The sequence below is a fragment of the Paenibacillus sp. Root52 genome (genome assembly GCF_001426865.1).
Classification (GTDB): Bacteria; Bacillota; Bacilli; order Paenibacillales; family Paenibacillaceae; genus Paenibacillus.
This window is the reverse complement of record NZ_LMFO01000001.1, coordinates 1,153,966-1,211,636: the sequence shown is the minus strand read 5'-3', so window position 1 is coordinate 1,211,636 and position 57,671 is coordinate 1,153,966. Positions and strand designations below refer to the sequence as shown.

General features: G+C 44.4%; 43 protein-coding genes and 1 pseudogene (2 of these 44 only partly in view). 27 read left to right on the top strand and 17 right to left on the bottom strand.

The window, feature by feature from the left end; translation table 11 throughout:
- The 3 genes and pseudogenes from ASD24_RS05150 to ASD24_RS05140 form a co-directional block, all read left to right on the top strand.
- A protein-coding gene (locus tag ASD24_RS05150; protein ID WP_056692382.1) for an MMPL family transporter crosses the window boundary here: on the top strand, window positions 1–815 show its end. It extends 1,351 nt beyond the left edge of the window; the window shows 815 of its 2,166 coding nt (coding positions 1,352–2,166); the start codon falls outside the window, past its left edge; it ends in the stop codon at window positions 813–815.
- A gap of 104 nt (window positions 816–919) precedes the next feature.
- Window positions 920–1,951: pseudogene (locus tag ASD24_RS05145) on the top strand (dienelactone hydrolase family protein); the annotation flags it as partial.
- Between the two features lie 69 nt (window positions 1,952–2,020).
- Window positions 2,021–3,196, top strand: coding sequence for a rhamnogalacturonan acetylesterase (locus ASD24_RS05140; RefSeq protein WP_082560274.1), 1,176 nt, complete (start codon window positions 2,021–2,023; stop codon window positions 3,194–3,196).
- An 87-nt stretch (window positions 3,197–3,283) separates the two neighbouring features.
- Here the strand turns inward: ASD24_RS05140 and mnhG are convergent, their stop codons facing one another.
- Genes mnhG through ASD24_RS05110 form a run of 6 tightly spaced genes read right to left on the bottom strand, consistent with a single transcriptional unit; the run spans window position 3,284 to window position 9,192 of the window.
- Entirely contained in the window at window positions 3,284–3,676 is a 393-nt protein-coding gene (gene mnhG, locus ASD24_RS05135) for a monovalent cation/H(+) antiporter subunit G (protein ID WP_056692376.1), read from the bottom strand.
- Window positions 3,660–3,944: a Na(+)/H(+) antiporter subunit F1 gene (locus tag ASD24_RS05130; protein WP_056692373.1), complete on the bottom strand. Its 285-nt coding sequence runs from the start codon at window positions 3,942–3,944 to the stop codon at window positions 3,660–3,662. The genes mnhG and ASD24_RS05130 overlap by 17 nt, the downstream gene beginning before the upstream one ends.
- Window positions 3,944–4,420: a Na+/H+ antiporter subunit E gene (locus ASD24_RS05125; protein WP_056692370.1), complete on the bottom strand. Its 477-nt coding sequence runs from the start codon at window positions 4,418–4,420 to the stop codon at window positions 3,944–3,946. Before ASD24_RS05125 ends, ASD24_RS05130 begins: the two co-directional genes overlap by 1 nt.
- Window positions 4,421–4,426: 6 nt before the next feature.
- On the bottom strand, window positions 4,427–5,905 hold the full coding sequence (locus ASD24_RS05120) for a Na+/H+ antiporter subunit D (RefSeq protein WP_056692368.1): 1,479 nt from the start codon (window positions 5,903–5,905) through the stop codon (window positions 4,427–4,429).
- Window positions 5,898–6,236 carry a Na(+)/H(+) antiporter subunit C gene (locus ASD24_RS05115; RefSeq protein WP_056692365.1) on the bottom strand — a complete coding sequence of 113 codons (339 nt, stop codon included), beginning with the start codon at window positions 6,234–6,236 and terminating at the stop codon, window positions 5,898–5,900. The genes ASD24_RS05120 and ASD24_RS05115 overlap by 8 nt, the downstream gene beginning before the upstream one ends.
- 1 nt (window position 6,237) lies before the next feature.
- Window positions 6,238–9,192 carry a Na+/H+ antiporter subunit A gene (locus ASD24_RS05110; protein ID WP_056692362.1) on the bottom strand — a complete coding sequence of 985 codons (2,955 nt, stop codon included), beginning with the start codon at window positions 9,190–9,192 and terminating at the stop codon, window positions 6,238–6,240.
- A gap of 297 nt (window positions 9,193–9,489) precedes the next feature.
- Here ASD24_RS05110 and ASD24_RS05105 point away from each other — a divergent pair, with 297 nt between their 5' ends.
- Window positions 9,490–11,133, top strand: coding sequence for a sensor domain-containing diguanylate cyclase (locus ASD24_RS05105; RefSeq protein WP_235540355.1), 1,644 nt, complete (start codon window positions 9,490–9,492; stop codon window positions 11,131–11,133).
- Between the two features lie 66 nt (window positions 11,134–11,199).
- Entirely contained in the window at window positions 11,200–11,718 is a 519-nt protein-coding gene (locus tag ASD24_RS05100; RefSeq protein WP_056692357.1) for a hypothetical protein, read from the top strand.
- A 140-nt stretch (window positions 11,719–11,858) separates the two neighbouring features.
- Here ASD24_RS05100 and ASD24_RS05095 read toward each other — a convergent pair whose 3' ends face one another.
- A complete protein-coding gene (locus ASD24_RS05095; protein WP_056692622.1) occupies window positions 11,859–12,917 on the bottom strand; it encodes a GGDEF domain-containing protein in 1,059 nt (352 codons plus the stop codon).
- 299 nt (window positions 12,918–13,216) lie between these two features.
- Here ASD24_RS05095 and ASD24_RS05090 point away from each other — a divergent pair, with 299 nt between their 5' ends.
- The 4 genes from ASD24_RS05090 to ASD24_RS05075 all read left to right on the top strand — a co-directional run bounded on the left by ASD24_RS05090 (window position 13,217) and on the right by ASD24_RS05075 (window position 22,297).
- The gene (locus ASD24_RS05090; RefSeq protein ID WP_442952580.1) at window positions 13,217–19,933 is read left to right on the top strand and encodes a DUF7507 domain-containing protein; all 6,717 of its coding nucleotides are present in this window, start codon (window positions 13,217–13,219) and stop codon (window positions 19,931–19,933) included.
- Complete coding sequence (locus ASD24_RS05085) at window positions 19,930–21,624, top strand: DUF11 domain-containing protein (RefSeq protein WP_056692355.1); 1,695 nt, start codon at window positions 19,930–19,932, stop codon at window positions 21,622–21,624. Before ASD24_RS05090 ends, ASD24_RS05085 begins: the two co-directional genes overlap by 4 nt.
- A gap of 197 nt (window positions 21,625–21,821) precedes the next feature.
- Window positions 21,822–22,082, top strand: a complete 261-nt coding sequence (locus ASD24_RS05080; protein ID WP_056692352.1) for a YolD-like family protein — start codon at window positions 21,822–21,824, stop codon at window positions 22,080–22,082.
- A 95-nt stretch (window positions 22,083–22,177) separates the two neighbouring features.
- Window positions 22,178–22,297 (top strand): hypothetical protein, encoded by a 120-nt coding sequence (locus ASD24_RS05075; protein ID WP_056692350.1) that lies wholly within the window; start codon window positions 22,178–22,180, stop codon window positions 22,295–22,297.
- A 59-nt stretch (window positions 22,298–22,356) separates the two neighbouring features.
- Here the strand turns inward: ASD24_RS05075 and ASD24_RS05070 are convergent, their stop codons facing one another.
- Window positions 22,357–23,616: an amino acid permease gene (locus ASD24_RS05070; RefSeq protein ID WP_056692346.1), complete on the bottom strand. Its 1,260-nt coding sequence runs from the start codon at window positions 23,614–23,616 to the stop codon at window positions 22,357–22,359.
- A gap of 171 nt (window positions 23,617–23,787) precedes the next feature.
- Between ASD24_RS05070 and ASD24_RS05065 the strand changes: the two genes are divergently transcribed.
- The 3 genes from ASD24_RS05065 (at window position 23,788) to ASD24_RS05055 (ending at window position 26,403) form a co-directional block, all read left to right on the top strand.
- Window positions 23,788–24,291, top strand: a complete 504-nt coding sequence (locus ASD24_RS05065) for a ferritin (protein ID WP_056692344.1) — start codon at window positions 23,788–23,790, stop codon at window positions 24,289–24,291.
- 392 nt (window positions 24,292–24,683) lie between these two features.
- Window positions 24,684–25,421 carry a polysaccharide deacetylase family protein gene (locus tag ASD24_RS05060; RefSeq protein WP_056692341.1) on the top strand — a complete coding sequence of 246 codons (738 nt, stop codon included), beginning with the start codon at window positions 24,684–24,686 and terminating at the stop codon, window positions 25,419–25,421.
- A 55-nt stretch (window positions 25,422–25,476) separates the two neighbouring features.
- Window positions 25,477–26,403: a hypothetical protein gene (locus ASD24_RS05055; protein ID WP_056692339.1), complete on the top strand. Its 927-nt coding sequence runs from the start codon at window positions 25,477–25,479 to the stop codon at window positions 26,401–26,403.
- 146 nt (window positions 26,404–26,549) lie between these two features.
- On the opposite strand, the gene ASD24_RS05050 is transcribed toward ASD24_RS05055, so the two are convergent.
- The 3 genes from ASD24_RS05050 to ASD24_RS05040 all read right to left on the bottom strand — a co-directional run bounded on the left by ASD24_RS05050 (window position 26,550) and on the right by ASD24_RS05040 (window position 29,487).
- Window positions 26,550–27,149, bottom strand: a complete 600-nt coding sequence (locus ASD24_RS05050; protein WP_056692337.1) for a response regulator transcription factor — start codon at window positions 27,147–27,149, stop codon at window positions 26,550–26,552.
- Window positions 27,146–28,294 carry a sensor histidine kinase gene (locus ASD24_RS05045; protein WP_056692616.1) on the bottom strand — a complete coding sequence of 383 codons (1,149 nt, stop codon included), beginning with the start codon at window positions 28,292–28,294 and terminating at the stop codon, window positions 27,146–27,148. Before ASD24_RS05045 ends, ASD24_RS05050 begins: the two co-directional genes overlap by 4 nt.
- A gap of 134 nt (window positions 28,295–28,428) precedes the next feature.
- The gene (locus ASD24_RS05040) at window positions 28,429–29,487 is read right to left on the bottom strand and encodes a fatty acid desaturase (RefSeq protein WP_056692334.1); all 1,059 of its coding nucleotides are present in this window, start codon (window positions 29,485–29,487) and stop codon (window positions 28,429–28,431) included.
- Between the two features lie 393 nt (window positions 29,488–29,880).
- Here ASD24_RS05040 and ASD24_RS05035 point away from each other — a divergent pair, with 393 nt between their 5' ends.
- The 10 genes from ASD24_RS05035 (at window position 29,881) to ASD24_RS04990 (ending at window position 43,744) form a co-directional block, all read left to right on the top strand.
- On the top strand, window positions 29,881–30,720 hold the full coding sequence (locus ASD24_RS05035) for a YitT family protein (RefSeq protein ID WP_056692613.1): 840 nt from the start codon (window positions 29,881–29,883) through the stop codon (window positions 30,718–30,720).
- Window positions 30,721–30,912: 192 nt separating this feature from the next.
- Complete coding sequence (locus ASD24_RS05030; protein ID WP_056692331.1) at window positions 30,913–32,106, top strand: ROK family transcriptional regulator; 1,194 nt, start codon at window positions 30,913–30,915, stop codon at window positions 32,104–32,106.
- A gap of 37 nt (window positions 32,107–32,143) precedes the next feature.
- The gene (locus ASD24_RS05025) at window positions 32,144–33,220 is read left to right on the top strand and encodes an ROK family protein (RefSeq protein WP_056692329.1); all 1,077 of its coding nucleotides are present in this window, start codon (window positions 32,144–32,146) and stop codon (window positions 33,218–33,220) included.
- Between the two features lie 133 nt (window positions 33,221–33,353).
- Complete coding sequence (locus ASD24_RS05020) at window positions 33,354–34,565, top strand: MFS transporter (protein WP_327205226.1); 1,212 nt, start codon at window positions 33,354–33,356, stop codon at window positions 34,563–34,565.
- 96 nt (window positions 34,566–34,661) lie between these two features.
- Entirely contained in the window at window positions 34,662–36,902 is a 2,241-nt protein-coding gene (locus tag ASD24_RS05015; protein ID WP_162248924.1) for a helix-turn-helix domain-containing protein, read from the top strand.
- Window positions 36,903–37,368: 466 nt separating this feature from the next.
- Window positions 37,369–38,970, top strand: a complete 1,602-nt coding sequence (locus ASD24_RS05010; RefSeq protein WP_056692326.1) for an extracellular solute-binding protein — start codon at window positions 37,369–37,371, stop codon at window positions 38,968–38,970.
- A gap of 117 nt (window positions 38,971–39,087) precedes the next feature.
- The gene (locus ASD24_RS05005; RefSeq protein WP_056692323.1) at window positions 39,088–39,990 is read left to right on the top strand and encodes an ABC transporter permease; all 903 of its coding nucleotides are present in this window, start codon (window positions 39,088–39,090) and stop codon (window positions 39,988–39,990) included.
- Window positions 39,991–40,073: 83 nt separating this feature from the next.
- The gene (locus ASD24_RS05000) at window positions 40,074–40,946 is read left to right on the top strand and encodes a carbohydrate ABC transporter permease (protein ID WP_056692320.1); all 873 of its coding nucleotides are present in this window, start codon (window positions 40,074–40,076) and stop codon (window positions 40,944–40,946) included.
- 26 nt (window positions 40,947–40,972) lie between these two features.
- Window positions 40,973–42,658, top strand: a complete 1,686-nt coding sequence (locus tag ASD24_RS04995; RefSeq protein ID WP_056692604.1) for a hypothetical protein — start codon at window positions 40,973–40,975, stop codon at window positions 42,656–42,658.
- A 120-nt stretch (window positions 42,659–42,778) separates the two neighbouring features.
- Complete coding sequence (locus ASD24_RS04990) at window positions 42,779–43,744, top strand: sugar phosphate isomerase/epimerase family protein (protein ID WP_056692316.1); 966 nt, start codon at window positions 42,779–42,781, stop codon at window positions 43,742–43,744.
- Between the two features lie 116 nt (window positions 43,745–43,860).
- Here ASD24_RS04990 and ASD24_RS04985 read toward each other — a convergent pair whose 3' ends face one another.
- From ASD24_RS04985 to ASD24_RS04970, 4 genes are all read right to left on the bottom strand, one after another.
- Complete coding sequence (locus tag ASD24_RS04985; protein ID WP_056692313.1) at window positions 43,861–44,496, bottom strand: response regulator transcription factor; 636 nt, start codon at window positions 44,494–44,496, stop codon at window positions 43,861–43,863.
- The gene (locus tag ASD24_RS04980; protein ID WP_235540353.1) at window positions 44,489–46,708 is read right to left on the bottom strand and encodes a sensor histidine kinase; all 2,220 of its coding nucleotides are present in this window, start codon (window positions 46,706–46,708) and stop codon (window positions 44,489–44,491) included. Before ASD24_RS04980 ends, ASD24_RS04985 begins: the two co-directional genes overlap by 8 nt.
- A 268-nt stretch (window positions 46,709–46,976) precedes the next feature.
- On the bottom strand, window positions 46,977–48,998 hold the full coding sequence (locus ASD24_RS04975) for a serine hydrolase (RefSeq protein ID WP_056692308.1): 2,022 nt from the start codon (window positions 48,996–48,998) through the stop codon (window positions 46,977–46,979).
- Between the two features lie 308 nt (window positions 48,999–49,306).
- On the bottom strand, window positions 49,307–49,891 hold the full coding sequence (locus ASD24_RS04970) for an AAA family ATPase (RefSeq protein WP_056692305.1): 585 nt from the start codon (window positions 49,889–49,891) through the stop codon (window positions 49,307–49,309).
- A gap of 251 nt (window positions 49,892–50,142) precedes the next feature.
- On the opposite strand from ASD24_RS04970, the gene ASD24_RS04965 reads away from it, so the two are divergent.
- Window positions 50,143–50,478: a PadR family transcriptional regulator gene (locus ASD24_RS04965; protein WP_056692303.1), complete on the top strand. Its 336-nt coding sequence runs from the start codon at window positions 50,143–50,145 to the stop codon at window positions 50,476–50,478.
- Complete coding sequence (locus ASD24_RS04960) at window positions 50,475–51,800, top strand: FtsW/RodA/SpoVE family cell cycle protein (RefSeq protein WP_056692301.1); 1,326 nt, start codon at window positions 50,475–50,477, stop codon at window positions 51,798–51,800. Before ASD24_RS04965 ends, ASD24_RS04960 begins: the two co-directional genes overlap by 4 nt.
- A 61-nt stretch (window positions 51,801–51,861) precedes the next feature.
- Here ASD24_RS04960 and ASD24_RS04955 read toward each other — a convergent pair whose 3' ends face one another.
- On the bottom strand, window positions 51,862–53,676 hold the full coding sequence (locus ASD24_RS04955) for an ABC transporter substrate-binding protein (RefSeq protein ID WP_056692298.1): 1,815 nt from the start codon (window positions 53,674–53,676) through the stop codon (window positions 51,862–51,864).
- 111 nt (window positions 53,677–53,787) lie between these two features.
- Here ASD24_RS04955 and ASD24_RS04950 point away from each other — a divergent pair, with 111 nt between their 5' ends.
- From ASD24_RS04950 to yidC, 3 genes are all read left to right on the top strand, one after another.
- Window positions 53,788–55,410, top strand: coding sequence for a DUF4153 domain-containing protein (locus ASD24_RS04950; RefSeq protein ID WP_056692295.1), 1,623 nt, complete (start codon window positions 53,788–53,790; stop codon window positions 55,408–55,410).
- A 92-nt stretch (window positions 55,411–55,502) separates the two neighbouring features.
- Entirely contained in the window at window positions 55,503–55,853 is a 351-nt protein-coding gene (locus ASD24_RS04945) for a hypothetical protein (RefSeq protein ID WP_056692293.1), read from the top strand.
- Window positions 55,790–56,683, top strand: coding sequence for a membrane protein insertase YidC (yidC, locus tag ASD24_RS04940; protein WP_056692291.1), 894 nt, complete (start codon window positions 55,790–55,792; stop codon window positions 56,681–56,683). The genes ASD24_RS04945 and yidC overlap by 64 nt, the downstream gene beginning before the upstream one ends.
- Window positions 56,684–56,760: 77 nt before the next feature.
- Here yidC and ASD24_RS04935 read toward each other — a convergent pair whose 3' ends face one another.
- A protein-coding gene (locus ASD24_RS04935) for a helix-turn-helix transcriptional regulator (RefSeq protein ID WP_056692289.1) crosses the window boundary here: on the bottom strand, window positions 56,761–57,671 show its 3' portion. 202 nt of this gene lie beyond the right edge of the window; only the last 911 of its 1,113 coding nucleotides appear in the window; its start codon lies off the right edge, out of view; its stop codon occupies window positions 56,761–56,763.

Genomic DNA, 57,671 nt, shown 5'->3' with positions numbered 1-57,671 from the left:
AAGATCCGGATGTTGTTGATATTGATTCACCGTGGAAGCAGATCAATCCTGGTATGGTGAATTCAGTTTCAGCCTTGGCGGAGCTGGGCTATGTCTCGGATCATGCGATTCGGATGAAGGTAACCGTGAAGGGAGAACCCGGCTCAGATCAGATTGCCAGCTGGATTGAACGGATGTATCGACATGATGCTGTCTCTAGTGTGAAGCAGAGCCTGCCAATCCATTATGGTGGAGAAGCAGTTGACCAGTACGAAATAATGAAAGAGATTATGGATAAGCTGCCCAAGGTGATTGTATTTGTAGTGGTATCGAACTATTTAGTTATGCTTGTTGCTTTCCGATCATTAATTATTCCTATCAAAGCGATTGTAATGAATATACTTAGCCTGGTAGCTTCCTTCGGCATTCTGGTCATGATATTTAACCAAGGACACTGGGGCATGGAGCCTTCGCCTGTTGCCATCATGATCCCTGTTTTTATTGCTGGCTTAGTATTTGGTATATCCATGGATTATGGTGTATTTATGCTGACACGTATTCAGGAAGCCTATCGACGAACAGGAGATAGCGACTTGGCTGTGCAGGAAGGACTTTCCTCAACGGGGCGACTGATTACGTCAGCAGCAGCTATTTTACTTGCGGTGACCATTCCGTTTGCTTTTGGCGATGTAGCGGGAGTGAAGCAACTTGGAATCGGGATCACGGCTGCAGTTCTGATTGATGTAACGATCATTCGTCTATTGCTTGTTCCTGCATTAATGAAACTGATGGGGAGATGGAATTGGTGGCTTCCTGGTCAAACGAATAAGTTATAAATAGCATGAATTGGCGATAAAGGAACAATAATGTTCAACTCCCAAGCTAGCATTGTGATTTATAATGTAGGCAAGAATGATTAGCTGAGTGTGGGAGGGAGTATTCGGAAATGTCTACGATTGAATCCTATTTGAAAGAGCGAACAAGCCAGCACGGACGTTCAACATATCAGCCAGGTGATTCGCTAGAGCAGTGGAGTCGTCAGCTACGAATACGGATAAAAGAAAGACTGGGTGGGTTTCCAGATATCGCATCTGCATTAAACCCTGTACGACTGGAGCATACCGTATGCGACGGATACATCCGAGAGCGAGTTGAGATCACAACGTATGAGGGGTTACGTATGCCTGTATACATGTTATTTCCCACCGAAAGGGATGCTTCCTCTGAAAACAGTATTCGACCTGCAGTCATCGCTTGCCATGGTCATGGGTACGGCAGCCGAGAAGTGACTGGAATGGAGCCGGACGGTGCTCCGCGCGCAGGTGATCCGGGATTACACAAGGATTTTGCAGTGTCTCTTGTGAAGCGAGGGTATATCGTGGCCGTTCCAGAATTGCTCGGTTTTGGCGACCGTAGATTAGAAGAAGATCGCGACGCAGCACCCGGCGTAAGCTCCTGTACGAAGATCGCTGCTCATCTGTTGATGGTTGGAGAGACGCTGGCTGGACATCGGGTCTACGAGATGATGCGAGTGTTCGATTATTTATCCGAGAGAGCTGACGTTGATTCGGAGCGGATCGGAATGATGGGTATTTCGGGCGGAGGGCTTGTGACGGCTTTTACAGCTGCACTGGATGAAAGATGCCGTGCCGCGGTTGTGAGTGGGTATGCGAGTACGTTTCAGGGCAGCATATTAGATCGCAATCATTGTTTGGATAATTACATTCCAGGAATTTTGTTAGAGTCAGAATTACCAGATATCATCGGTTTGATGGTACCTAGACCCTTATTTATTGAAGCAGGCAGTGATGATCGGGTATTTCCACTATCCTCAGCGAAAGAAGCTTATGCTCGGTTAACCGAGATTTACGAGCAACAAGGAGCAGCTGAGCTGCTGGATGCAGATTTTTTTGCAGGTGGACATGAGATAAGTGGTGCCATAGCCTATGACTGGTTAGAGAGATTTTTGTAAGAGCTGCTTCAAAGAGTGTGTTAGCTTGTGATGAAGATGAAAGCTACTATGCCTGGGAGGAGATAATCAATGAATAGATGGTCAAGAACGGTAAGAGTTCTGCTCAGTGTTACTTTGCTTGCTGGGGTGTTAGGCAGTGGTTTCGGATCAAGCGAGAGAACAGTTGCGCATGCGGCGGGTAATGAATACAAATTTGACTTTGGTGCTGGCTCTGTTGAGAGCGGTTACACGGGTGTGTCTGCCTCGGATGCGTATACGTCAACAAGAGGATATGGCTTCAATACCCCGTCACAGATGCGTAACGTGTCAGCTTCAGGTACAGGCGTTGCAAAAGATGCAGTACAATTTCTCACATACGGCACGAAGAGCACTAATACATTTAATGTGGATCTGAGCAATGGTCTCTATGAGGTGAAGGTAACACTAGGCAATACAGCACGAGCAAGTGTCGCTGCGGAAGGGGGCTATCAGATCATCAATATGACAGGTAATGGAGCCACTGACCAGTTCCAAATACCGGTGACAGACGGTCAGCTTAATTTGCTCGTAACGGAAGGCAAGGAAGGCACTGCATTTACGCTGAGTTCACTTGAAATACGGAAAATCTCAGATCAGGCGGTAACGAAACGTACCATTTATATTGGTGGCGATTCAACGGTAGCTAACTATTATCCCTTGAGCAGTAGCGTCCAGGGTGGATGGGGGCAGTTATTGCCTTCCTATGTCAATAATAATACGTTCCAGGTGCGTAACATGGCTTCTGGAGGGCAAATCGCACGAGGGTTTCGTGACGATGGACAGATGGAAGCGATTCTGAAATACATCAAACCAGGGGATTACTTCATCCTACAACTCGGGATCAATGATACTAATGCGAAGAACAATACCACGGAAGCGCAATTCAAAGAGATCATGCGAGACATGGTGGTGCAAGCCAAGAACAAGGGAGCTACGGTTATTTTATCTACTCCGCAGGGAAGAGCCACAGACTTCAATTCAGCTAACGTGCATAGTGCTGAGAATCGGTGGTATAACCAAGCTACAAGAGCACTGGCTCAAGAAGAGAACGTAACACTCGTAGAGCTTAACAAACTAAGTTCAGCCTACTTCACCTCCATTGGTCCTCAAGCAACGCTCGCGCTCTATATGACTGGAGATAGCCTGCATCCCAATCGCCAAGGCGCATCAGAGCTAGCACGCATTCTAGTCAATGATCTGAAAAGACAAGGATTGAATGGCTTCTAGAATTAGAGCAATAGAACCACTGACATTATCATCCTACAACTGAAAAAAGACCTGCATCATCGCAGGTCTTTTTTGCGTACTATGAGGTTACTCCATCATATCCTTCTCTTCGTGGTTAACCTTCTTCCCTTTCAGTAAGGGCTCAAGTTCATCTTGAATGCTCTGTTCCCATAGAGGTACATCCGTACGGTAGGCAGCACGTCCGTTCAGATGCCCTGCGACAGGAGCAGTGATAAATACAAACAAGATACCTAATAATACGCGTGCACTGATGTAGTTATCGAAGATCCAGAAGAATAAAAAGGCTCCGCTTAACACACACAGGACTCCAAGAGTCATGCTTTTGGTCGCGGCATGTGCTCGTAAATAGACATCAGGTAACCGAATGAGACCAAATGCACTAAATGCACTCAGTAAAGCTCCCAGCAGAACGAGTAGACCAATGGCAGTTTCAGCGGCTCCATTAACGATCTCCATCATTTTTAAACACCGCCCCCCGTTCGATATAACGCGCAAAGGCTACCGTACTTAGAAATGCGAGAATACCAATCAATAAAATAATATCCAAATAGGCTTGTGTCTTAAGCATCATGGATAATACAGCTACAATGGCAATAACATTAATGCCTATCGTATCTAGGGCTGTGATCCGGTCAGCCATTGAGGGTCCACGAAGGACACGATATAGACAGCCGAGAATAGCCAGAGATAGAATTAGCAATGAAATAAACAGTAGTGAGGACAACATTAACGTGTCACCTCCATTATTGCTTTTTCGAACGTGTTCTTGATATCATCTCTCAACTTTTGCTCATCCTTAATATCCAGTGCATGGATAAACAGCTTCCGTTGATTCCCTGAGATTTCGAGTGGCAAGGAACCTGGTGTTAGCGAGATAAGCAGACAGAGCAGGGTAACTTCCCAATCGGAAGATAATTCTGTTCGATAGGTGAAAATACCTGGTCGAATATCAAGCTTAGGTTTAATGATCTGACGGATGACCTCAATACTGGCACGCACCAATTCCCTAAACAGCAGTATAAGCAACTTAATAATTGCCCAAACGCGTACAACATACAACCGTTGCGGGAAGAAACGTCGCATGCCTCCAATGAGCAACAAACCGAGTAAATAACCAGTAATAAAACCAACGCCGTTCCAGGCATTGTTCAGAAACATCCATACAAAAGCGATAATAAGATTGAGTATTATCTGAAAGGCCATACGCATCTACTCCTTCAATACGGCATCTATATACAGATTCGGATGCAGCAGAATGTCGCCTGCGCGCGAGGTTAATTGGAACATACCTTCAGCCCCCACACCCATCACGATGATAAAAATAAACAGGATACCCGCTGGAATCAGCAAACCATTCACCGGATAAGGTCGACGGACAACGCCCGCAGGTGGCTCACCCCAGAACGCTTGGATGAAGATACGTAGTACAGAGTAGAGCATTAACAAGCTGGAGAGTACCGCAATTCCGGTCAGTCCGTACAAGCCTGTCTGCAAGCCGCCCTCGAACAGCAACAGTTTACCCGGGAATCCACTGAATGGCGGTATACCCGCCAATGCAAGTGCACTGATGAAGAACATCCAGCCGAGCATGGGATAGCGTTTAATGAGCCCGCCCATATTGTCGAGTTTAGATGTGCCTGCGACTGCAATCAATGCACCGCCTAATAGGAAGAGCAGTGTTTTGATCAGCATATCATGCAACATGTAGAAGAGCAGACCTTCAAGTGCCGTTCGACTGGCCGATGCCATACCGAAGGCGACAAAACCGACACCTGCGATAACGTTGTAGATCAAAATTTTGTTCACGTCACGATAGGAAATTGCCCCAATAACCCCCAGGATCATGGTAGCTCCGGCCATCCACCCAATTAAGGCGTGGAAGAAATCCGGATCATGGTAGAAGATGAGTGTGAACGTACGCACAATCGCATACAATCCCACCTTGGTTAACAATCCAGCGAACAGTGCCGTAACTACGGCTGGTGGAGCTGCATAGGAACCAGATAGCCAGAAGAAAAGAAACAATCCGGCCTTAATACTAAATACAATCAAGAACAACACAGCAATAAGTGTTACGACACCACTCTGACCGATCTCAGCAATTCGAACCGACAAATCCGCCATATTTAATGTGCCAGTGATGGAATACAAGAAGCCGATCGAAGCAACAAAGAGTGCAGAAGAAACGATGTTAATCAGGACATATTTGATCGTTTCCTGTAATTGTCGTTCCGTTCCTCCAAGCACGATTAAGGCATAGGAAGAGATCAGCATCAATTCAAAGCTTACAAATAGGTTGAAGATATCTCCCGTGAGGAACGATCCGTTTACCCCAGCAATCAGAAAGTGAAAGAACGGATAGAAGTGATGTTCCTCTCGTTCCTTGTTGACACTGCGAAAAGCGTAGAGAAGACAGGCCAACGCTATAATGGATGCAGCAACAACGAGCAGTGCTGATACCATATCAGCAACAAGCACTATACCATAAGGGGGTGTCCAGCCTCCCATATTCAACGTTTGGATGCCTGATTGGGCAACTTGAACAATTAGCACCGTTGAAGCTGCGGCGGTGAGCAAAAGTCCAACAACACTGACGAACCGCTGAATGCTAACCTTCCGGAAAAAAAGGATAGCGATAACGCCTGTAATTAAGGGTAGCAGGATCGGTAGAACAACAAGATTATTCATATGGCCGCCCCCTTACTTCTTCCATATCGTCGGTTTTCAGTTTCAGATATGAACGGTAGGATAGAACAAAGAAAAAGGCAGTTAGACCAAAATTAATAACGATCGATGTCAAAATAAGCGCCTGGGGCAGCGGGTCAACATAACTTTCCGCTTGCTCCCCAAGTAGAGGTGGAGCTCCGGTCTTGAGACGAGACATCGTTATTAACAACAGATGCACGCCATGCGTGAGAATAGACATGCCGAGTACAATTCGGAGCAGGCTCCGCGATAAGATTAAGAAGACGGCGACCGCAAACAAAATGCCAACGGCCACACACATCAATATTTCCATATCAGCGATCCTCCCCGATCTGTAGAATAATAGTCATGGTGACGCCAAGGACGGCTAGATACACGCCTATATCGAACAGCATTGCCGTGGCAAGTTCAGTCTCTCCGAGTAAAGGAAGTTCAAAATACCCGAATGTTTGGCTGAGGAACGGAGCACCGAACAAAAATGAACCCGCCCCCGTTAATAAGGCAATTGCCAGACCAATCGATGTTAACATACGAAAATCAATAGGTAACGCTTTGCGTATCGTATCTGTACTGAACGCAAGGGCAATGAGTACCAGTGCAGCAGCCGTAACGAGACCGCCGATAAATCCGCCGCCTGGGTTGTGATGCCCTGCGAAGAACAAGTGCAAGGCGAAGGTCAAAATAATAAATACGACAACCTTGGTCGTGGTTTGCAGTAATACGTCATTACTTTGCAAAGGAACCGTATCCCAGGAAGATGAAGTTCCTTCCCGATTCCCATATTTCTTCGTGTTATCGTCTTTATCGTCAAGCTCGACGTCATTTTCATCTGTGGTTTCTTTCTTACGGAATTTCAATCGTGCGCCCAGATCTTTTGCTTCTAGATTCAGATTAATCATGGAGTAGATGGATAATGAAGCCACACCAAGCACCATAATTTCAAGTAACGTATCGTAACCACGGAAATCTACGAGCAATACATTAACGACATTTTTACCACCAGCCGAGTTATATGCTTCTTGCAGGAAGAAGGTCGAAATGCTCTCCAATGAGGCTGTTCCGCTTGCTGCTAATGCAACAAACGTCATGACAATTCCCACAGCAATTGCCACAATACCATTTACCGTGAGGTATCGTCGACTCGACTTGCCCCGCTGAAGCTCAGGCAAATGATAGAAGCAGAGTAGGAACAGGGCAACCGAAACCGTCTCTACGATCATTTGTGTCAATGCCAGATCCGGTGCTCGGAACAGAACAAAGAGCAGGGTTACGAGGTATCCGACGGCTCCAGTCATGATAACTGCAGATAGCCTATTCTTGGCAAAAGGAATGGATACAGCTGCCGCAATCAGCGTAATCAGTAATACGGCTTCATAGAACGAGAAGGGCGCGTTACCCTGGAAATTCCAGGTTATATTTTCACCTGAACGGAAGAAGGCATACACAAGAAGTGCAACTGTGAACGAAAAGATATAAACCAGGTAATTGCGCACAGAGCCATTCATATATGCTTCCGTCCATTTGCGAGCATAATGCTGCAAGTTATCAAGCACGACATGATACATATTGTTAATGGTTAAACCTTGTGGATAATGCTCATACAGATTTCTCCATTTAGGCAAAAGTTTATATAATGTAACACCCAGTGCAACTACACCAACGGTCATGATGAGTTCTGGTGTGAGACCATGCCAGAGGGAGAAATGTACATCAAATCGTTCGTTACCACTCAGCAGTTGTGGCAACACTGCAGCCATTGCAGGTTCAATCAGTGTCATCGCGACCAGATTCGGGAAGAGACCGAATACAATGACCAGAATGCCAAGCGTAACAGGTGGAATGAGCATGCCGATTGGAGCTTCATGCATCTTCTCGGCAGGTAGTTCACTGCGGGTGCTTCCTAGGAATGTTTTGAAAGCAATAATCAAGGCATAGATTAATGTGAACACACTCGCCAGCCAGGCAAGCACAGGTAATAGGATGCTCCAAGAGCCAAGCCCGAAAATCCGCAGATGTGTGATTTCAACCATGGCTTGGAAGAACAATTCCTTGCTCAAGAAGCCGTTGAATGGTGGGATACCAGCCATCGCAAGTGACCCTATAAGGGCAACCGTGAATGTGATTGGCATAAATGAAGCGAGACCACCGAGCTTGCGAATGTCACGTGTGCCGGTTTCATGATCGACAATACCAACGACCATAAAGAGAGCTGCTTTGAACGTGGCGTGATTAAACAAATGCAGCAAGGCCGCGGTTGTTGCCACCGTATACATCGCGGAGGAGTCACCGTATCCAAAGTACAGAGCGGCTGACCCAACACCAAAGAGGGACATAATTAATCCAAGCTGAGAAATCGTAGAATAAGCCAAGATTGCTTTTAGATCGTTTTTCTTTACAGCCAAAAAGGAGCCATAACAGAGGGTTAGGATACCCACCCCTGTGACGAGCCAAAACCAGAGTCCTTGCCCGCCAAAAATAGGCGTAAACCGAGCAACAACATAGATACCGGCTTTAACCATCGTCGCGGAGTGTAGATAGGCACTGACGGGTGTAGGGGCTTCCATCGCATCCGGTAGCCAGATGTGAAATGGGAACTGCGCCGATTTGGTAAACGCACCAATCAGGATGAGGACTAATGCAGGCAAAAATAATGCGTTCTCCTGAATCTGTCCCCAGTCTGCAATGGTAGCACGAATGCTGAACGTACCTGTCATCAGATACATCAGCATGAATCCGGCAAGCATCGCAAAACCGCCAAATACAGTAATTAAAAACGATTTTTGTGCACCCGAAGTAGATGCCTTACGTTTGTAATGAAAGGCAATCAGCAGGAACGACGTAATACTGGTCAATTCCCAGAAGCCATACAGCACAATCATATTGTCTGATAGAACTACGCCGAGCATGGCGCCCATGAACATTAATAGATACAGGTAGAAACGATTCAAGGCTTCTTTCTGATCCATATAATAAATCGAGTAGAGTACAACGAGTATGCCGATTCCAGTGATTAGAAGTGACAGCAGGAGACTCAGACCATCCAGATAAAAATTAAAACCGATATCAAGTGATGGGATCCATGGAATTAATCCAGACACGGTGTTACGTTCAGACACGTTAGAGATAAGACTTACAAAATAAACAAATAATGAAACTGGAACGAGTAGAACTGCCCATCCCATATGTACTTTTCGGAAAAAGCGATGTAGCATGGACAGCAACATACCTACAACAAAAGGCAAAATAACAGCAACATGAAGCAGGCTCAACATTACACCCCCAAATTCTAGTTGAAGTTCTTCTGTGTGTGACAAACATGCTGAATGAACATTGTATTACATGCTTGCTCTCTAAATACATAACCCAAGTATGTATATACAGAATCGTGACTATTCTTTGAATGGAAGAAACTCGTAAGAAATTTCGCAACATATTGTATGGGTATGTATAATAAAAAAGCACACCGATTCCGATAAATATGAAAACAAATAGGTGACATCCCGTGTGTCTTTTGCAACATGATCATGTTATAAAAGCAAGATGGTTTCACCGCGTTATTGGAGGCAATGATGTCATTCAAACTTAGAACCGTACTCACTGCAATTTTCGCTACGTTATCTCTGCTAGTATCTTTAACCATCGGTTATATTTTCAGTCAAAAATCGTTTCTTGCCGTGGAGACGGAGATTGGACACTCGTTAATGGGTACTGCTTCACAAGCATCTGACAAATTAGATCGTTTTATGTGGTCACGTTCAGGTGAACTGGATCTGTTAGGTCGAATGGCTGCGCTGGAGAATCGATTCGAACCGGCTGAAATTCAGATGTTATTGGATCAGCTTCAGGATAGCTTTCCCTCTTACTCCTGGGTAGGATACATGAATCCTGAAGGAAAAGTTCTTGCTGCAACCGATGGTATACTGTTAGGTGAAGATTTATCCGAACGACCTGTGTATCAGGAAGGCATTAAGGGTAAATTTATTGGAGATGTTCATAATGCGGTGCTACTTGCCAAGTTATTGCCTAACCCTACAGGTGAACCGCTGCAATTTGTCGATATCAGCTTTCCGGTAAAGGATAGTGATGGCAAGACGCGAGGAGTTCTCGCTGCACATTTAAGCTGGGCATGGGCGAAAGAAGTTGAAGAATCTATTCTTGCACCTTTATTTCATGAGGAGAAGGATATTGAATTTTTTATAGTGAGTAAGAAAGAAAACACGGTGCTCTTAGGTCCGAAAGATTGGATGGGTAAACCGTTAACACTTCCGGGAATCGAACAAGCGCAATTGCACAAGAGCAGTTGGACTACGGAGAAATGGCCGGATGGCAAGGAATATGTGACCGGAATTGCATACAGTCAGGGGCATTTGGATTACGAAGGACTTGGATGGACGGTGGTGATTCGTCAGGTTCAATCGACCGCCTTCGCTTCTGTTTCGGATATGCTATGGTTCAACATTTGGTCTGGGCTTGCGGTGACTGTACTCTTTGTCCTGATCGGATGGTGGATCTCCCGGAAAATTGCTGCTCCATTGATGCGACTTACTCAAGTTGCTAATGAGCTTCGGGCAGGAGAGCAAGTACAGATTCCAGAGAACAAAGGATTTAGTGAAATTGAGGAGCTATCACGTTCTCTTAGGGAAATGGTCGTTTCACTTAAAAATAAAGACTCCGAGCTTGTTGTGATGCAGAACCTAGCGCACTACGATCAATTAACTGGATTGCCGAACAGAACGGCACTTGAATTTTATCTGGAAGAGTCGCTGGAGACGGAAAGCGTGGATCATACACTCACCTTCCTCTATCTTGATCTGGACGGATTCAAACGTGTGAATGATTCCCTCGGGCATCAAACCGGAGATGTCTTATTGCAAAAAGTAGCTCAACGTCTCAATGCATTAAGTCAGGATAAAGGCATAACCGTCAGGTTGGGCGGCGATGAGTTTCTGATCGTGCTTCGTTCGGTGGGAAGTAATCCACGAGAGGAAGCACGATTGTATGCCGAGGAGATTATCCAAAGCCTGAATAAACCTTTTGTGATTGAATATGAACGTATTCAGATTGGATGTAGTATCGGTGGTGCGGAGTATCCAACCAACAGTGGCAATCCAAGCGAAATTATTCGTATGGCTGATGAGGCGTTATATGAGTCCAAACGTGCGGGCAAAAATCGGATGACATTTTATTCGGATTTGAAAAGTGATGGGTAGTCCATAATAATAAGCACATAGATACTTGCTTCTGTGAAGCAATTGATTAAGGAAGGAGGGGTGAAAATGGCCAATTCACATAACGTGCCATACGGCTATGAACCCCCGGTGGCGAGCCGGAAGGGTACGCTTATTTTCTATGATACATTCGAGCAGATCACAGACGAACAATTGGAGAATGCATTAAATCTAACGAACAGTCGTGCTTTTGCACAATTGGTGTTATATCCCCTTCACGAGACTACATTCAAACGAATGAGATCAGGGGGTATACAGCCTTACTTCAAACGCGAGGATCGCCTCCATGATTGGAAACGGGAACATACAGATGCCCGTATACGTGTGGAAGGGCTGGAGGGCAAGCGCAAGAAGTATACACCTATGGATACTGCCTTACGACATATCAAAGCAGAGTATCCAGCGCCTCATTTCTTATATCTAACTACTGAAATGGCAAATCTATTTGCTTCCTTTGACTCCTTCAAGGAATGGATCAAAGAAGTACGAATCGTTATAGATGGCCCATCTACTGAGCTGCATCCCAGATTGGAGCAAAACAAGAATCGATGGGATTGGGCGGAATAGCCCCCCAACCTTCGAACTGAAAGATCCAAATATATGCCAAAAAAGTTGTGTTGTTCAACCGTTTCGCGGTTAACAGCACAACTTTTTTAATTTTGATCATGTTGATCCCTCTCTACACGTGGTACACGGTGAATGACGGATTATACGTTGGGCAGATCAAGGGCGGTAACGGTTTTGTTTTTGCCTGTCCGCTTGGCCGCATATAAGCAGGCATCCACTTCTTCGAACAACTTGTCCTTCGAAAGGTGGGGGCTATAGCTCTTGAGGCCAACACTAACGGTAACGAATGCACCATCGAGTTCCAGATGTCCCATATGTGCAATTTTTTGCCGAATCTGCTCTACCATAGCATAAGCATGCTCAAAAGATTGCTCGAACACTAATATGGCGAACTCTTCTCCACCATATCGAGCAGCAATATCACTTGAAGTTATATTTTCTTTAATAATCAAGGAGACTTTCTCTAATATAACATCGCCCGCGCGGTGTCCATAAGTATCATTAATCGCTTTGAAATCGTCAATATCGATCAATGCGAGGTGAAGGCTCATACCATTATTGGCGTATTCATAAGCTTTGTCGTAGTAATCCTTGAATGAACTTTGGTTATACAGATTGGTTAAACCATCCGTTTTGGATTGTTTGGTCATAATGGCATTCCTGACGATCAGATCCTGTTTAGCTAACATGCTGTCCTTAAGATCATCCAGAACCTCAATGCTGCTGGTAACAATGACTTGAGCAACATAGGTGCCGGCAAGTAGAAACACAGGTATGGAAACGATATCAAATGAACTTAAAAATTGACGATAGCTAGGGACTCCGAGTAATAGAAAATATCCAATCATTTGCATGACAAAAGAGACCCATACTCCCTTTTTGTTGAAGAACAATACGGAGGAAAATATAGGCAACAAGCATGCGGCCATAATAATCCGAATGTCATAATTGACGTGTATAATCGTCCAAGCAATGATGGTGCTGGCTGCCGACATGGCATACGAGGAATAGGAGCTAAACCGTCGATCTATCCAACTAGCGAAGAGAATACCTGCACTTCCCGCCGCCGAAGGCCAAATGACTACATTCACGATAAAATCGGCTGGAGTGCGATCATAAGCGAGAAATACGTAGCAAGCAATCTGAACGAGTGCATGGAGGCAGATAACAAGCCAATAGGATCGTAATATTTTCTTCATCCACTTGGAATGTTTGAACTCATAATCTGTAGGGATATGACTACTCTGTGTAAAAGGAATTTTCAATATATCACCGCTGACTGCATCATAATGATACGAAACTTCTTCTCTCGTATATGATGATTATAAATCACATTGGACAAAAGGCAATCATTAAATTTGAAATAAAATGTACAAGTATACACCAAAAGAAAGAAATTTTCACCATAGAATAAACAAATTTCTAAAGGGTGCGTCATAGACTTTTACAAGGCTCCATATCAAGGAATATGATTTTGGATGAAGGGGAGGTGAACTCCATTCCTCTTGTCGTTCGCTCAACCGTTAACGCTACAGGAGCAATCACTTTTACGGGCAATACCCTTGGTTTAAGTCGTTCGGATACGACAGGGGTACCTGGAACGCAAGACAGTATCGGAGGCTTTACTACAACGAATGCTGATGTGCGATTTGGAACATATCCTCTAGGAACTACAAGTGCATATCAGAGCAACAGTTCCGCAGCCGTTCTCAATCTTCCTGCTGGTAGTACCGTCTTGTACGCGGAATTAATCTGGGGAGGAAGCTACATTAATGGCACGGTCAATCTTAGTGCAGCCATTAACAATCCCGTCAGCTTTACGACTCCGGCAGGGACGTTCAGCATTACTCCAGATCCGGTCACCTACAATCAATTTGATCTAGGGAACGGTGCTGCCGGATATGTTCGTTCAGCAAATGTAACCACATTAGTGGCGAATGGCGGGGCAGGTACATACATCACCGGGGGAGTCGTAGGCACGATTGTCATTACTAATGACGCTACAGCGAATCACGCGGGTTGGACACTGGGGGTTATTTACCAGAACGGAAATCTTCCGTTTCGTAACATGTCTCTTCGGGCTGGTGGTGTGCTTGTACAATCCACTTCCCCGCCAGTAGTCACCACACTGACTGGGTTTGCTACGCCACTATCCGGTACGCTTGGGGGCAGGGCTCTATTCAGTGCACAGGAGGGTGATGCCAACCGAACCGGAGATCAGGCGCTCTTTGGCCCGACATCAGCGACTTCGGTCGCTTTATCTGGCCCGAACAATCTGGCAGCGAATTTTTTTGCGTCTCAAATTAACGGAGATACCGGAGCGCTGAACACAACAGGTACGTTTGCTACACGTAACCAGGTAAACGGAGCTCCAGGTTCTAACATCGTTGGTGGACGTCAAGGCTGGGATATTACGAATGTAGACGTCTCGGCTAGGCTGATTAATAACCAGTCCTCAGCGGTACTCACGCTCACCACTTCGGGAGATGCCTACATTGTTAATGCCAATGCTATACAGGTTGATATCAATGCACCCCGAATTACAGTTGCTAAGGCTTCCGTCGCCACCGGAGCTGTTGCAGGTGACAGTATCCTGTATACAGTAACGATTAGTAACGGAGGTACAGCTAGTGCCGCTAGTGTGGTGCTTTCGGATACATTGCCACCGGGTCTCACCTTTATTCCAGGCAGTGTCACTGTGGCAGGTGTATCTCGGCCAACGCTGGATGTGACAACCGGTATACCTCTGGGCTCATTAAATCTATCTAGTAGTATCGTCGTCACATATCGCGCATTAATCGGACCCGATGCTAATATTTTGCAACTAGTCAATTCGGCTAGTGCGGCCTTTACTTTTCAGAGTGTAGCAGGTGGTTCGGTCATCACGGGTGTAATTCCATCCAACAGTTCTGTGTTACCGGTATATTCTCCTAACCTGTCTATTGTGAAATCAGCGAGTACGACCAATGCTACGGTTGGGGATCAGGTGACTTACACTCTTCAAGTGAACAATGGAGGCAATGTAGCGGCAAACGTGACCCTCACGGATAACATTCCTGCAGGCAGCTCTTATGTTGCAGGCAGCTTTCGTGTGAATGGCAATGTTGTGGCAGGAGCCAACCCGGCAACAGGTGTGAATCTTGGAAGTCTTGCTGCAGGGAGTGTAACGACGGTAACCTTTCAGGTGCTTGTAACGACTCTGCCTTCGCCCCCGACACTGGTGGATCAAGCAACGGCTGCCTATACCTTTAATTCGCCTGACGGACGGACGATCACCGGTTCAGTGGCTTCTAACATTTTATCTATTCCTGTTACGTTACCAAATGTATTTGTGGTCAAATCAGCAACGATTACGGACGTTGCCGTTGGCGAAACGTTTACGTATTCCATCGTTACAACGAATGGTGGCATTCAGGCAATCAACAACGTTGTGCTTACGGACATTCTTCCCGCTGGCACAGTATTTGTACCTGGCAGTGTGGTCGTTAGAGGAACGAGTGTGCCATCTGCAAATCCAGTCAGTGGGATAACGCTTGGCACGCTGGCAGCAGGCACTTCGGCAACAGTTACGTTTCAGGTTAATGTGCAGTCCTTACCTGCGTCGGGCTCACTAGGTAATCAGGCAGTAGTGTCGTATAGCTCCGGTGCGTTCTCAGGGATTTCGAACTCCAATTCAATAAGTACACCTGTTTTTCAACCTGTAATTTCAATCAATAAGTCGGCTAGCACAACAAATGCAACGTTGGGTGATCAGATTGGGTATACGTTGGTTGTAAGAAATACAGGAAATCTAAGTGCTCAAGTGAATGTAACGGATACGATTCCGGCAGGTCTTACCTTTATTGCTGGATCTGTAACCGTGAATGGAACTGCTCGACCAGGAACGAGTCCAGTAACAGGAATTTCATTGGGAACTCTTGCACCGGGAGGAACCTCGACGGTTGTTTTCCAAACCACATTGAGCTCCATTCCTTCACCACCTACACTACAGAATCAGGCGACAGCCAGTTACGCGTATCAACTACCAAGTGGTCGGAGTCTCTCGGGAAGCGCAGTGTCTAATCAAGTGCAGATCGCGGCCTCTGCTCCCAATGTGACCATCACCAAAACCGTTAATGCGCCTGATGTTACAGTGGGTGAGATTCTAACCTATACGGTGGTAGTTACGAACGCAGGCATCGCTGCTGTACAAAATGTCATTGTCTCGGATGCTCCATCCACAGGTTTAGAATTTGTGTCAGGCAGTGTAACCATTAACGGGACTGCTGCGAGATCAGCAAGTCCAATTGCCGGAATTGCGATAGGCACATTAGGTAGCTCCAGCAGTAGCTCTAACAGTGCAACCATCACATATCAGGCAAGAGTTACAGGGGTACCGACCACAGGTTCTGTTAGCAACCGAGCGGGAGCTGCATTTACAACCGGAAGTTTTAATGGCGTATCTTCCTCCGTTGTTGTCACAACCCCAGTATTTCAACCGATCATACAATTGGTGAAATCTGCGAGTACAACAAATCTGACGGTAGGAGATTCGTTTAACTATACAATTCAAGTTAATAACAGGGGGAATATCGCTGCAGTAGTGACGATAAACGACCCTGTACCCGCCGGTGCAGTATTTAACACCAACAGTGTCATCATTAACGGTGCTCCAGCCCCAGGCGTAAGTCCGAATACCGGGATTAATGTAGGGCAAATCCCAGCCGGAGGCAGCGCTACGGTAACCTTTGTTGCCACCGTAACAAGTCTGCCAAGTTCACGACAATTAACGAACCAATCAGGAGCGGTATACAACTATACTCTCCCAAGCGGAAGAGTCATTACTGCTATTTCCTCCTCCAACACAGTTACTGTTCCGGTATCTCTTCCCAATGTAACCGTTGTAAACAGCGATAATCTAGATTATGCCGTGTCTGGCGATACCGTTATTTATACGTCAGTCATTCGGAACAATGGAACGGTTGCGGTCAACAATGTTGTATTTAACAACCCACTTCCAGCGAATCCCCCGTTTGTACCCGGAAGCGTCATTGTGAACGGGATTTCATTCCCGCTCTCCAATCCGTCAGCCGGTATTCCAATCGGTACTCTGGCTCCAGGAGCGGAAGCTACCGTAACATTTGAGGTGAGGATTACTATGCCGGTTCCTTCGCAGATTAGCAATCAGTCTACGGTTAGCTTTACATCAGGTACATTCTCGGGGTCATCATCCTCCAACACAACAGTGACCCCGGTTATACAACCGCAGATCTCGCTTGTGAAAACGGCCAACACGGTTAATGCAACTGTAGGGGATACGATTGTCTACACAGTAACGGTAAGTAACACGGGAAATCTTGAAGCCATCGTCACGTTAACGGATGCAATTCCTGCGGTGACTACCTTTGTACCCAATAGCGTCGTTGTCGCTGGAGTACCTCAACCCGGAACTTCACCTGTAACGGGTATCCCGGTGGGGAATGTAGCTGCGGGAGTAACAGCTACTGTAACGTTTGCTGTGATTCTATCTTCATTGCCAACACCTCAACAGCTGAGCAATTTTGCCACAGCGTCATTTACATTCACTCCACCGGATGGAAGGACATTAACGGGATCGGCCACGTCCAACACACTTACATTCCCAGTATCTGCTCCAAATGTGGCTGTGGTGAAAAGTACAGCATCTACCGCAGCAGCAGTTAATGATACGGTCACGTATTCTGTACTTATCACGAATAGTGGTATTGCGCCAGTAAGCAATATTCAATTTTCTGATCCGATCCCTGCCGGGTCTTCCTTTGTTGCAGGAAGTGTTACGGTCAATGGTGTTGTCCAACCTACAGCTAATCCGGCAGGAGGCGTAGCGCTTGGCACACTGGCACCAGGAGCAAATGCCACAGTTACCTTCAATATTAGAGTCAATGAAATTCCGCCAGGAGGCCAGTTAAGCAATCGATCCACAGTAAGTTTCACCTCAGGTGCATTCTCGGGTACGACCTTCTCCAATACGGTAGTGACGCCCGTATTCCAGCCCATTCTATCTGCCGTCTTGACTGCAAATACACAGAATGCAACGGTAGGAGACACGGTTAGTTATACGGTAACCGTAAGCAATCAGGGGAATTACGGTGCTCAGATTAACTTGTCTGCAGCATTGCCAGCAGGTACGATCTTTGTTCCCAACAGTGTAATTGTGAATGGTCAGCCACTACCCGCAGCGAATCCTGCAACAGGTATTCCGGCAGGGAATGTGGCTGCTGGAGCAACAACAACGATTACGTACTCGGTTGTCGTTGATAGTCTGCCAACGCCGCAGCAATTGGTTAATCAGGCCACTGTAGCGCTTGCTTTTACACTTCCAGATGGAAGAAATATTACGGGTTCTATTCAATCCAATGTCGTTACGATTCCTGTGTCTGCCCCAGATATTGCTGTTGTTAAATCAACAACGTCTACGGCAGTCTCCGTTGGAGATGTTGTGACCTATAGCATCGCTGTCACAAATAACGGAATTGCCAGTGTCAGCAATGTCATATTTACGGATGCGATCCCAGCCAGTACAGTACTGGTGGCAGATAGTGTTTATGTAGACGGAGTATTGCGTCCCGGAGCTAATCCATCAACGGGACTTACATTAGGTTCTATTGCACCAGGAGCAACGGTAACTGTTGTATTTAGTATAAGAGTGACGGCTCTTCCAGCAAGCGCGGTACTCAACAATCAATCCACGGTCAGCTTCACTTCGGGAGCTTTCTCTGCAACAACCTTCTCAAATACGGTAACGACACCGGTATATCAGCCAATTTTGACTGCGGTCAAAACAGGTGATCAGGCTCTTGCAACCGTTGGGGATACGGTCGTGTACAGCATTGCCATCTCTAATGCCGGAAACTATGGGGCAGCAGTGACGCTTACGGATACGATTCCTGCTGGCACCGAATTGGTTCCTAACAGTGTGATCATTAATGGAGCAAGCGCACCTGGTGCTGATCCTGCTTCAGGCATTCCTCTGGGCGTCGTCTCTACGACAACGATGGTCATGTTTTCGGTTGTAATCGTAACATTGCCGCTCAGCCAGTCAATTGTTAACCAAGCTTCCGCAACGTTTTCGTATACGCTACCTGATGGTAGGACGCTTGGAGGAAGTTTGACGTCTAACACACTTGCTATACAGGTATCGGCTCCTGATGTTACGGTCGTCAAAACAACTACTGCGACTGACGCTGTTGTAGGAGATACCATTGTGTATGAGATGGTCGTCACGAACAATGGTATAGATCCGGTCAACAATGTGTTACTGACAGACCCCATCAGTCCATCCGTTACCTTTGTTACAGGCAGTGTGTTAGTGGACGGCGTCGTTAGGGCATCGGCAAACCCTGCCTTAGGTATAGCTATAGGCACACTTGCGCCAGGGGCTTCTGCATCAGTGTCTTATGCGGTACGAGTCAATACGTTACCTTCCCCGCCTCAAGTGAGCAGCCAGTCCTATGTAAGCTTCACATCTGGGGTCTTCTCTGGTGCTTCGTATTCCAATACAGTGGTTACGCCGATTTATCAACCAATTATTGCTGTAACCAAAACAGCCAGTACTTCGAATGCCACCATTGGTGACACCATTATTTATTCTTTCTCCTTAACCAATACAGGTAATCTCGCTGTTCAATTAACGTTGACGGATTCGATCCCGGATGGAACAGTACTGCTTCCGAATAGTGTGCTGATCGACGGTGTGCCACAACCTGGGGCTAATCCGGATACAGGTATTGTCGTCGGTACGTTGTCTCCAGGTGCCTCTGTAAATGTAACGGTTACCCTTGGCGTAACGGTGGATTCATTACCACAGAATCAGCAACTTGTTAACCAAGCTGTCGCTGACTTTACGTTCAGCCCGCCAGATGGTCGCCAATTGTCAGGAAGCGTGGTTTCCAATGTTCTTGTCATCCCTGTGTCTGCGCCGAATGTGGTCGTTGTCAAGAGTACAAGTGCTATAGATGCAGTAGTGGGGGATGTCATCACGTATACAATTGTTGTAACCAACAGTGGTATTGAGACCGTCAATAATGTTGTTATGGTCGATCCCGTGCCAACAGGCAGTGTTTTTGTGCCAGGTAGCGTAACCGTGGATGGAGCAGCGCGTCCAACTGCCAATCCGAATAACGGTATTACGCTGGGATCTATTGCCGCAGGCGCTTCAGTAACGATTACATTTAGGGTTGAGGTTGTGGTGATATGAGTTCGACTTCCGATTCGTGGTCGCATTGGCTGCAGAATCAATCATTGGTTCGATTCAATTCAGGTACAGCAGAACAGGAGCAGGTCGCTTATTCGAATACGGTCGTTACACCGTGGGTTGGGCCGAGACTGGAAGTTCATAAGCAATGCAGTTCCAAGGTAGCTACATTGGGTCAGTCCTTGATCTATCTAATTGAAATCGTCAACTCTGGCAATCGCACGGCTACCGTATATGTCACAGATCAGCTATCGGCTGAGACTGCTTTATTGCCCAATAGCGTGCTTCGTGATGGAATTCCTTTGCCTGGTTCATCGCCAGAACAAGGCTTGCCACCGAGCGAGATAGCACCTGGAGCGAGGCTGCGGTTCCATTTTCAAGTGATGATTATTCGTTTACCCGAAAGTTTGAAGTTACTGAACCAGGCACTTGTTCGTTATGAGTTTGTAACATCGGAGGGGAGAGCGTACAGGGGGGAGGAGAGGTCGAACACGGTGGAGGTCAGTCTCGTCTCCCCGCGTCTTGAGATTGCTCTGCAAGCAGACCGTGTTCAGACTTTTCCAGGCGACATCGTAACGTATAACATCATTGTACGTAATCCTGGATTCGTAACCGCGACAGATGCTCAAGTAACAGTCGTATTACCTTCAGGGATTCAATTTATTCCTGGAAGTGTTGTTGTGAATGACATGTTCGTTCCTCAGATGACACCAGATTCGGGAATCTTGATTGGGGATGTGTTACCAGAACGTTCGATACAGATTCAATACCGCGCCCAAGTGATAGCTGTACTGGACACAGAAGGGATTACAAGTCAGGCGAATCTAAGTTACCTTTCATCGGGTCAGCGAGAGACGGTCTCCTCCAATGCAGTTACACTTGAGGTCATTCAGCCTCGAATTTCCATCAGCAAAACGGTGACTCCAGAGCTCGCGACGGTGGAGGAGATCGTATGTTATGACATTACGGTTGCAAACGAGAGTCGTTACGCAGTAGATGCGACCATGCTGGATGTACTACCCAAGGGAGTGAGATTTGTTGAAGGCAGTCTTGGTTGGAACGGAGTCAAACGACCCGGTGCCAATCCGACTCAAGGATTCAATCTAGGAACGCTGACTGCGCGCTCTACCATGCATATTCAGTTCGAGGCACAACTTATGGGAATAGATCAAGTGAATCCTCAGCAGTTTGAGATTGTTAATCAGGCTCGTCTGCTCTATACGTTTCGATTGCCTGATTCGCGAAATGTACAGCGGATAGTGATGTCGAATGATGCATCCATTCAATTAAAGGTTCCCATAATTACAGTCTATGTGGAGGTGTCTCCGACACTTGTTGAAGCAGGTGGGGAGGTCGTCTTCCATGTTCGAGTTACCAATATTGGCACTTGGCCTGCGCGCGTACAATTAACGGATATATTGCCGCCGGGAGCTAGGTGGGTTGGGCGCGCCCAGGGAGAGCTACAATTAAATATTTCCGAATATTCCACACCACGAAATCTACATTTAGGAGATTTGGAGCCAGGTAAGGAGAAAGAGCTCTCGTATGTTGTTCAAATCACCTCTGATGGAGATATAACGAAGCAGCAAGGTTCGCTAACGGCGAATTATTCTTATGAATGGAGAGGACAGCGCAGAATAGGGCAGTCTTTTTCCAATGAATATACGATTTTAGTGGAAGAAACAGACGAATAGCACCAACGAGGTTTTCAAACCATAGTTGAGTCATCTTAAGTAAGTTGGTTGCTTCCAGAACTTGTTCAACATTTGTGACCTTCGAATCTTCGCCAAAACATTACACGAGCGTAAATGAATGGTATACTAATTGAATATGCCTGCAGTAATCACCCTGCGGATCGGGATACCGGATTAGTTGTAGAGGAGGTCGTATTTTGGCAAAAGCAAAGGTTGCAAAGAGACCCACGCGGGATGAGTTTGAACTTGAGGAGCTGGGCAATCAACTGGTCGAAGCCTACCATGAGCGTTCAGAGGTATTGTTGACGGTATGGGGGAAGGCAGAGCAGGTTCGAGGCGTTATTGTCAAGCTTGATTCACGTACAAGGCTGGTGCATGTAGAGCATACCGATGAGGAGTTTATGGCTAAGGTTCCTTTCTTGGATATTATGCGTGTAGATTCACCCAGGTTTATGTAAAATAGCCCAACATTTAAAATTAGGGATATTCGCCTTGTCAAAATCCTCCATCCTGCATAAGATAACCCATACCTGTTGCAGAGGAGGTACGGTCAATGAGCGAAGTATTAGGTGGAGACACTAGAGGCTACGGATACGGAGGTTTCACTTCTGTAGGTGCCATTTTGGTTCTGTTCATCCTGTTGGTTATCATCTCCAAAGCGTTCTTGGTATAATTGCATAATGGAATGAAGTAAGCTCTGCCGCCGAGGCAGAGCTTTTTTGTATACTGGGTTCATTGGATTGCCTTTCGATTACGACTAAGTAGCCCATAAAGAATGATGATAACTACCGGATATAATACCGCCCAGCCTGCAAAAGGAAAAATGATCGCTGTAGCGATGAAAGAGACCCAACTTATGACGACTCCAGTACGATTGCCTCTAAGTAATCGAATCCCTGCAGCGCAACCTCCTAGATAGGTTAGGATAAAGGTTGCGTTCGGAAGCTGGATCAGTGTGGTTAAGGAAACCAGTCCCGATCCATAAATGCCGAGAACGAGGATAAAACAGATGGCCAGAAAACCGAGTGCCGCAATTGGCGTATGGAAACGACCGGATAGACGAGTTAACCATTGCGGTGCAGCGCCTTGTCTCGCTAGTGCAAATGCCACGCGGGAAGCAGCACCGGTATAAGCGATGACCGTAGCTGTGCAGATAAATACTCCCGTTAAACCTGCAATTAAGCTCCCCCAAGAGCCAAGCGCTTGACTAATAATCCACACAAGAGAAACGTCTGCTCCCCCATGCAGATAACTCTGAGTACCTACTGTGGCAAGAGCCGTTAGGAAATAGAGTATGCCGACAACAATGGCGGCAATGGTCACACCTTTGATCGCGGCCTTTCGGGGATCGGTAAACTCCTCAGAGAGATGAGATACAGCCTCCCAGCCGTTGAAACACCAGAATAGTATGGCTCCTGCTTGTCCTACACTTATCCACCCCTGGGGCACAAAGGGTTTAAAATGATTGGAATTCAAATGAGGCACAGCGAGGATAAAGGTCATGATAAGCACAGCAACAATTGCGATGACAACGCCGATTTGAACTTTGCCCGCGAGCTGCATACCGACGATATTAATGAGGAGCCCTACCGTTAACATCATGGCGGCAATGGCGATACGAGCACCTTCACCCAGTCCAAGAGCAGCCGTCATATAGCCTGCACCGGTTAGTGAAGCGACCGGAGCACCGATGGGCACGGACATGAGGAAAAACCAGCCGATCATCGTTCCTGCCCGTGAGCCAAAAGCAAGTGTAACGAAATGGGACACACCACCTGCATTCGGATAACGGGCGGAGAGAAGACCCATGGACAAAGCGAGTGGAAGGATAAGCAGAACCATCCCTCCCCAGGCTAATAGCGAAGCCGGTCCAGCTAGCTCAGCAGCAAGGCCAGGGACAATTAAGACACCCGAACCGAGTACGGCACTAACATACAGCGCTACAGCTTGTGGCATACCAATGGTTTTTTTGAGCTCGGTTGGTGATTGCATAAGAGAGATGTACCTGCTTTCTAGGTGGGAATAGTGAACATGTAACTATGACATTATATAGGAGAAACCAGCGTCTAGTCATTGACGAATTTTGTAGAAAAACAATGTTAGTCCTATGCACAATATGGTAAGATAGGAACATCCCGAGAGAAAGTAAGAGGTGTATTCACAATGAGTAAAGAACTGACAGAAGCGCTGAATGAACAGATGAATTTTGAGTTTTATTCAGCTCATGTATATCTTGCAATGGCTGCATACTGTTCCAGCAAAAGTCTTGACGGTTTTGCTAACTTCTTCATTGTACAAGCAGAAGAGGAACGTTTTCACGGTATGAAAATCTACAAATTCTTGAATGACCGTGGACAACGTGCAACACTTGCGGCATTGCCTGAACCGAAGAATGAGTATTCTTCCATGTTGGATGTGTTCGAGCATGGTTATGCCCATGAACAACAAAATACGAAAAAGTTCTACAATTTGGCGGACATTGCATTGAACGAGCGTGAACATGCAACAATGTATTTCCTGAAATGGTTCATTGATGAGCAGGTGGAAGAAGAGGCGTTGTTTGACAATATCATTCAAAAGCTTCGTCGTATCGAGAAAGACAGTAATGCATTCTATATGCTAGATGCTGAATTTGCTAAACGTTCATTTACAGCTCCAGCAGAGTGAATGGTTCGATACATTCGGCTCAAGTGATGTGAGAATGATATGAATCCGTCTGAGCTTGAGCGAACATAGATTTACATACAAGAGGCCTGCGCTATGCAGGCTTCTTTGCGTTGTATACTGATTTAATTTTACTGAGTCTATCAAATGGGTCAAATTAGGTTAATAGAATATTATGTAATTATTTATTTATCCTTCAGGGCATTATTCAACTCAAATCTATCATTTTCGTTTTATTTTTTCGGTTAATCTGACAAAAGTGTAACTCGAACGTAGCATTTAAAGCGAGATTGATAGGCATCTTTCTTGATAGAATTGGTGTTAATCGCCAAGGGATGCAGTGAGAGAAATTTCGACACCCGGGGAAATACAAGACACAAGGGAGACTTTAATTTATGTTACATATCCGCAGATCATGGATCACCGCACTTGCTATTCTACTTATTATTCCATTACTTCTACCACAGTCGGTTTCTGCCAAAGCTTCTTCGAAAGATAACGGAGCTAAGGCTAAAAGCAAAATCATATATCTGACATTCGACGATGGACCAACAGCACATACGGGTCAGCTTTTAGATATTCTCGATCAATATCATGCAAAAGCAACGTTCTTCATGCTCGGCCCTCACATGGAAACCTATCCAAAAGCGACGAAGCGTATCGTTGCTGACGGGCATGGCTTAGGTCTTCATGGCGTAACACATGTTCCGGGTAAATTTTACAAAACTCCTTATACTGCCCTGAAAGAAATGCAACAAGCCAACGTCAGTTTGAATAAGGTGGCTGGTGTCAAAACAAGTTTGGTTCGTACACCATATGGTAGTAAGCCATATATGAAAGCTCCATATCGGAACGTAATGCTTGCACAGGGTGGATTTCATATGTGGGATTGGAATGTAGACTCTGAGGATTGGAAATACAAGAAAGACCATCAGAGAGTATACAACAGTGTAATGAAGCAGATTCATACGGTGCAAAAGAGTGGAACAACTCCAATTGTGCTGATGCACGACCAGGAGGCGACTTTGAAGGTGTTACCGAAAGTGTTGCAAACCCTCAAATCCGAGGGGTACCAATTCGAAGTGTTGAACAAGAGTGTGCAACCGGTGAACTTCTGGAACGACAAACGATAAGACATACTAACGATGAAGTAATGACATTCAAGAACGGATCGAGGAGGAACACAACATGAGAAAACAAAAACGCTGGGTCATTATTCCTGTTACGACAGCAGTTCTCCTTGCGCTTGCTGGATGTGGCGGTCAAGACACTAATACATCAGCAGCAGAGCAGACACCTTCGGCAACGACTGGGGAGCAAGTCGGCTCAGGAAACAACAGTATGGACTCCGCCGTTAGTCAAGGAAATGCAGGGGGAGCAACGAGTAACACAGACACGTCTAATGGAAATACCACTACGACTTCTGATGCAGGAACATCAGGAACGAAGACTGAAAATACAGGGACTACACAGCATGAAGCCAATATTAGTGATGTAGTGAAGGAAGTACGTTCTCAAGCGAAAATGAAAAATGTAGTAGTGCCAACGGCATTCAACTTAGAAAAAGGAAAACACTTAGGCGCATATGTTGAGACTAATACGGCTACTGATTTTCAAGTTAACTTTTATGCTACGGATAAGGCTCTACCCGTTAATGATTCATCGCTTTCCTCCAGTAGTGGTCTAACACCGTTGGCATCCTACGAAGTCAAGACTTACAAGGATCCAGATTCCACAGGGATTTTCCCTGAAACGGATCTGAACAACATCCCACAGGAGATGATGGTTGATCTTGGTCACGGCATTAAGGGCATGGTCGAAGGTGCAGCTGGCAGCCAGTACCTGACGTGGATGGAAGGTAGATGGACACTACAGATCCGCTCTGTATCAGAGGATAATATGAACAATCCTGGCATCGCGAAGAAGATGGTGGAATATCTGGAGTCACATACCTTACCAGCACCGAAAGACAAGGGATTCGTTAGCGTGAATTATCCGAGTGGCGGTAAATCGGTGAATGTTGTTATTTCATGGCAGAATGGTCAGCAAATTCACCAATTGAAGACTTCATTGGTACCCAATGAAGCGCTAGGTATTGTGGCATCTGTGAAATAAGATCATTACTCTGGTATCCTAAAAGGCATGGGTAAGAATGCTTGTAATCAGAAGATCCGATAAAAAAAGCTTGGCAGGAATTAGGGGACTGACCCCATTTCCTGACCAAGCTTTTATTTTGTTCTTAATGGGTTGAAGCGGTTCTTTCATTTGAACCAGCCCTTTTCCTTGGATCGAGTGATGGCTTCAATGCGGTTGCTTGCATTCAGTTTGTTGAGAATAATGGAAATATAGTTGCGTACCGTTCCTGTTGTTATAAATAAATGACCTGCAATTTCCTTGGTATTCTTCCCATCTGCCATTAGACCGAGTACAGCGTGCTCACGTTCGGTGAGAGGATTCTCTTCCACATATGCCTCGTCGACCAAATCCGGTGCAAAGATACGTCGTCCGTTCATAACTTGGCGGATCGCTTCAGCCAGCTCCTCAATTGGACTATCTTTCAGTAGATAACCACGGACGCCGCCTTTCAAAGCACGTTCAAAGTAGCCGGTTCGCGCAAACGTAGTCAGAATAATAACTTTGCAGTTCATACCTTTCATTTCTTCAGCGGCCTCCAGACCGCTTTTGACAGGCATTTCGATATCCATCAGACAGATATCCGGTTTCAGCTCTTGAACAAGACCAAGGGCTTCTTGACCATTGCCCGCTTGTCCGACAACCTCCATATCCTCCTCCAGATTGAGCAGGGAAGATAAGGCGCCTAACATCATACGCTGATCTTCGGCGATTACGATTCGGATCATTGTTCTGCCTCCTTTATCGGTTTGCGAACCAGTTTCGGTACTTGGATGGCAATGCGCGTTCCTTCCATGTCCTCTCCAGATTGAACATCCAGACAGCCATTGACGAATTCCAAACGTTCTTTCATGCCTAATATGCCAGTACCGCGCCGATCCTGTTTACGTGTTCGTTCTATACCTACGCCATTATCCTGAACTGTCAGAATGTTGGCTGAAGGGGTCTCTTGAAGACGGATGGTGCATTCCGTTGCCTGACTATGCTTAACCACATTCGTAACAGCTTCCTTCAGACACATACCCAGCACATTTTCATTAAGCTGAGAGGTATCCTGCAATTTAGGATTGCCTTCCAATACAAATTCAATGGAGGCCGCCTTGAGAATTTGTTCGGCTCGGAATAATTCGTCAACCAACTGAGTGCCGCGCATCGTTGTAACCATCTCACGCACTTCCTTGAGGGCTGTGCTTGCCGTCTGCCTCAGATCATTCAATTCAATTTCAGCTTGATCTGGATTCAGACGAAGCAGACGTTTCGCCAAATCGGTTTTGAGACCGATTAAGGAGAGCTTTTGTCCAAGGGTATCATGTAGATCACGTGCGATCCGTTGGCGTTCTTCCATTTTGACTAGATCATCTAAACGTTTATTGGCATTTTCCAATTGGCCTTCCAATTGTTCACGTTTATTTTTGTTATACGTACTTACCGGAAGTAGGATAGAGGCCATGAGACAGATGAAGACAAACGGAAATTGACTAAGCAGCAATGAGCTTTGATTGATAAAGCCGTAATTAATCGTCAGAAAACTGGTTCCTAGATTCACCGAATATAGTGTAATGAATCCTGCTTTATTTTTAATATTTCCAATAAAGAAAGCAAGAAACAAAGAGAAATAAGCATAGTCATAGGCGATAGTCATCGTAATGGAAATGGCAATTAAAAGTCCGATCCACATGTAGACCTGCCAGCCCTTGGTGATGAAGGCGAGCAGATAACACACAAAGAACACCAGGATGATGACAATACCTGTAACTAAAGTCCACAATTTAGAATATTGGGAGATATAATAGAACGGCAGAATGAAGAAAACAAGCCATACATAGGGGTTTAATCCCGTGTTTTTATAAAAAAGTTGCGACCACTTCTGAATGGAAATTCTCCTCCTTGGAACTATAAGGCATTGCTCAAACACACTGATTTTTGAACAGCGTCTATAGTGTACTCAAACTTAGCCTGACTGTAGCACGACTTTAGCCTGAATACAAGAAAACGAATCCGACAGAGTTAAGGCTTCTCTGTCAGACCCGCTTGGTTACTTACACGAATCGTTGGTTGAGCATAAGGCTTGCGGGGAAGACTCTTGATCTGTTTGAAACTAATAAATTGCTTAGATTCTTCGTCCCACAGGCGGAATCGCAAAGCAGCTAGACTTGAACGTAAAGTGATTGTCGTTGCTTTTTGCAAAGGTGGTGTTGAATTATGCGCCTCTTCCAGATAATAGTTCGGTACACGAGGACTAAGATGATGCACATGGTGGAAACCGATGTTACCACTGATCCATTGCAGCAGTTTGGGTAGCTTGTAGTACGAGCTTCCTTCCACAGCAGCTTTGACATAACTCCACTCATCTTCATGCTCGAAGTAAGTTTCTTCAAACTGATGTTGCACGTAGAACAACCAGATGCCGAAGAAACCAGAGAAGAAGAAAACAGGTGTCTGCACCAAGACAAAAGCCTGCCAGCCAATCAGCCAACACATGAATGCATAAAGACCAATGATCAGTACAGTTGTAAGGTGTGTATTGATGCGTTCTTTGCGCCTTGCTGCCTTACGATTAAAACGGTAAGCAACGAGGAACACATAGAAGGGACCAATGCCAAACATCACAAGTGGATTGCGATAAACACGATAGAAAAAGCGAGCCCAAGGAGAAGCAGCTTGGTATTCCTCCACGGTCATAATCCATATATCACCTACACCGCGTTTATCCAGATTACTGCTGGTAGCGTGATGAATAGAGTGCTCGTTTTTCCATTGCAGATAAGGTGTCAGGGTTACTACACCAGTAATGGTTCCCAAAATGTCATTTGCACGTTTGCTCTTGAAGAATGAACCATGGCAGCAGTCATGGAAAATAATAAACGTTCTTAGTACAAACCCCGAGGCTACGAGAGCGATCGGTATTGTCAGCCAGTAGGATATGGATAAGCTATAATATGCTGCAGCCCATAGCAAGAATAATGGGATCAAAGTATTAATCATTTGTTGGATACTTAATTTGAGATTGTTTTTTTCATAAGGGGTGACTTCTTTTTTTAATGCCATTTCTTTCGTTTTGCTCATTAGCGAATGTCCTCCTTCAATCATTACAACTTAACGATCATGAACTCGGGCTTTAAGTTGCAATTCTCGTTTCCCGTTACATTCTGTATGGGAAGCGTTTTTATTATTGTAAGAGAATCAGCTTGTGATGGTAAGTCATAAATGTCATGCTTCATAATGATAAATATCAAGGATCGACCATGACATTTATCATATACAGATAGGATGTTTAATGCGGTATATGGTGGTTAGCTAAACATATTATTAAAATCCTTTGTACAATTTGTGCAACAGTTTGTATTTTGTATACAAATTTTGGCGGTGACATGGTAGAATCAACTTTGGAGTAAATCATGACAACTTATGAGATTGGAAATATAGGTTGAATTTTTGATGGATTGGATGGAATGCATGATGAAAAAAAGAATAACGGATATTTTATTTATTATGGCGGGTGCATTTCTATTTGCGCTGGCTGTTAACCTGTTTGTCATCCCGAATGATCTGGCTGAGGGTGGTGTAACAGGGATTACTATTATTTTGTATTATCTGTTTGAGTGGTCGCCTGGATTAATGAACTTGCTGCTCAATGGGATATTATTGATTGTAGGTTATAAATTTCTGGATAGAACAACGACGATTTATACGATTGTTGCCGTCGTATTTAACTCGTTATTTCTACATTTAACTGAGAGCTGGACGATTGATTCGCATGAACTCTGGATTAATACGATCTTTGGCGGATTATTTGCCGGTCTAGGGATTGGATTGATTGTAAGAGTAGGGGGAACTACAGCCGGTACTGTAATATTGGCTCGTCTGGCTAATAAGTACTTAGACTGGAATATTAGTTATGGGTTATTGTTCTTCGATCTGATTGTAGCGTTCTCGTCTTTCTTCATTATAGGACCACAAGGATTGATGTGCACGATCGTGATGCTCTTTGTAGGTACCAAAACGATGGAGTTCATTATTGAAGGTTTGAATCCAAAAAAAGCAGTCACGATTATTTCGACCAAACAGGATGCGATTGCCAAGCAAGTGATTGAGAAGATGGATCGCGGGGTTACTGTCTTGTCCGGTCATGGTTATTATACGAAAAACCCAAAAGAAATCCTCTATATTGTTATTAGTAAACAAGAGGTATCCATGTTGAAGAAAATTGTACGCGCAGAGGACGAAATTGCTTTTATTACGATTCATGATGTACGTGACGTATTTGGAGAAGGATTTATTGAGTTGTCCAAATCGTAATGAATTAAAATGAAAATAAGTGAGAGCTGTGGTGTCTATACACTACAGCTTTTTCTATATATAAGGTGAAATAAATAGTATAAAATCCCTATCTAAATACCTAACAAAACGCTGTACACACCCCAATCACGATGCTATATTGAATACAATTAGTTAATAAACTTAACTAACTATGATAAGGAGGTGATTCAGGTGGCTGGTACACCGCAATACATACGCAATCTGAACGAGAATTTAATACTTGATGCACTGATTGCTCATGGGATGTTGTCTAGAGCGGATATCAGCCGGCAGACCGGACTGAGCAAACCTACGGTATCGTCGGCAGTTGAGCATCTAATTGCACGGAATCTCGTGTTGGAAACGGGAAGAGCAGATAATGCCCAAGGACGCAAAGCCACGCTCATTCGTTTCAATGAATTAGCCTATTATATCTGCGGGGTTGATATCGGAGCTACCCGAATTCGCATAGCTCTATCTAATCTGAATGGAGAAATCTTAGATTACCAAACCTATCCGATGTCTATTCAGCAGTCAGAGCTTGGGCAAGGGGAACAATTACTCCAGACTGTTCGGAAGCATATGGATGAACTATTACAGCACAATCATCTGAACTGGAATGAGATTCAGTGTATAGGGTTTGGTATTCCTGGTGTTGTCCTGCCTGGCTCCGGAGAGATCAGTCGAATTGTAGACCCTCTAGCTGGGCAAGAACAAGCGTTGTCCCTGGAATCCCTATCCGCCGCTTTTCCCTGTGAAGTGATCTTGGATAATGACGTCAATCTGGCTGCGTTAGGGGAATACAGGGATGGTGCAGCATCCGATTCAGAACTGTTTGTATTTATTTCTCTTGGCGTGGGCACTGGTGCGGGTATTATGGTGAATGGTCAATTACTGCGTGGCATGAGAGGGCTAACTGGAGAAGTAGCCGAGATGATGCAAGAGGGGCGAAGATTAGAGGACGTTCTGTCTGCTGGCGGTTTGATAAATATGGCCGCCAATCTACTGGATGAAGCTCAGCTTCAGCATAACGACCCAAGGATCATAGAGCTACGTAGTCAACTGACTCCTGAGAATTTGTTTGAGGCAGCTCGTCTGGGTAACAGCTATGCAATGGAGGTTATCAAAAAGTACTGTCGGATGCTGGCATTAGCATTGCGAAATATCAGCGTGTTTCTTGCACCACATTTAATTGTACTTGGTGGAGGGATCGGAGGTAATGGAGATGTGTTGCTGCCTTACCTGAAAGAGATGATTAACGAACAATTTCCTGTTCAACCTGAACTAATCTGCTCCAAGCTTGGTGAAAGGGCAGTTGTGACTGGAGCAGTGCATATTGCTCTGCAGCAAACGATGCTGAAGCTCCAACAAGAGACAGACGAATGATGGACTGACAACAAGGGTGAGAGGTGGGCGACAGAGTATGAACATTTTAGACGGTAATACCCAAGAGAACAGACTTGAAGAACCTCTTCAGGCAACAGATCCAGTACGTTCTCTTGATCAAACGAATGCATTAGATCGTTGGATCATAGGAATTGATATCGGTGGTACCAAAACATTGATGTTATTGTCATCGGAGAAACCAGGCAGTGAAGTATTGGAGCGTAAGATTCCAACCTGTGCAACCGAGCAACCGAGCGTGTTTTTCAAGTGGTTATTTGATGAAGTATCAAAATTCTGCAGTGATAGTGGAATTGAAATAGGATTGGTAGCTGGAATAGGGATGGGCTTTCCAGGAGTTATCCTCAATGATGAAGGGATTCTTCGCAGTGCGCCAGCGTTCCAATGGGCAGAGGAAGATATCAGACCTGTGATTGCAGCATATTTTAATGGAGATATTTATCTCGATAACGATGTAAATATGGCAGCCATGGGAGAATTCGATCGTGGAGCAGCACAGAGTCATCGACATTGTGTGATGGTAACGGTGGGGACAGGAATCGGTTCGGCGCTTATCCTTAACGGACAATTATATAGTGGACAAGACGGAGCAGCAGGAGAGATCGGGCATTTTATAGTTGGAGACGAGGGCATTGATCATCGATACAAGGCATCTCCAGATACATTTGGTGCGTTTGAACTGAACACGTCAGGCACAGGCATTACGCAACACGCGAGGCGTTATTTTACAGATGGACCTGGCAATGCACATTCGATACTTCATAGCCTCGCTGATGGAGACATAAGCCAGATTGAGGCTCGGCATGTGTTCAAAGCTGCTGAAGCGGGGGATGCTGCTGCTCTTGAGATTTTAACGCTACCATTGCAATATATGGCGAGAGGGTTGGCTAATATCGTCGCATTACTTAATCCATCCATTATTGTTGTAGGCGGAGGAGTAGCCGCTTCGAATCCTGATTATTACTTAAACGAGGTTCGCAGCCGCCTAAGTCGATATACCACGCTGGCTACAAAAGTCGTTGTCGCTGAACTTGGCAATATGGCAGGAGCCATTGGTGCAATGGCAGCGATCCGTCTGAGACTGCAACAACGATAGCAATGAATCCATTAAAAGGCGATCGGAATGTTATTCTGTCATCAGAGTGGTCAGATAAACGTTCTTAGATTGAACTTATATACAACTTATATAGAAAGAGATGCCATTACAGGATTAAAGGATGGAGATCCGGATGAGAAGACATATGAAGGCATACAGAGAGATAGAAAAAGCCGATTCCAACGAAGCAAGGCATGTATTAATGAAACTGCAGGGTCTATATTTGTTTATGGGACTTGCTGGAGGGATATTCAATCCCTATATTAATCCGATTTTGGTTGCACAAGGCTTCTCTAGTAAAGAGACCGGATTTATTATGGCGTTTGGCACACTTATATCCATAATCCTTCAACCGATATGGGGGATTATGGTAGATAAGTTTAAAAAAACTCGCTTTGTATTAGTACTAAGTTTGCTAGTTCCTGCATTGTTAGCGTACTTCTACAATATTGAAGTGTACATTATATTAATATTGATTTATACTTTATGCACTATATTTCAAGTGACTCAGATCCCTGTTGCTGACTCTTATGCAGTTACCGCAGCTAAAGCAGCCAATACTTCCTATGGTATGATTCGATTGTTTGGAAGTTTAGGAACAGGGCTTGGAGGATTTGCAGCCGGGATCTATCTTTCCCAATTCTCCATTCATATGTTATGGCTGCCCTTTCTAGTATTTAATGTGCTAAGCGCCATTCTGGCCAGCACACTTCCCCGGCAAACCAGTATTTCTTCTTCCTCGGTGACCTTCTCCGTAGGATTAGCAAGATTGTTGCGTAACCGAACATTCCTTCTATTTTTAATCGGCTGTTTCCTAGTGAATCAAACGCTAACGGCGTTTAACTCCTTTTTTGTAATTTCATTTCAAATGGCAGGTGGATCTGTTGCTATGACAGGCACAGCACTGCTTCTAGCCTCCATAACGAATGTGCCATCGATGCTCGTTGCTGCATTTATTCTCCGCAAATGGGGACATGAACGAACCATGTTATTAGCTGCAGGCGCGTATATGCTTCGTTGGGGAATACAATGGCTCTGGCCAACTCCCGAAGTAATGATCGGGATTCAAGTATTACATGGGTTATCTTTTGGGTTCTTTTATATTGCAGCCGTTGAATATGTAGCTTCCGTTACAGGACGGGAAATGCAAGCGACAGGTCAGAGCCTATTTAATATGGTATTCGCAGGACTTGGTGGCATTGTAGGCAACATGTTAAATGGTTATTTATTAGATTCAGGTGGGCCTTCACTTATGTATTTGGCTTGTACAATCAGCGCTGCGCTGGGAGCATTTATTTTGTTTTTCGTTAGTAGACAGGCTAGGAATCAACAATCGTTGAACTGATGTAGAGGAAGAGAGCTCAACAATGGAGCCAAACCAGCGGTCAGAAGCATGTTCTAATTTTGTAATTACAGCATGAAGTGGAAGGAGAGGATGCTTTTGAAAATACATTTGAAGCGGAACTGGTATTCTAAATTGTTATATTCGTATTTTCCTATTTTTTTGCTGACAATCTCCGTCTTAATTTTTCTCTCCTTCCTGATCGTGAATGAACTCTCACGCAACGAAACCAAAAAAGCTGATCTGATCTCAACCCGTTATATTGTGGATACATTGGAACGCCAACTGGGGGATATCGAACTTCGTTTACTTGAAGACATCGGCTCGAATAAGCTATATAGTCGCTTTCTAGAAGCGGGTCAAGGGCAACAATCAACACAATTTATTTACGATGCTGCAAGTGGACTAGCCCAAATGACGGATCAACAGGATATGATCCAATCCATTTACCTGTATCGCACGTCTGATTCTCAGATTTTGACCTCAAGAGGTTTGGTTCGTGTGGAGGACTTCGAAGATCGTGAATATATCAAGCAATCGTTGAACAGTCGCCAAAATCTGAATTGGAATCTGCCCCGAGATTATAAAGAACGTTCATTTGATACCCCAACCGAGGTCATAAGCATGAATAAGTGGTTACCTCTGCCGTGGGGTGGTGAAGGCTTACTCGTTATTTCAGTGAAAATGTATGCGGTAGAGCGTCAGATTGAAGCCATGACGAATGAACAATTATCTTTTATTCAAATAAAAGATCCCAGTGACCGTATCATTTATAAGACACATGCAACAGATGGCTCTGTCGGTGAAGTTCTGAATCGGGTGTCTGCTAACAATCTTGGCTTAGTCTTTGAGAGTGGTATTCAATCCGGACAATTGTATGCTTGGGTATCTTTAATCTCTTATGTGTGGATTGGCATCGGAGTGCTTACTATAGTTGGCGCTATCGCTGGGATTATCTATATTACTCGCCGGAATTATAAACCCATTCAGTTGATGATGAACCGAATTCAGGCGTTGCAACCACGCGCAGAAGAAGATGAAGCAACAGCTTCGGTTAAGGATGAATTGGCTCTCATTGATCGGGCGTTGGAACATCTTATCGCGCAGACGGTGGATTATGAGAAGCAGCACCATGAGAACCTGCTCATTCACCGTAGGCAGCTACTCGTCGATCTGATGGAAGGCGAACGAATGGATTCATTTCGCCAAAGACTGCGTCACCTGGGGCCACTTGATGAACGTTTCATGGAACCTGCAAGTGTTGCTGTATTGATTGCTGAGATGAATAGTGAGGATCTGTCATCGAATCAGAGTATATTGAAGCTCGCCATCATGAATGTTGTGGAGGAGCTTGTACACAACGAGCCCAATTTAGGTGCGTGGGCCGAATGGTTTGGCAATCGTAGACTCGTAGTGGTCATTACCTCGGATGAGAGGGAGGGGTTAGACCGCGAGATGCTAATGGAGCTGGCGAAACAGCTACATATGTGGATTGCGGAACATTTCCGCATTCGATTTACGTTCGGGATTGGACGCACTGTTGCGGGATGGGAGCAGATTACGCAATCTTATATGAGTGCGGACGCAGGCTTACAGCATCGACTGACCTTGGGGAAAGATGCCATCGTGTTAAGTGAGCAATTGCCAGATCGTGCGGAGCTGCAATCCTACAAGTATTTGCAAATGCTGGCTGACATTGTTCGGGAATTCAGGTTAACCGGTGATGGCTGGCGGGCAAAACTGGACGAAATGTTTATTGCCTTTAGTGAGGATCAAATCAAGGATAATGAGATTCGTATGATGCTTCAGGCTCTAATACAGATGTTATCGCGTGAATTTGGTGATTGGTCTGAACGATTACAGGGTCAGTTTAATGAGGAAGTTCTAAATACACTGCGCAGCGAGATTCAGCAGGCAGATACGTTAGTTCATATCCGAGAGATTTTATTAGGCTGGCTGAAAGAGCTCTATCGGAACTATGTGTCTGTTCATGAGACGAAGAGCCATCGAGCGATGATTAATGAGCTGCGAACCTATATTGAAGAACATTTTGATGATCCTGATCTGTCCCTTAAACATCTTAGTGATCGTTTTCAAATCTCTGGCAAGTATGCAAGTTATCTGTTCAAAGAAGAATTTGATATGAAATTTGTTGATTTTCTAATGAAGTTGCGAGTTGAAAAGGCATGCCGACTGCTGACCTCGTCCGATACAACCGTTCAAGATATTGCTCAGCAGGTGGGATATGCAAACGCCATTTCGTTCGGGAGAGTTTTCAAACGGATTACAGGGGTTACTCCTGGCGATTACCGCAAGCAACAGGGTAAACACGAAAGCTAAGTTCTTTCCAGGCTATGTTGATGACCGTTCACGAGGACAGATATGAGATTAAACGTAATATAAACCAAGATGTACTTACAATGTACATCTTGGACAATGGAGACCACGGTAAATGTGGTCTTTTTGTATGGAGATAAATCCATTTAGGCTAAACCAAATAGGAAAAGATAAATATTATTAGCCTTAAAATATTACATATTAATAACATTATAAGTTAATTTAATAAACATACATATTACATATAAATCGAGAAAATTGTATAGTTGTAGGATTTCAGTTTATTTTCGCTGCTTAAACACCATTTGGAAGCGTTTGCTTACATTTGAAAATAGTTTATTGTGCTTTTCATAGTTTCGATGTAATAATTAGTGACATTCACAGGTGCAACAAGCGGGGAGTGGACATCCGAGTTGGTATGTCATTTCTGTGAATCTAATCAGAGTGTGTGCGAAAGGGGAAAGGTCAGATGAAGTTATTACAAAAACGTTGGGGTAAAAAGTCTAGTTCGGTTCTTGCAGTGGTAACAGCCTTCACTCTATTATTATCCGCGTGTTCGTCCGGGAGTGAATCCGCATCGTCAACAGGAGGAACAGGCGCGGGGGATAAAACAACGTTAAAAGTAGAAATATTTGACCGGGGTAACACACCAGCGGGTTACACCATCTCAGATAGTTATCTAACCCGATTCATTCAAGAGAAGTTCGGCACACCGAATAATATTGATGTTCAATTCGTTCCGGTTCCACGCTCTGAAGAAGTACAGAAGCTTAATGTTCTGATGGCGAGTGGCTCAGAAGTTCCTGATATTGTATTCACGTATGATTCGGGGACGTTTAATCGTTACGCTCAACAAGGCGGACTAACAGAGCTTACCGAACTGATTGATCAGCATGGTACAAATCTGAAGAAGTTACTTGGAGATGAAACGCTGGCTTACGGTCAATATGATGGTCAGCAGTTCGCAGTTCCAGGCAAACGTCTAGTGTTGGGTAAATACGCTTCCTATGTCCGTCAGGACTGGTTAGACAAGTTAGGCTTGCCTGCTCCGCAAACGGCAGAAGAATTGCATGCAACGTTGAAGGCATTCAAAGAAAAAGATCCAGGCAATATGGGGTCGAGCCTGATTCCATTCGGGATGTCCATTGCCTCTGCGCAATATGAGCCATTACTTTGGTCTTTCATCGAACCATTGACCGAAGAGCAGAAGTACACCTTAACGCAACAACTCGGTTCTAATGATTATCCAACACTGTTACCTGGTTTCAAAGAAGGTCTTCAATATATGAATACACTCTATAACGAAGGATTAATGAGCAAAGACTTTGGGCTCGACAAAGACAAGAAGAAACTATGGGAAGATGTATCGAACGGTAAGGTTGGTTTTTACTCTGAAGATGCAGGGGAGATCTATATCTCTGGCACCTACAAGAACCTGCAAACGAATCAGTCTGATGCTGTAATGACACCGATCGATGCATTCCAAAACTCAGAAGGTAAGTTTGCTAAACCAGCATACGCACCCAATGCGATGTACGTCATGATCCCAAAATCAAGCCAGAACGCAGAAAATGCAATGAAATATCTGGATTGGATGGCTTCGGGCAACAATCTGTTCGATCTGCAATTCGGTGTTGAAAATGAAAACTATGAGCTTGTAGACGGTGTACCGTTGATCAAAGACGATGCTTCACCAGAAATCTCTGGTCGTATCTACAATGCAGGTGACATCGCCATTATCGTTAACGGGAAGTACGTTGGAGACGATAGAAAAAATGAAGAAGCCTATGTTGTTCAGGTGGAGTCGAAGTATCGTGATGATATGCGTAAATCAGTAGCAATCTCGAACACCGATACGATTCAGCCCGTGCGTTTCCCTAAACCTATTGAAGCTGAAGCAAAGTATGGCAATGGACTAAGAGATAAGTTCCAGGAGTTTATCGTAAAAACGACCATTGCTAAGCCGGCTGATTTTGAAGCGACATATGAGAACATGATGAAGGATTATATGGCAAGTGGTGGTCAGGCTATTCTGGACGAGCGCACAGCAGCCTACAACGAGATGAAATAATTCGAACATATTGCGACTGAGATATAGATGAAGAATGACAGAGACACGGATCCGGAGAGCGGTGATCCCACAAGATACTGACTTTCCGGAACATGTCTGACATGGGGGGAAGAGTTGATGAAGAACGGTACGTATCTCCGTAGAAACTGGCAATTGTATGCCTTGCTCCTGCTGCCCATGATTTACTTCATTATTTTTAAATACGGGCCAATGTATGGAGTGCAGATCGCTTTTAAAGACTTTAACTTCTTTCAGGGTATTGCTGGTAGTGAATGGATTGGACTAGAAGCATTTCGAGAAGTGTTCCAAAATCAGGATTTCTTCGATGCTCTCCGCAATACCATCATGCTGAACTTTCTAGATCTTATTGTTTCATTCCCGGCACCATTAATATTGGCGATTCTACTCTTCGAATTGAAGAAGGCTTGGTTCAAAAAGATGGCTCAAACGTTGCTGTATATCCCACACTTTATCTCATGGGTTATTATCGGAGGGATCGTACTTCAGGTATTCGGCACACAATCCGGGTTCATTAACAACGTACTGATAAGCTTCGGCTTGGATCCGCTGCCGTTCCTGAGTGACAAAAACTACTGGCTCTTCACGTACCTGGCTGTTGGGGTGTGGCAAAGTGCAGGCTGGGGAACCATTCTCTATCTAGCGTCCTTAACGGGAATTAATCGGGAACTGTTTGAAGCAGCGGAAGTGGATGGTGCAAGTCGTTTGCGCCGAATCTGGCATATCTCTCTGCCTGGTATCAAAACAACAATTGTTACCTTGCTTATTATCAATGTCGGTAACATGATCTCTATCGGTTTCGATCGTCCCTTCATTATTGGTAACGTTGCTGTTCGAGAATATTCGGATGTGCTCAGCACATTTGTATACCGTATTGGACTCCAGTCCGGTCAGGTTACTCTTGCGACTGCTGTAGGTTTGTTCCAAGCTATTGTAGGACTTGTCTTCATCTTAGGAGCTAACTATGCATCGAAGAAACTGACGGATGAGAGCATTATGTAATTGATGGAACAGTTGAAATATCTAAAATCTAATGGATTGTTATAGTTCATTTACTTATAGCTGAAGAGTAAGGGGTGGCAGGCATGTCTGAGAACACAGCCAATCGGATTTTTAACACGGTGAACGTTATTCTTATTATCATTGCGATGGTACTGTGTCTTGCGCCATTCATTCACATTATTGCTATCTCACTTAGTTCGAACCGGGCGATCGGTTCGGGGGAGGTTTCATTTTTTCCAAAAGAGTTATCATTTGAAGCTTACGCCAAAGTATTTGCCGATACGTCGATGATTCGTTCACTTCTATACACGGTATGGTTAACGGTATTAACCACAGTGCTCAGTATGGTTATGACGATTGCAGCGGCATACCCGCTTGCTAAGAGCAGTCTAAAAGGACGAAAATGGTTCATGCTTGTTATCGTCGTTACGATGTTTTTTAGTGGCGGGATTATTCCAGAGTACATTCTGATCAAAAACCTTCACTTATTGGATAGCACTTGGGGACTTGTTCTCCCGGGTCTGATTAGTCCATTTTATATGATCATCTTGATTACGTTCTTCAAAGGCATCCCGGAAAGTCTGGAGGAGGCTGCCCAGATCGATGGAAGTACACATTTTGGCACACTATTACGAATCATTCTACCTCTGTCCTTGCCGGTCATGGCAACGTTAAGTCTATTCTATGCTGTGGGACGATGGAACGGTTTCCAAGATGCGCTAATGTATATTACCAAACCTGATCTATTTCCATTGCAATTAAAAATGTATCAGATGATCCAGCAAAACCAAATCACTGAATTGATGCAGAACGAAGGTATAGGTTCCGTTAAAGTTCTTCCAGAAAGTCTGAAAGCAGCCAGCGTTATCTTCTCTACATTACCGATTTTGCTCGTGTACCCTTGGTTGCAACGGTATTTTATTAGTGGAGTTATGGTAGGTGCTGTAAAAGGCTAAATTTTGAGGGGGGATGCGCATTGAAGATGACAGAACAAGTGTTAGAGCATATGACCAAAGCGCAGCAACATCTTGTGAATCAATCGATGAATTACATGGATGTTCTTTATGTCGATGATGCCAGACTCATTCAAAGTTACGAGAACGTTGGACAGCTTGACTCCCGTGGAAGTGCCCACTACGCACTCGGGCTCCTTCTTCGTAACGGTGAAGGGGATGTGCATCGTGCAGAGCATGTGATTCGAAGTGTGCTGTCGATGCAATATGATGCACCAGATGAAATATATCATGGGACATTTCGAACTCGTCCAGATGTGAGTGATCCACCGAGGGGTAACTACAATTGGAAAGAGTTCGCGCCAGGGACTGCCTATTTTTTGGAGCGTACGTTCGAAAAGGTGTCAGCCAAGTTTCTTGATGCATTATGGAACGAAGAATCAATACTGAATGAATCTGCAGAGCGAAAACAAGTGAAGAAACTGTTCCAATCCGCGATGGATCAGGTTTTACCTCCAGTATGGACAAGCTATGATCCCAACTGGCGCGAATTTATTGCCTCTGCTTTTGCAGTGATTCTCGCTGAATTCTCTCACCGATTACCGCAGCAGTTAGTAGAGCAGATGGAGTATGCTATGAAACTGGCTGTCGCGGCTTCAATGGATCGCTTTAAGTCGGATGTCATTCCGATGAATACGAATATTGAACTCATGCATATTTTTCTCACGCATTTCTACGGACATCGATTCAATCATGCAGATTGGATCGCCCATTCGGATGAGCAGGCTGACCGTATGTTGAATGAATTCATGGTGCATGACAGCTTCGCTGAATTCAATTCGACCACCTATTACGGAGTGGATCTCACGGTACTCGGGATGTGGCGAACATATGGAAGTACTGCACAGTTTATTGAGATTGGTCGTATGGTCGAAGCGGGGCTTTGGAACAATATTGCGCTGTTCTACAATGCTAATTTGGAAAATCTGTCCGGTCCCTTCGCCCGGGCTTATGATATGGAGATGACAGCACACAGCTCGGTAGGCATGTTCATATATCTTCTATTAGGAGAAGAGTATATACACTTGGCTGATATTAACTGTGAAGTAGAGCATGGACCTTTAATTGCATTAGTCGGGGGGGAAGCGCCATTAGAGGTAATCCCTTATTTGAAGGAACATCAAGGAAATCGGCTTGTACAGAAGCAGTTCATTGAATTGTGTGAACGCAACGAACCTACGTCGAATCGTAATCTATGTACCGCTACAGCGTGGATCGGTGAGAAGCGAATGATTGGAGCGATGTCGGGTAGTCGTAACACCAATGGACAGATGTTTCCCGCTACAATTCATTGGCGATCGGATCATGGTGACCGATATGATTTACGATTAACGCGCCGGGAGGTGGGAGAAGGCTGGAATACTCATCTCCGAGGGATCACATTTGAAGCTGATCTGACGGAAGATTCATTAACGATCGAGGTTCGTTTAGAGACACCAGATGAGATTGAAATTTATTTTGAGATCAGAGGCCCATTCATAGAAAAGGATAACATTCAAGATCATCAGTGGCGCTTACCGGGGTTACTATGTGCAGTGACGGCTGAAGCGCCTGCTCCATCGGTACTTAATTATCCTCAATATACCGAAATCATCTATCGATATGTACCCGGAGTAAGTTCCAATACGATGCGATTTAAGTTGAATTTTCAATAACGAAGTATCGTAACGTGATCAACGTTCAATTAAACGTTACCTAGTTGAACATCTACTGATGAAGGATGAATATAGCGCAGTCGCACTAATGACCGAATCACATCGATTGGAGGGCATGACATGTATATCGACAAACAGGAATATTCCTTCTCGACGTGCTGGAATATTAAACGTCATACGACTGGATCAAGCATGATCCAGGAGATCAAGTCGTTAGGATTTAGACGAGTGGAATTAAACTATAATGTTACGGCTGATATGCTGCGGACGATTGAACCTATGATTGAGCGGGGCGAGATTGGCATCTCCAGTGTACACAATACGTTTCCTCATGTGGCTGATCCGGATTACGGCACGGATTCTGTACTGCTCGGTTTCGATGATGAACCTCGCCGGAAACGAGCTATTGAATTATTGCTCCGTTCAGCTGAGTATGCACACCGCTATGGCGCACAGGCTGTCGTGGTTCATCCAGGGGAAGTTCCATTTGAATATAATGTGGATGAAGAACTCAAAAAAATCTATCATGACCAGGGGAAAGACTCTCCGGCATATCAAGCTTTATGGCAATATATGCTAGAAAAAAGGGAAGCGGATAGTGCGCATTATTTGAAGCGAATTCAAGAAAGTCTGGAAGAAGTATGTGAAATTTCTGAGCAGCGTGGATATGGAGTGAATTATGGAATTGAGACCCGATCACGCTGTTATCAGATGCCTACTTTACAGGAAGCGGCGACCCTAATTGATAATCTGAAGGGTGCCCCCCTTGGACTCTGGTACGATATTGGTCATGGCATGATGATGGATCGCATGGGACTGTATGATAATGTACTTGAAGCTAATGCATTGATCCATAACATCGTTGGGGTGCATATCCATGAAACGGTTGGTCTGTCAGATCACTGGTGTCCATATGTACATAGCAACGATATGACATTCTTTGATTCATTTCTGGATATCATTGAACATTCCCCGGTAAAAGTATATGAGCTCAAATCCGTTTGCACACCGGAAGATATTGACGCAAGTCATGAGTTAATCACGAATCGTATTACACAGCGCCAAGCAGCGCGATTCTCTGAATAAGAACATTCTAATAAAGCATAGGAGTGTCCAAATCAATAGAGCGGTCAGAACCTTCCTTTTGTTGGACTTTTGGAAGTTCTGCCGCTCTATTGATGTTACAGTTACAATTGCTGTGCTTAATTTTTGGGTGGGAGAATGATATCTCCGAGAATTCCGGCCTGATAGCCTTTCACTACCGCTCCTATTCTTGATTTGACTCCAAACTTCTGCGTAATGGAAGTGATATGATACTCCACTGTACGCGGGCTGATATTCAAATCTTGTGCAATTTCCTTGTTAGTCATCTCCATTGCAATGCGATTAAGAACTTCGCGCTCTGTTGGTGTTAGGGATTCTTCCAAATTAGCAGAAAGCATGTTCTCAGATACAAGCACATGACCCAACATGCTCTGGTGGATGGCGTTTATAATTTGTGCGTATGTTGCTTGCTTTGATAGATAGGAATGAACGCCAAGATCATAAGCCTTTAATTGAAATTCGTGGTAGTTGTAACCCGAGAGTAGTATGATTTTGACGGATAAGCCGTACTGCTCCTTCAACCTTTTTGTTACTTCAAATCCGTCAAGCTGAGGCATGCGAATGTCCATCACAACCACGTCCGGTTCCAACTTCTCTATTTCAGATAAGAAAAGCATAGGATCATTAAATGTTTTTAGCACCTGTATGCCGGGTTCTCGATTTAGGCGATTATTGAGACCTTCCATGACAAGAGGGTGATCATCAAGTAATACGACAGTTATAGGTTCACTCATTGTTATGTAGCTCCTTTGCTCGTAAAGGCAAACCAATGTTTATCGAAGTTCCTTTACCAGGGGAAGAATTTATAGTGATTTCTCCAGAGAGATGCTGGATATTGCTGTGTATAGAAATTAAACCAAAGTGGCCTGATGTAGCTTTTGAAAAATCAAATGTGGAATGAACACCGAAACCTAAGCCATCATCCTTGACTTGGCATATCAAATCATTATCCCTAATGTACACTTGAATGGAGCAGCGCGAGGCCTGGGAATGCTTCATCACATTAATAATGAGTTCACGTATGGTTCGAAATACAGTGGATTTCAGAGGTTCCTGCTCGACTTCAGCAGAAAGAGTGCCACAGCTCAGTTCCAAAATGATGTCACTCTTCACTTGAAGTGTGCGAACAAGCCATTGCAGAGATTCCTGAAGCTCACTACGATCTATGATATGAGGGTACAGATCATCACATAACTGGCGAATATCTTGCTGGGAAGTATATAGGCAATCTAGCCAAACGGCGGTCTGTTCCGTATTTGTCTCACCTGTATCATGGAATTCTTCCAAATCACGTGACAGAAATATTAGGTTTTGAAGTAGTTGGTCATGGAGAAAATATGAGGTCTTTATTCGTTCAGCCTGCTGGGCTTCCATTAAAATATCATTAAACTCACGATGACGACGTATCTGATGTTCATGGAGCGCGGTTTGACTCACACGATGTTCATAACGCTTCTGCAGATCGGAGAGAAGCTTGCTGTTCACGAGCATTCGTATTGCTTCGAGCCTACCTTGATCAATGATATCCTGTTCTTCTGCCGAAAAAAGAGTATGATTTCTTTTGTGACCAATCCCCAAATATCCAGCTACCTCTGCTCCTGGTTCCCCTGACAATTCCCAAACCTGGGCAAATCCATATTGTTGTAATAAACTCTCAACATTCAAAGTGTCGTTGTATATATCTCCAATGGTAGCGTATGTACCTGTACCTTCTTGAGAGAATCTATTATTATCATCTGCCCAAATAATAGCTACACCTTCAATATCCAACATTTTGTGAAACATCTCGGCAAATAGGCGAAACATATCTCGCATGCTCTGCTGCTCGGCCATACGAACGGTTATCCGTAGTTGTTGACGTTCGAGCCATTCTTTATTGAGTTTATTCTTCCTACGGGAGTAGGTTTGGCTATACTGGTAAACCCAAGTGATTAGGAGAAATAAGACAAAGAGCATGCCGATTTGAATTAATTTATCTAGCTTTGAAGCAATCACGAGTAATGCAAATACGCTTAAAGCATACATCACATGGACGATTAGACGTGGCATCACCAGCTTGAAGTCGAGCATACTTCTCTGTACAAGTACATACGTGAACATCCATGATAAAGGAATGAACCCGATTAATGTATATTCAACAGGTAACAGCGGATCACCTTGCAGCAGAGTCGGAACAGCAAAACCAAAGATGAAGGGTATCAGACTAGCGATTATACCTGTCGACATAAGCAACAGCTGATTCTGCTCCTTGCGACTATAGTTTTTGCGATTAAACCATGTAATCCCGATCACAATCAGAAGCGTCATGCAAAAAATGAAATTAAGTAGGTTTGTAGGGCCAGACTGTGCAATTGATGTCTTAACAATGGTTATCCCGTGATTCAGCTGAATTTCGGACAATAGCCAACGTTTAATATATAGGAAAGCTAAGCCAGCGCTGTACGCAATAGCGACGCATTTGCTAATGAACAACAGTAACCGGAAGCGATGTTGTTGGGTGCGGAATGCAAATGATAAATAGAAAGCGATCAGCCAATAAGGTAACCATGCTGCACAAAAAGCCAAGATATAATTAGATAAGGACAGTTGAGAGGTATAGATGGTGAGTATACATATCGCCATAGACAGGTTCAGAAGATAGAAGAGACGCATCACTCGTGAACCAGGCTGGCTAAACAATGCATAACTTCCAGTAAACAAAAGCAGCAGCTCCATGGTAGATGAGAACAAAATGTTGAACAGTTCTCTAAAGCTGGGCTTCATGGAGTATTGTACTGTCTGACCGAGAGGATTCTCTACATGGATCGCAGAGGCATCACTAACAGTATAGATGTCATCCTGATTCAGCAATTTAGTTGTTCCTTGTGGTTCAATAGAGACAACTATCTCACCTGATCTGATCCCTGATGAAGAAGCTACACCTTCTGGGTCTACCTCGTGTACCACCCATTGATTGGTGTGAGAGAGTTTCAGAGAAAGTCCTATATACGGATGAAGATAAGAAGAGGTATGGAGATAAGTGGCTGTCAGCACAAAACACAATATTGTTGCAAACCATAACACGCTCACTTTATGCCTTATGAATCTATGTAATGAAGAGGTTGGGCTCATTGAGAGAAATCATCCGTTCTTATCATGTAGATAGGTTATTCATAGAATATATGAACAAAGCAAGCCATGCTGCAATGGCAAGGCTTGCGATTGATCACGCTCTTTAATGTAGCAGAGTCCCTAGCATTTTGTACATCAAAACCGAGGATTCTTGTTTCAACATGGGCTGTTTTGCTTTGTAATCGACAGCACCGCTGCTCGATACCTTTACTTCTGGCCCATATAGACCAAGAGCGACAACGAATTGAATGCCCTCCGCTGCCCATGCATCATGTGAACCCATAAGGTTTGCCTGCTGGGAGGGTGCTCCAAGTAGGAGAGATGCTGTCCTCCAGATCATTAGTGCGGCTTCCTGTCGGGTTATTGGTTGATTGGGGCGGAACAAACCATGGGGATCTCCTTGCACAATCCCAAGTTCAAGAGCCGTTTGAATATAGGCGGCATAAGGGCTTGTTGCTGTATCTTGTAGTTTTGGAGCTTGAGTGGATAGCGTTATTCCTGTTATACCTACAATCTGTGCGACAAATTCTCCTCGGTTTACGGGTTTCTCAGGTTCAAAGAGAGCATGATCTTGTGAGTATAGACCAATCTGTGCCAAACGATAGATATATGGAGCATATGGATGGTCTGTGGGAACGTCTTGATAATTCTGGGCTTCGGGTAGTTTTTCAGACCAGCTATCTGGTTTGTTATAGTAGAAATAGGCAATATGGCCCGAAATATCTTTCTTAAAACCTGCAAGTGTGCCGTTCTCATCACGGAACAGCATGTCCTTCACAGGTGTTAGTATGTGTGTGCCATAAGCATCGGTAACTTGTAACTTGTTCTCTGTTGCTGAAATTTCATATAACCATGCTGGCAGTCGGATATCACGGTACAGCCCTTCATAGGAACGGAGTGTAGCTTCAGGTACGTTGTAATCGACATAATCGCTCTTGGTATTGGGATAATAATGTTCCATAAAGGCTCGGAAGAGCGCTTCTCTAAGATCAGGACCATCACTGTTGAATACGATGAATAGTCCAGTATGTTGGTCGGGGAGTAACCACATATTGGAATGGAAGCCAGTAAGGTCACCTGCTTTACTCACAACCTGATGTCCGTGATTATGCTGTGAGTAACTGGATTCGAATCCGTAGCCCGTACCTGGTATATCAGGGTGTATCGACACATCCAGGGATTGCATGGCCTGTACAGAAGATGGTTTAAGTATTTGTGACCCTTGGTAAGAACCTTGGTTAAGCTGAGCAAGCATGAAATGCGCCATGTCTCGTCCCGTTGTAATTAATCCGCCTTCAGGTGAACTACTGGGTACATTAGGGTACTGAGGCAATTCTTTTCCTTCGGCATCATAAGGAGTAGCGAGTTTTGCTAACATTTCCGAAGTAAGAGAGAAACTACTATTGGACATTCCGATCGGATCGAATATATGTTGCTGTACATAAGTCTCAAACGGAATACCAGATAGCTTTTGAACGATGTATCCTTGAAGGGTGTAAGCGTAATTGTCGTAACGGAACACTTCTCCGGGACTTCGAACAATTGCCGGTTTATTATCCTTAACAAATTGTTCAAGCGAATAAGAATCGTTCGGTTCGCTAACCGAAGTTACGGGATCGGTGTAATCAAACCCGCTCGTATGGGTCATTAGATGTTTCAGCGTCAACGGAGTCTTCGTGTTGTTGGTAATGTTAAGATCATCAGTATACTCGCTTATATCTCGATTGAGATCTACCTTACCTTCTTCAACTAATTGCATGATGGCGGTTGCGGTGAATGTTTTGGAGATGGAAGCTACTCGAAACAGGGTTGAGTTGGCATCGACAGGAGTGTTTTTTTCTACATTGGAATAGCCGTAACCTTTATTAAGAACAACCTGATTGTTGTGAACTACGGTGACGACAGCACCTTGTAGTACGGACTGTACTTCAGGTTTCTCCATAAAATTATCCATAAATGCTTCGGTTTCTTGGGGATTCGAGGGGTCATTCAGTGATCCGTGTTCTGCTGATACATGTGCCAATGGTGTTAAGCTCATGGATACAACCAGCATCAAATGAACTACTTTTCGTTTCCACATGGTATTACATTTAGAACCTTGGTTAGTTACAAAAATAGATTTCATGAAATACTCCTTTGAGTTGAGATGTGGTTAAGCTCAATAATATTCAGCCTACATTTGTAATCTATCACTTAGACAGAATTAGCGATTCCGTAGTAAGCGTGAAATATTGAGGTGCTTCCGCAATCGTTTTGCGTGATTCCGCAAAGTAATAGTTGAAATCGTATGATGCAAAAAAAGGATAGGGTCAACACGAGCATCTTAGCTCGGCGAACCTATCCCTTTAATTTTTGTTTTGCTGCGTGAAAAAGAGAATTAGAATTATAGGAAGAGAAGAATCAAGGTAAGATCATCCGCATAAGGTACGAGCGTTACTCGTATATGTCTTGTTCGAGTTTTGCAAAAGCAATCCATGGATCATCCGCCGAGTTATCAATATACGTCACGGATTTAGCGGGAAGTGGCCATGCCACTTGTTTTCGGGCGAGGGAGGCTACAAAGGCATCCCAATTGGCAAGTTTCCAATCATCTAACGGAGACTGCCTTGCCATAATTCTTTCACGGTATAATGCTTCGTTCTTCAAATAAATGTAAGCTACACGCACATCAGTATCCTGAAGTGAACGACCGATCTTGGCAAGTTCCTGTTCGATCCAATCAGGTGTATCGGTTTCGTTGGTGAAGGGACCCACTACAACGCTGTCGATACCCAGTTGCACATTATCGAGCACAGCATCCATCGTAATACGATACCCGAGATCCCTGCAGAGCCGCTTGTATTCAGGTGAATCGCGATCGGAAGGGTCAAGCCCTTGCAGTGTCATAATAGCTTCAGCGGCAGGGCGAAGCAAGATATCCATATCGAAGAAAGCGGCTTTATATTTACGAGACAGGGTTTTGGCAAGTGTTGTCTTGCCGCTTCCAGCCCCACCTAGGAAGAAAATAAGTTTGCTCACAGACGTTAGCCTCCTTGTAATCAACAACATATGTAATTTAGTAGTTAGTCGTATGTCTCTGTTGTTACGGATGGAAAGTGTAACTGCAGACACATGGATTATTTTATCATAAAAGATGAAGTTAAAAGGATAGACAATAAAGGAAGGATTAGGTAATATAATACCTAGATTATCTATGCATAGATTTCCGATGTATATAATGTGGAGCTTATGTAAGAGGTATTAATCTAGTGGAAAGGAGGTAGAACGTATTGCATGTCAATAAACAAATGATTAAAGGAAGCACTGAAACGTTGATTTTGACATTACTTCAGGAAAAGCCGCTATATGGGTATGAGCTAATTAAGGAGCTTCACCGTCAGTCGGAAGGTGTGTTCAATCTGAAAGAGGGAACATTATATCCTATTTTGCATGCGATGGAGATTGAACATTGGGTTGAGTCGTATTGGATGGAGGTAGAGGGCAGAAAACGTAAATATTACTCTATTCGGGATGAGGGGATTCAAGCACTGAAGAATAAGAAAGAAGAGTGGCGTCTATTCCGCCGTGCTGTGGATCAAGTTCTTGGAGAGGGGGGACTAACGTGAAGGAGCCTAATCGTGATGTAGAGCATTACTTGGATGAGATATGCAGTCAAGTTAAAGCACGTGAAGTACATAAAGATTTGCGTGATGAGTTAGGTAATCATATGGAGGAAATGATGCTCGACAGAGAGCAAGAGGGGTTCAGCGGTAACGAGGCTGCCGCATATGCGATTGAACAGATGGGTAATCCAGAGGTAATAGGCAAACGACTACATCGACTGCACCGTCAACGAATACACTGGGGGCTACTGACAGGGCTTTTAACTATGGCGTTGATTAGTTTATTAACGATGTGGATCTATACGACGAATGTTCTACAAGAGACTTATCAATTCTTGTACGTTAGTCATATTGTCCGTACTGTCATATGTTTACTGGTTTTAGGCTTTTTTATCTGGTTTGATTATCGGAAATGGAGAAAGCTTGCTTGGCCGATCTATATCTTGTTAAATTTAATGATGTTTATAAGTGCGATTTATCCATTGATGGAAGGTCAGAACCGTTACTTTAACGTTCTCGGTTTCGCTTTTGATCTGAGTAGCGCTGCTTTATGGATATTACCGCTTGCTATAGGTGCAATCATGTTGGATAAGTTGCGGTCTGAAATTACAATAAGATCTTTACTAACTTATATTGGGCTTGTGTTGCTCCCAGCAGTGTTGTTCTTCCAACTAGTTGATTGGGTGAGATTGGTACTATTTGTGGTTGTTATGGTCATATTATTTGCCTGGTTTACGAAAAAATGGCTTTACACTACCGTGACAGTAATTTTTATTGCAATTCCAACTTCAATTTTAATGTTTGCCAATGATAACTTCCACCGCTTAGAGAAAATATGGATTGTTTTTGATCTCCAGAATGATCCTTATGGCATGGGATATTACAATCGTTCAATTATTGACATTGTTCAGTCTGCTGGATGGTGGGGCAACGGGCTAGAATCGACATTCACTACATTTGGAATTAGGTACCTTGATTATCCTCTAGTCATGCTCATTGATGTATTTGGTTGGTCAGCAGGTGTCGTATTTGTCCTAGGCATTGTCTGGTTTATCGCTCACATGATTAAAATGATTCCCAGCATACGAGATGAATTTGGTCGCATGATGATTGTAGTGATTACTATGATATTTGGAATACAGATGTTCTATTCCGTTGTGATGACCACAGGCTACGTTCCTATCATAAGTGTGATCTTTCCTTTTCTTAGTCACGGTAGTCATCTGACCTTTGAATACGCAGTGCTGGGGTTGGTTCTTGGCATATACCGTCGCAAAGATACCATTTCTATTCGGAATGAAAAGATTGCTGGATCACAAGGCTGAGACTAGTTTGAAATCATGCCCTGTATGTGCTCGGTCTGGAATGACAGAGGCTTTAACTACCTCAAGACTTTACTGTGACTTCATCTAAACTTGTAGGAAACCAGATATGACGTAGGTTCACCCAGCCCTGGCTATTGAAGGATACACCGCGAACGGATGGTAGATAGGCTGTTTCAATAGGTTTTTCAGTTAAATGCATCAGGAGAGACTGATCCTGTAAAAATTGTTCGATCTGATCTAAGCCTAACGTTCGATCTGTGGGGTGTCTGGCAGAAATCACGCGGGTCAGCATAATCTGCACCGTTTCCTTGCTTCGTTCGTCCAGGTGTTCAGATAGCGTGATGTACAGATCGTATCTGCGCAATTCCACATCTCGATCTCGAATCAGAGAGAACAGAATGAGATCCGATTGGAGCCGCAGATCCCCCTTGAATTGTTCCATCGTTCCGGTGCGAATTCTACAGGTATAACCGTGACGCTCCAGAGCCTTCGCTAATCGGGCTGCATCTTCACGATACTGAGCGATGGTTGCGATCTGGAGAGTTTTTGGGTTGATGGGCGTAATTCTATCTAGAGAGTCATTAGCATGCTCTCGATTGATTGATACATGCTCTGAATTATGTGAAGAGGTTGCGACAGTGGCTTCTTTGAAATGTGAATGAACCTCGCTTGCAACACATGCTTGCACATGAGCTCTAATCGTCGGATCGCTGAGCGGTCCGATTTTTTGCGTATTACAGGTAATTAATTTGCGAACCGTCACACCAGCGCTAATCTGGCTCCAGTCTGCTCCTGTAGAGGGTAAAGGGTTATGGACAAGATGGAAGAAAGGTGACTCCATTGCCGTATGGTCGTTCCAATTCACAGGTGCGCTCCATGGAATTTGCAAAATCTCTACCCGATCTAGCTGAGCTCTACCTTGAAAATAAGCCGGATGTGCGTCGAGTCTACACAGATGCTCGTCCCACACACTAACCTTGAACGGACCAGTTCCCACAGGTTTCAATGGTGGATAAGGTTCTTCCAGAACTACTGAATCGGATGAGTCAGACATGGGGTGTAGCCGTGGAGATACAATGGATGCCCGGCTGGTTGTGAGAAAATCGATAAACATCTCATGTGGTTTGGTGAGCCGGAAGCATACCGTTAACGAATCCCATGCTTCGATCGACAAGATATGTCTACTCACATCCTTGTATAGGTTCCTCCGCTTCGTAGATTGTAATCTCTCAAATGTATAGACCACATCCTTAGCAGTGAGATACTGACCATCATGGAAGCTCACGCCTTTACGCAAATAAAAAATCCAAGTCATACGATCCTCACTTACATCCCAAGTGTGCGCCAAACAAGGTTTAATCTCTCCCGCTTCATTGCGTTGAACCAATCCATCAAATACATGACTGGTAATGAAAGATTCAGCTAACAGATTAATATACATAGGGTCAAGGGCATGGATCTGTTGTCTAATGGGCAGTCGCAAGGTATCAATTCGTTCATTATGTATTCCTTCTTCGGTATGATGTCCGGAATAACCGAGCAACCACTGGTTTAGATGATGCTGCATCGTGACCGAGCTGGAGAATGCACCAATGTGCTCTGCCGCCTGCTGGAGTTCACGACGATTCATGGCTTGCATCATATATTCTGCCGCAATTTTCTCAGCGGGGATGAGCAGGGTAAGCGTGGATCTTCGCCCACGTCCACGCTGGGACACCCAATGGATCCAGTGGAGTCCGGACATTTTTTTGACAATGGTTAATGTGTTTCGGTGTGTGCAATCCAGCAATTCTCCAAGTTCAGCGAGTGTAACCTCATGTTCAGACAAGTGACCAAATTGTTGATGTAACAGCAGATATTGCTGATGTAATTTCAATGTAATTCATTCCCTTCCTAAAATAAGAACTTTTCCGATTCTATATTTCTATTTATCTTCTTATTTTATCATCTAGAATGAAACGTAGAAAGTTTAATGGAGGTAATTCCCATGATTAAGAAAATATTGGATTCACCCAATCGTGCGTTAATTACGCTATGTTCTGCGTTGGTATTGGCTATTGTGCATCAGTATCTATTCTTTGACAAAGGGGTAGGTGTATCTTATCCACTGTTTGTTGTGCTTTTCTATGGTTATATGTTTGTATTTGCGAGAGATCGAGTAAAGGCATTTGCTTGGGTAGATCTGTTTATCGCCAGTGTGGTACTGCTGTTAGCTCTAACATTTGTGTTGTTCGATAATGAACTGTTTCATGCGCTTAATTTCCTAACTGTACCGGGATTAATTATCTTACATATGGCTTATCTGATTGGCCGGAAGCAGACAAAATGGTGGAAGATCAGTTTAATTGGTTTAGCTGTGGATCATCTGCTGCCTCAGTCTATACGCCATTGGCCGACCATCGGAAGAACTCTGATGAAAAAAGGTGGACGCAAGCTGGCTAGCAAGCAAAAAGTTGTTGTTACCAAAGTATTCATTGGTTTAATCGTATCGCTGCCCATCCTGATTGTCGTAGTGGGGTTGTTAACTTCTGCCGACGGCATCTTTGATCAATATTTATCCGGAATTCCAACATGGTTAAACAATTTAACGTTAACACCAGGTCTACCAAGAGTAATCTGGATCATCATTGTAAGTGTGTTTTTGTTCAGCTACGTATGGGGATTTGTGCAACCGATGGAGTATGAGTCGGAGAGGCGGGAGAACGCTCATTGGAAAAATCAGTCCGTAGCACTTCCGCTCGCGCATCGTGATGAAAATGCTGGAGAGAGCTCGGATCCAGTCATGGTGAACCCTTCCTATGAAGGAACAACACCAAATTCGAATCTTTCGAAACCTCACCTCGTGGAACCGTTTCGGCTAGATCCAATCATTATTGGAACCGTGTTATTCGTTATCAACAGTGTATATCTGTTATTTGTTTTTGTTCAATTCTCTTATCTCTTCGGGGCAGGCGTAGGTAATCTGCCTTCAGAATTGTCGTATGCGGAGTATGCCAGAAGTGGATTCATTGAACTTGTTCTGGTGACAGGCATTAACTTCTTCATTCTCGTTATTGCACTGCAATTTACACGATCAGGCGGCAAAATAAGCACCATTGTACATCAGGTATTGCTGACGTTGTTGATTGTATGTTCTGCTGTCATGCTGTATTCGGCCTTCATGCGCCTTAGTCTCTATGAAGAGGCGTATGGATATACGTATATCCGATTCCTTGTGCATGCATTTATGATCTTTCTCGCACTTTTGTTGTTGATCGCTGGTTTACGCATTCGGTACACAACGATTCCTCTAATCCGCTGTTATATCATACTGACACTCACAGCATACATGGCAATGAACTACGTGGGGATGGATAACCAGATTGCAGAACGTAACATCGAGCGCTATCACCAATCGGGTCAGATTGATGCAGATTATTTGGCTAATCTATCAGCAGATGCGGTTCCACAATTAAAGCAATTTGCTGATGAGAGTTACCCGGAGCTTCACGAGCTGCTGCTGTTGAACCAATCACAGCATTTATTAGAAAAGAATGACCGCTCATGGTCTTCGTTTAACGTATCGAGAACCATCGCGTCACGTGAATTAGCAGAGCTTCGGAAGCAGTAAAATAAGGCAACGCTCTTTGCCGATTCAGTACATGCAAATTCAATATGTAAGTGTTATAATATAAAAATAAACTTATAAAGGGGGTGAATCCCTTGTTTGAATTACATGAGTTGTTACCTTACATTTTCTCCATCGGGCTCATCTTCACAGTAAGTTATGCATATATTGCACATCTACACTGTGGCATGACTGAGTATTGGATTGGAGATCGAGCTGGTGGTGGACTAGATCCCATTCTTCCGGCACTTTCTCTGCATAGCCAATACAGAAGAGAAGATCTAAGTCGCATGGTCAGACGAAGAGAAGCGCCAGATGAAGATGAACCGGATTGTGTGTCCTCGTTGATTGAACGTCGTACAAATCAACGAGGAGGATATATATGGATCAACAATCAAACAAGGGATTCACTTTTACATCGGGCAGGGGACGGACGTATGGGCTGATTGCGATTTTGTTCGCAGTTATGTTATTGGCCGGATGTAGCAACAATGTATCGGAGATTAATTCGACGACACCGGGATTTTTTAATCACTATATCGTGTTCCCGCTGTCTTACCTGATTCAGCACATCGCAACGATCTTTAATGGGAGCTATGGGGTTGCCATTATCGCGATTACACTGATCATTCGATTAGCCTTATTGCCTCTGATGATGCGTCAAGCGAAGTCTCAACAAGGCACACGTGTTATTATGAACGCCATGAAGCCAGAGCTTGATGCGATTAAGAAGAAGTATGAGGGCAAGAATGATGCGGCGGATCGTCAGAAGTTATCCCAGGAGACGATGGAGTTATACAAGAAGCATAAGGTTAATCCACTGAATATTGGCTGTCTGCCACTTCTGATTCAGCTGCCGATTCTGTCAGGGATCTACACTGCAATTCGGCTCACGCCGGAACTGTCGTCACATTCCTTCTTGTGGTTTAAGCTTGGTGCACCAGACTATGTACTTGCTGTTGTTGTGGCGGTCATCTATCTCATTCAAGCGAAGGTATCTCAAGCGAATATGGCACCTGAACAGCGTAAGCAGTTCGCCATTATGGGTTACCTCTCTCCGGTGATGATGGCGTTCTTCTCCTTATCAGCACCTGCTGCAATGCCGCTGTATTGGACGATCGGTGGCTCATTCTTGGTATTACAAACGTTATTGTTCCGCAAACTGTACCCAGTTGAACATCCGCAGGAGACACCCGTTGCTCCGGTGAAGAACGTTCATAACAAAAAGGCGAAAACGACCAAAACCGTTAAACCTGCGAAACCAGCAAAATCATAATGATCGGGCATGAAACCTATGCTTGAAGAGTAAGAAGCCTATTCCAAGAGCGGAGTAGGCTTCTTTTTTTAATTCATTTAATTGTCGCTTAGATGAAAACGGGAAACGAAATACCAGATTAGCTCACGGCGTGAATAGACACCTGTTTTCGCAAAAATAGATTTTAGATGATCCTGTACGGTATACGCCGAAATGAACATCGCGGCAGCGATTTCTTTGGAGGAATAGCTGCGAAGAACGTATCCAAGTAGCTCACGTTCACGATGAGATAACCCGTGACTGTCTGCCAGTAGGGGGAGTAAATCCTGTGGCATGGCTTGTTCCAAACGGATAGCAATCTGTCCAGCGCCGTCTAGTGTTCGCATACGGCTAGCATGAAGCACAAGATACCGACCATCCAACAGTTGGATGCAGGCCTTGGACTGCGAGGTAAAGGCTGCACGAGGTTCGGAACTCGTATTCAGATTAGATGGACGCAGTAGTCGACTTAGTAGATGAGAACTGACAGCACGGACTGGACGGGGAGTGACATCATCGTCTAATTGCTCCAGCGCACGTAATTGTGTCAGCCAATGTTCGGCAGCTTCATTCAGCGACAACAACTGGAAAGTAATCGATACTACCATAATCCCCGGTTCTTGAGGACTCCCGCTCAGAATCTCATCCATAAGACTCTGCTGAGTCTTACGAAGCATTCTTGCAAGAGAGCCTGTCCAGTCCTGCAAAAGTACACGTTCCTCCTCCGTAAATAGGCCAGTTTCCGTCCTGCGATATAAGGTTAGGTATCCCCAGCAAGCCCCATCACAGATCAAGACAGCACGTAGCTCATCACTGAATCCCGCTGGTTTCAAAATCGTTTCGTAGCGAGCACTTCGTTCAGATGTTTCATCTAAAGCAGCGCGAAGAATAGCTGTATGTTCGCCCGAACGAATCATATCCGCATATTTATGGAGGTCTTCTTCAGTATATTCATTCAAGAAAAGACGAT

Bases quoted from the DNA above. Each gene is read 5' to 3' on its own strand.
- ASD24_RS05060 (WP_056692341.1), top strand. From the start codon at position 24,684: ATGTTACATATCCGCAGATCATGGATCACCGCACTTGCTATTCTACTT.
- ASD24_RS05065 (WP_056692344.1), top strand. From the start codon at position 23,788: ATGAGTAAAGAACTGACAGAAGCGCTGAATGAACAGATGAATTTTGAG.
- ASD24_RS05055 (WP_056692339.1), top strand. From the start codon at position 25,477: ATGAGAAAACAAAAACGCTGGGTCATTATTCCTGTTACGACAGCAGTT.
- ASD24_RS04995 (WP_056692604.1), top strand. From the start codon at position 40,973: ATGACAGAACAAGTGTTAGAGCATATGACCAAAGCGCAGCAACATCTT.
- ASD24_RS05100 (WP_056692357.1), top strand. From the start codon at position 11,200: ATGGCCAATTCACATAACGTGCCATACGGCTATGAACCCCCGGTGGCG.
- ASD24_RS04975 (WP_056692308.1), bottom strand. From the start codon at position 48,998: ATGAAATCTATTTTTGTAACTAACCAAGGTTCTAAATGTAATACCATG.
- ASD24_RS05010 (WP_056692326.1), top strand. From the start codon at position 37,369: ATGAAGTTATTACAAAAACGTTGGGGTAAAAAGTCTAGTTCGGTTCTT.
- mnhG (WP_056692376.1), bottom strand. From the start codon at position 3,676: ATGATGGAGATCGTTAATGGAGCCGCTGAAACTGCCATTGGTCTACTC.
- ASD24_RS05025 (WP_056692329.1), top strand. From the start codon at position 32,144: ATGAACATTTTAGACGGTAATACCCAAGAGAACAGACTTGAAGAACCT.
- ASD24_RS05035 (WP_056692613.1), top strand. From the start codon at position 29,881: ATGAAAAAAAGAATAACGGATATTTTATTTATTATGGCGGGTGCATTT.
- ASD24_RS05115 (WP_056692365.1), bottom strand. From the start codon at position 6,236: ATGGAAATATTGATGTGTGTGGCCGTTGGCATTTTGTTTGCGGTCGCC.
- ASD24_RS05040 (WP_056692334.1), bottom strand. From the start codon at position 29,487: ATGAGCAAAACGAAAGAAATGGCATTAAAAAAAGAAGTCACCCCTTAT.
- ASD24_RS05125 (WP_056692370.1), bottom strand. From the start codon at position 4,420: ATGGCCTTTCAGATAATACTCAATCTTATTATCGCTTTTGTATGGATG.
- ASD24_RS04990 (WP_056692316.1), top strand. From the start codon at position 42,779: ATGTATATCGACAAACAGGAATATTCCTTCTCGACGTGCTGGAATATT.
- ASD24_RS04950 (WP_056692295.1), top strand. From the start codon at position 53,788: ATGATTAAGAAAATATTGGATTCACCCAATCGTGCGTTAATTACGCTA.
- ASD24_RS05095 (WP_056692622.1), bottom strand. From the start codon at position 12,917: ATGAAGAAAATATTACGATCCTATTGGCTTGTTATCTGCCTCCATGCA.
- ASD24_RS05085 (WP_056692355.1), top strand. From the start codon at position 19,930: ATGAGTTCGACTTCCGATTCGTGGTCGCATTGGCTGCAGAATCAATCA.
- ASD24_RS05105 (WP_235540355.1), top strand. From the start codon at position 9,490: ATGATGTCATTCAAACTTAGAACCGTACTCACTGCAATTTTCGCTACG.
- ASD24_RS05050 (WP_056692337.1), bottom strand. From the start codon at position 27,149: ATGATCCGAATCGTAATCGCCGAAGATCAGCGTATGATGTTAGGCGCC.
- ASD24_RS05130 (WP_056692373.1), bottom strand. From the start codon at position 3,944: ATGTTGTCCTCACTACTGTTTATTTCATTGCTAATTCTATCTCTGGCT.
- ASD24_RS05005 (WP_056692323.1), top strand. From the start codon at position 39,088: ATGAAGAACGGTACGTATCTCCGTAGAAACTGGCAATTGTATGCCTTG.
- yidC (WP_056692291.1), top strand. From the start codon at position 55,790: ATGGATCAACAATCAAACAAGGGATTCACTTTTACATCGGGCAGGGGA.
- ASD24_RS05075 (WP_056692350.1), top strand. From the start codon at position 22,178: ATGAGCGAAGTATTAGGTGGAGACACTAGAGGCTACGGATACGGAGGT.
- ASD24_RS05120 (WP_056692368.1), bottom strand. From the start codon at position 5,905: ATGAATAATCTTGTTGTTCTACCGATCCTGCTACCCTTAATTACAGGC.
- ASD24_RS05000 (WP_056692320.1), top strand. From the start codon at position 40,074: ATGTCTGAGAACACAGCCAATCGGATTTTTAACACGGTGAACGTTATT.
- ASD24_RS05020 (WP_327205226.1), top strand. From the start codon at position 33,354: ATGAGAAGACATATGAAGGCATACAGAGAGATAGAAAAAGCCGATTCC.
- ASD24_RS04985 (WP_056692313.1), bottom strand. From the start codon at position 44,496: ATGAGTGAACCTATAACTGTCGTATTACTTGATGATCACCCTCTTGTC.
- ASD24_RS05140 (WP_082560274.1), top strand. From the start codon at position 2,021: ATGAATAGATGGTCAAGAACGGTAAGAGTTCTGCTCAGTGTTACTTTG.
- ASD24_RS05070 (WP_056692346.1), bottom strand. From the start codon at position 23,616: ATGCAATCACCAACCGAGCTCAAAAAAACCATTGGTATGCCACAAGCT.